Below are 42,135 nucleotides of genomic sequence, written 5' to 3'. Positions count from 1 at the left end.
AAAGCGCCCCGCTCGTGACCGAGCGGGGCGCTTTCGCGTTCGTGACCCCCAGCGGGATTCGAACCCGCGTTACCGCCGTGAGAGGGCGGCGTACTAGGCCGCTATACGATGGGGCCGCACGATGCCGCCGGCTCTGCCGACGGCGGTGGTGTTGCATTGCCTGACTGGTGACCCCAGCGGGATTCGAACCCGCGTTACCGCCGTGAGAGGGCGGCGTACTAGGCCGCTATACGATGGGGCCGTTCAGGCAACCGTTCGATTATGCCACGTTGCTCATGCCCGCTCCAAATCGCGGCGCACCCGGGGCGGCGCGCTTGCCGGTTGACGAGGTGGAGGGTTGACTCGGCCTATGCGAGTCACCAAGTTCGAGCACGCCGCCCTCACCCTGGTCAACGCCGGCAAGACGATCGTGATCGATCCCGGGGCGTTCACAGCCCCGCTCGGCGTGCTCGACCAGGTGGTGGCCGTCGTCGTCACGCATGAGCATCCGGATCACTGGACGCCGGACCACCTGGACCGGCTGCTCCACGCCTATCCGGGGATTCCGATCTTCGGACCGGAGGGCGTCGCGAAGGCAGCAGCCGGCTATGACGTCACCGTGGTCAGGCCGGGCGAGACGGTGACGGTCGAGCCGTTCCGCCTCGAGTTCTTCGGCGGCCGGCACGCGGTGATTCACGAGTCGATCCCGGTGGTCGACAACGTCGGGGTGCTTGTCGACGGCGCGTTCTACTACCCGGGCGACTCGTACGCGGTTCCGACGGGGCGGACGATCGAACTGCTCGCGGCTCCGATCGGGGCGCCGTGGCTGAAGATCGGCGAGGCGATGGACTTCGTCCTCGCCGTCGCGCCGCGGCGCGCGTTCGGCACCCACGACATGACCTTGTCCGTCGTCGGTCGCGACATGGGCCGAGCGCGGCTCCGCTGGGCGACCGAGCAGGGCGGCGGAGAGTTCCTCGTCCTGGATCCGGGGGACGCCGCCGACATCTAGAGAGCACGAACGACGGATGCCGCAGCGGCTTCGATCCGCGGCATCCGCCGTCTCGTCTCTGCGCCCAGCGCTACTCGGCGTCGAGGTCCGTCTCGAGGAGCTTCACGAGCTGGTCGAGCGCATCGTCGGCGCCGTCGCCTTCGGCTTTGAGTGTCACGACCGTACCATGCGAGGCCCCGAGGCCCATCAGGGACAGGATGCTGCCCGCATTGAGGTCCGGTCCCCCTTCCACGGCGATCGTGACCGGGACGGCCTGTTCCTGCACTGCCTGCACGAACAGCTTGGCGGGGCGGGCGTGCAGCCCGGAGCTGCTGGCGATGGTGGCCTGACGTTGTGCCATGTTCTCTCTCCTCGTTGACGGGTTCTTGCCGTATTGGTGGGCGGTCTCAGGCGGCGACGACGAGATCGGCCTCGGCCTGCTCGAGCTCCTTGCGGCCGACCCATTTCTTCAGGGCCACGACAGCGAGCGCGGACACGACGGTACCGACCGCCAGCGCGATGAGGAAGCCCCAGATGGGGTCGATCGCGAAGAAGACGAAGATTCCGCCGTGCGGAGCGAGCGATTGCACGCCGAAGGCCATCGAGAGCGCACCCGTCACCGCGCCGCCGAGCATCGACGCGGGGATGACCCGGAGCGGGTCGGCGGCCGCGAACGGGATCGCGCCCTCACTGATGAACGCCGCGCCCAGGAGCCAGGCGGCCTTGCCGTTCTCGCGCTCGACCGGCGGGAAGAGCGGCCGGGCGAGCACCGTCGAGGCCAGGGCCATCGCTAGGGGCGGAACCATGCCCGCGGTCATCACCGCGGCCATGATCAGGTACGGCGTGGGGTTGTCCGTCGAGGCGGCGGCCAGTCCCGCAGTCGCGAATGCGTACGCCACCTTGTTCACGGGACCACCGAGGTCGAAGCACATCATCAGTCCGAGGATCACTCCGACGACGATGATCCCCGACGTACCGGCCAGGTCGGTGAGCCACGTGTTGAGACCTTCCATGAGCGTGGCGATCGGACGCCCGAGGAAGAGGACCATGAGCCCCGACGCCGCGATGGACGCCAGCAGCGGGATGATGGCGACGGGCATCAGTCCCCGCAGCCAGCGCGGCACGGCGAGCCGTCCGAGCCACCAGGCCACGAATCCGGCGAGGAGACCGCCGATCATCCCGCCGATGAATCCGGCGTTCATGAGAACGGCGACGGCGCCCGCGACGAATCCCGGCGCGATGCCCGGCCGGTCGGCGATCGCGAACGCGATATAGCCCGCGAGGGCAGGCACGAGGAAGCCCATCGAGGTCGCGCCGATCATGAACGCGACGGAGCCGAGGTACAGGCCCAGTGGACCGAGGAAGAGGTCCTCGCCGCCTTCGGGCAGGTTCCACAGGGCATTCTGCGTGATGATCGTGGCCGCGTCGTCGCTGACGTCGTAGCCGCCGAGGAGGAACCCGAGCGCGATCAGCAGGCCGCCGCCGGCGACGAAGGGGATCATGTAGCTGACGCCGGTGAGCAGGATGCGCTGGATGCGCGCGGGCCACGACAGCTTCTCGGAGGGCGCCGTCGCCACCGCCGAGGCGTCGCCGCCGACTCTCGTCGCCGTCGGGTCGCCGGCCGCGGCGATCGCTTCGGAGAGGAGCTGGTCGGGCTGCTCGATGCCGCGCTTCACGCCCGAGCGAACGACCGGCTTTCCGGCGAAGCGCTGCGGCTCGCGAACGTCGACGTCGGTGGCGAAGATGACCGCGTCCGCGCCCTGGATGATCTCGGCGGGCAGGGCCTGATAACCGCTGGATCCCTGCGGCTCGACGACGAGATCGATCCCGGCCCTCTTGCCGGCGGCCGCCAGCGCGTCGGCGGCCATGAAGGTGTGTGCGATGCCCGTCGCGCACGCCGTCACCGCGACGATGCGGGCGGGACGTCCGTCGATGGCGACAGCGGAGGCTGCGGCGGGCGCCGCGGCGGCGGCCGGGGACGGCACGGCAACGGGAGCCCCCGGTTCGGCCTCGCCGATCGCCTCCCGCACGATCGCCACCACCTCGTCGTCGGTGCTGGCGCCTCGAAGGCCCGCGGTGAAGTCCGCCTGCATCAGGCTGCGCGCGAGCTTGGACAGGACGGCCAGGTGCGCCTCGGCGGCGTCGGCGGGTGCGGCGATGAGGAACACCAGGTCGGCGGCGCCGTCGGGCGCCCCGAAGTCGACGCCGGGGCTCAGGCGGGCGAAGGCGAGCGACGGCGTGGTGACCGCGGCGCTCTTCGCATGGGGAATCGCGATGCCGCCGGGCAGGCCGGTCTCGTCCTTCTGCTCGCGGGCCCAGGCGTCTTCGAAGAGCGCTGTGGCGTCGCTCGCGCGGCCCTGCGAGGCGACACGCTCGGCGAGAGCGCGGATGACGGCGGACTTGTCGTCGCCGAGCCCGGCGTCGAGACTGACCAGGCCCGGGGTGATGGTGTCGGACACGGTGACCTCCTGCGGTCGTAGGGGATGCGGGGGTTTCAGGTCAGCGGGGTGACGACGACGTCGCCCGCGGGGAGATCTGCGGGGGCCGGCGCCTGCGTGCCGGGAAGGGATGCCGCGGCAGCCCCGTAGCGGACGGCCGAGCGGAGCCGGTCTTCGGGTCCCGCTCCACGGGACTCGGCGATGACGTAGCCGGCGAGCGAGCTGTCGCCCGCCCCGACCGTGCTGACGAGGCGGATCGGGGGTGGAGTCGCCGCCCAGGCGCCGTCGGCCTCGACCAGGAGCGCGCCGCGGGCGCCGAGGGTGACGAGGGCCGCACCGACCCGCGCCGGGACGAGGGCGCGGGCGATGTCGAGGATCTCGCGCACGCTGCGATCGCCGAGAGCGACTCCGGCGAGCTCGGAGAGCTCGTCGTCGTTCGGCTTGATGAGGTCGGGAGCACCGCGGTGCACGACGGCTCGCAGAGCGGGCCCGGAGGTGTCGACGGCGATGCGGGGGGCGGCCGCCCCGTGCGCGCTGCGGACGGCGCTGCTCACGCGGACGTAGAAGTCGTCGGGCGCCCCGGGCGGGAGCGATCCGGCGAGCACGAGCCAGCGTGCGCCCTCGGATGCCGCCACGGCCGCGTCGACCACGCGCGCCGCTTCCTGCGGCGTCAGCTGCGCCCCGGGGAGGTTGAGCTTGGTGGTGGTCCCCGCCTCGTCGGTGATCGTGATGTTCGCGCGCACGAGGCCCTGCACCGGAACCGTGCGGGAGGGCAGCGCGGCCGACGCGAGGGCGCCGGCGAACGGGTCGTCTCCTGCGAGCGGCAGCACGGCGAGGCACGCCTCCCCCGCAGCGACGACCGCGCGGGCGACGTTGATGCCCTTCCCGCCCGCGTCTTCACGGGACGAGGTGGCCCCCTGGACCTCGCCTACGCGCAGCGGCGCGGCGAGCCTGACCGATCGGTCCAGCGATGGATTCGCGGTGAGTGTGACGATCATGCGACCCACACCTCCACGTCGGACTCATCGAGCGCGAAGGCGAGCTCGGGCTCGGGCTCGGCATCCGTGACGAGGACGTCGATGTCACGAAGCTCCGCGAACCCCACGAGCAGCTCCGATCCGAGCTTCTCGGCGTCCGCGACGACGACCACGCGACGCGACGCCTGCACGATCGCTCGCTTGACGGCCGCTTCGTCGGGGTCAGGGGTGCTGAGACCGAACCCGGCTGAAACGCCGTTGGTCCCCACGAAGGCGACGTCGGGGCGAAGGCTCTCGATCGCTCGGACGGTGTCGGCGCCGACGGCTGCGGCAGTGAGCCCTCGGACACGGCCGCCGATCAGCGTGAGCGAGGCACCCGGCACGCCCGACAGCACGTGCCCGAGCGTCAGCGAGTGCGTGACGATCTCTATGCCGGACGTCGCCAGGTGGGGGCTCAGAGCGGCAGCCACCGCGCCGGTCGTCGTGCCCGCGTCGAGGAACACCGATCCCTGGAAGCCGTCACCGAGCGCATCGAGTGCACGGCGGCCGATGGCCGCCTTGGCGGCACCATGATGCTGCAGCCGCTCGCCGAGGGACGGCTCGCGCGTGCTCGCCCGGTCGCGCGGAACCGCGCCGCCATGGACGCGGCGCAGGGTTCCAGCGGACTCGAGACGAGCCAGGTCGCGGCGGATCGTCTCGGTCGTCACAGCGAAGCGGTCGGCCAGGTCGATGACGCTCACGCGTCCGCCCTCGGCGAGAAGGCGCTCGATCTGCTCGTGGCGCTCCGTTGCGTACACCGTTCCCACCCTTCGTCGGATTCCCACACATTACAACACATTCCCACATTTACCAACAGGGGCCCGGAAGAGACGGTCGCCCTTGCGCCAGTAGGGTCGAACGATGCCCGACAAGCCCGCCGCAGAGTTTCCGATCGACGAGTCCCTCGTCCGGGCCCTCATCACGGCCCATGCCGCCGAGCTCCCGCAGGGCGCCGCGACGCTCGTTCTGGAGAAGGCAGCGGAGGGATGGGACAACGAACTGTGGCGGCTGGGGCGCGATCTCGCCGTCCGGCTCCCCCGCCGCGAGCTCGCGGTCGCGCTCGTCGTCAACGAGCAGCGGGTGCTGCCGGGGATCGCGGAGCGGATCGCCTCGACCGGCGTGCTCGTCCCCGCGCCGCTGCTGGCCGGCGCCCCGAGCGCGCAGTTCCCGTGGCCGTGGTCGGTCGTGCCCTGGATGGAGGGGGTGCCCGGCCTCGACGTCCCCCGCGCGCACCGTGCGGAGTGGGCCGAGACCCTCGCGGCCGCGCTCGGCGCGCTTCACCTTCCGGCTCCCGCCGATCACCCCGTCAATCCCGTTCGCGGCCGCGCCCTGGCCACGCGCGACAAGGTGTTCGGAGAGCGGCTCGACGGACTGCGGCGGGCCGCTCTCGTTGACGCCGCGACAGCGAGGGTGCTGGCGCAGATCTGGAGCCGCGGCGTGACGGCCCCCGCATGGCAGGACGCGGCGGTGTGGATCCACGGCGATCTGCATCCAGGAAACCTGGTCGCTCACGACGGTGCGCTGCGCGCGATCATCGACTTCGGCGACGTCACGGCGGGCGATCCCGCCTACGACCTCGCCGTCGCCTGGCTCGCGTTCGACGAGTCGGGGCGGCAGCGATTCCGCACGGCGACCGGCACGCGGTACGACGCCGACAGCTGGACCCGGGCGCACGCCTGGGCCGCCGCCGTCGCCGTGCTGCTCCTGGTGCACAGCGACGACGCCCCCGTCTACGGTCGGCTCGCACGGGAAGCAGTGGCGGAGATCGTCGGCGAGGGCGACGGCTAAGGCGAGGGCTACGCCGTCGGCCGCAGGCCGGTGGAAACAGAAAACCCCCGCCAAGCGGGGGTTTTCTCTGTGGCTGGGGTACCTGGACTCGAACCAAGAACAACGGTACCAGAAACCGCCGTGTTGCCAATTACACCATACCCCAAGGCTGTCAGCCGAAGCCGTGCCGAGGATCAAGTCTACGCGACTCCGGCACCTGCTCCAAACCGAGACGTCAGCCGCGCGCGTCGACGAGCGCACCGAGGCGACGGAGCGTCTCGGGCTTGCCGAGCAGCTCCATCGATTCGAAGAGCGGGGGCGACACCCGGCGTCCGCTCAGCGCGACCCGAAGCGGTCCGTAGGCCACGCGGGGCTTGAGTCCGAGACCGCCATCCTCGACCGGCGTGATGAGGGCGCCGGCCAGCGCCTCCTGAACGGCGGCAGCGGTGAACTCCGAGTCCGGGACGAGTTCGAGGGCCCCGGCCGAGGCGACGAGCACCTCGCCGGCGTTGGCGGGCAGGGAACCGAGCGCGTCGTCCTGATACTCCACCGCGTCGGTGAAGAGGAAGCTCAGCAGTCCTGGTGCGTCGCCCAGCAGCTGCATGCGCTCCTGTACGAGCGGAGCGGCCGCGGCGAGGGTCGCCGACTGCGTGGGCGTCGGCGGAGCGGCGACCACGCCGGCGGCGGCGAGGTAGGGAACGAGTCGCGCGGCGAAGTCGGTCGGCTCCAGCATCCGGATGTGGTCGCCGTTGATGGACTCGGCCTTCTTCTGGTCGAAGCGCGCGGGATTGGGATTGACGTCGGCGATGTCGAACGCCGCGACCAGTTCGTCGAGGGTGAACACATCGCGATCCGGCCCGATGGACCAGCCGAGCAGCGCCAGGTAGTTCAGCAGGCCTTCGTGGATGAAGCCCTTCTCGCGCTGGAGGAAGAGGTCCGCCTTGGGATCGCGCTTGGAGAGTTTCTTGTTGCCCTCCTCCCCCAGCACGAGCGGCATGTGGGCGAAGCGCGGGATGAACGTCGTGACACCCGCGTCGACGAGAGCGCGGTACAGCGCGAGCTGGCGCGCGGTGGACGGCATCAGGTCCTCACCGCGGATGACGTGGGTGATCCCCATGAGCGCGTCGTCGACAGGGTTCACGAACGGGTACAGCGGAACGCCGCCGGCGCGCACCAGAACGAAGTCGGGGAACGACCCGGCCGGAAAGGTGACCTCGCCGCGGATGAGGTCGACGTAGGTGAGGTCCTCGTCGGGCACCCGCAGGCGCCACGCCGGCTCCCGGCCTTCCGCGCGGAACGCGGCTTTCTGCTCGTCCGTCAGGTCGCGGTCGAAATTGTCGTAGCCGAGCTGCTTGGCGCGCCCGTTCGCCTCGTTGCGCGCATCGATCTCCTCCGGGGTGGAGTAGCTCTCGTACACCGCGCCCGCCTCGATCAGCCGGCCGAGGACCTCGCGATAGAGATCATGGCGCTCGGACTGCCGGTAGGGGGCATGCGGGCCGCCCACCTCGACGCCCTCGTCCCAGTCGATCTCGAGCCACCGCAGCGCCTCCAGCAGCTGCAGGTAGCTCTCCTCGCTGTCGCGCGCCGCGTCGGTGTCTTCGATGCGGAAGACCAGCTTGCCGCCCTGGTTGCGGGCGTACGCCCAGTTGAAGAGCACCGTTCGGATCAGTCCGACGTGCGGGAGTCCGGTGGGCGAGGGGCAGAACCGCACGCGCACGTCGGCGCCGGTCGCGGTCGTGGTGCGGGGATCAGGCGAAGAAGGCATCGCCCCGAGTTTAGTTCGCGGGGACGGGGCCGACGAGCCGGGCAAGGGCCGTCAGCGTGGCGCGCACCGCCGGGACCCGATCGGCACCGCGTGCGGTGACGGCGTGGATCGTGCGCTCCTCCCCCGGCGGCAGGGGAACGACCGCGATGCCCGGCAGTGGCGGAAACGACTCCACCGCCATGCGCGGCAGCACCGCCACCCCGATACCCTGAGCCACCAGTCCCTCCACGGCCACGACGTTGTCGGTCTCGAACGCGATGTGCGGCGCGAAGCCGGCCCGTCCGCACAGCTCCAGCAGATGCCCACGGCAGCGCGGGCAGCCGGCGATCCAGTCGTCCCCGGCCAAGGCCCCGACATCGACGGAGCCCGAGTCCGACGCCGGATGGGCGGCCGGGAGCACCGCGAGCAGATCGTCGGTCCCCAGCGCGCGGACCGCGAGTCCCCGGGCACTGGAGCCGTGGGGGTCCTCGCGGTCACCCGGATAGCTGAAGGTGAGGGCGATGTCGGTTCGGTCCTCCCGCACGGCCTGCACGGCCTCCGGCGGCTCCGCCTCGACGTAGGTCAGGGAGATCCCCGGATGCCGCAGGGCCAGGTCGGCGAGCAGCCGAGGCACGACGGTGGGCGAAGCGGAGGGGAAGCCCGCGAGGCGCACCTTGGCGGAACGCAGGCCCCGGAGCTCGGCGAGCTCGCCGGCTGCGGCGTCGAGCGCCGTCGTCACCGCTGCGGCATGGTGCGCCAGCACCCGGCCCGCCTCCGTGACGCGCACGCCGCGACCCACGCGCTCCACGAGGGCGACGCCGAGTCGCTCTTCCAGCCGCCGCAGCTGCTGGCTCACCGCGGGCTGGCTGAAGCCGAGCTGTGCCGCCGCAGCCGTGATCGAGCCGGTGTCGGCCACCGCCTTCACCACTCTGAGCTCTCGGGCATCGAATCCCGGATCGTCGAGGCGGTCGGTCATGATCGAATCATAAGCGGCCGGCATGAGAATCATGAGACACCTGCTGTAGACGTGCGATGTGGAAGCGAGGACGCTGGACCCATGTCATCCCTCGCCTCGGTTCCGCTCTCGATCTCGGACGCCCGTGCCGCCTTCGCCGGCGGACGCGGCTACCTCGCGGCCTGCACGGTCGGCCTGCCGCCGCGAGCGACCGTCCGAGCGGTCACCGCCGACGTCGAGGCTGCGGCCGGCGGAGTCCCGGACCTCACCGCGTACTCGGCCGCGGTCGAGCAGACGCGGGCGCTGTTCGCGGAACTCGTGCACATCGCACCCGGCCGCGTCGCGATCGGATCGCAGGCGTCGGTGTCGGCGGCGCTCGTCGCCGGAGCACTGCCGGACGGATCGGAGGTGCTGGTCCCCGAGGGAGAGTTCTCATCGATCGTGCTGCCCTTCGTCCACGCCGGGCGCGGCATCCGTGTGCGCACCGCTCCTCTCGCCGACCTCGCGGACCATGTGAGCAACGAGACCCGCCTGATCGCGTTCTCCGTGGTGCAGTCCGCGACCGGCGACGTGGCCGACGCGGATGCGATCGTCGCCGCCGCCGAACGGCACGGCGCGCTCACCCTCTGCGACGCGACCCAGGCCGTCGGCTGGCTGCCGGTGCAGGCCTCACGCTTCGACGCGGTGATCTGCCACGCGTACAAGTGGCTTTGCGCGCCGCGCGGAGTGTCGTTCCTGACGGTCTCGGACCGCCTTCTGCGCGAGATGCCAGCACGGCTGGCGGGCTGGTACGCCGGCGAGGATCCGTGGGCGTCGTGCTACGGCGGGGACGGTCGCCTGGCAGGCGATGCCCGGCGCTTCGATGTGTCGCCGGCCTGGCAGGCCTTCGTCGGCGCGGCGCCGGCGCTGGAGCTGTTCGCCTCGCTGGACCCCGACGCTCTGCGAGCCCACGCGACCGGCCTCGCCGCCGCCTTCCGCTCCGGAGCGCGAATCGCCGAACCCGTCAGAGCATCCGCGATCGTCACCTGGACCGACCCGGGAGGCGCGGACCTGGCGCGTCTGACGAGCGCCGGCATGGTCGCATCCGGTCGCGCCGGTCGGGCGCGCGTGGCGTTCCACGTCTTCAACGACGAGAGCGACGTCGACTCGGCCCTCGCAGCGCTCGGGCGCTGAGCGCGCCGCGGCGCCGCGGCCTCAGTCGTCGACGCCGACCGGCGCCGCGTCGCGGCGACGCCCGAGCGGAGAGAATGCGACGGTCGCGACCACCAGGATGCCGACGACGAGGGCGAGGCCGCCGTAACCGATCCACGACAGCACGATCCCCGAACCGATCGCTCCGGCAGCGCCGACCAGGCTCATGATGAGATCGCTTCGTCCCTGCCGTCGTGTGCGGAGCTCCTCAGAGGACGCCTCTGTGAGGAGTGCCGAGCCCGCGACCGTCGAAGCGCTCCACCCGAGACCCAGGAGCACGAGCGCGACAGTGACCGCCAGAGTGGAGTCCTGACCAGGACGCCGTCACGAGGGCGGCGGTGAGCAGCGCCTGACCGATGAGGATGGTCGGAACACGACCGACACGGTCGGCGAGGATGCCGAAGACGGGCGACAGCGCGAACATCCCGGCGATGTGCAGACTGATGGTCGTGCCGATCACCGAGAGCGATCCGGCATCGTCACCGCCGAGCATGTGGAGCAGGTGAACCGGGGTCATCGCCATGACCGACACCATCGTGCCGTGGGCAGCCGCCACGGCGAAGATCGCGAAACGTGCCACCACACGATCGTCGGGCTTGGCGATGCGCGAGCCGATCGTGCCCGCGTCACGGGCCACCAGCTGCTGCGCGAGGCGCAGCGGGTCGGGACGCAGCGCGACGAGGTAGAGCGCGATCCCGAGCATCTGGGCGACGACCGTGAACACGTACGGGCCGGTCAGCGGCGGCATGCCGAACATGCCGCCGAGGGCTTCGCCGGGACCGGTCAGGTTCGGGCCGAGCACGGCGCCGATCGTCGTCGCCCACACGACGAGCGACAGGTCGCGCCCCCGTGTGGCGTCGGTGGCGAGATCGGCTGCGGCGAAGCGGGTCTGCAGATTGACGGCCTGGCCCGCGCCCACCAGTCCGAACGCGATGAGCAGCAACGGGAACGAGACGAGCGCCGCGCTGACGACGACGAGCCCCACACCGACCAGCGCGATCGCCATTCCCAGCGCCAGCGACGGCCGCCGGCCGCGCCGCCGCGCGAGCGCCGCGAACGGCACCGCCAGCGCCGCCGTTCCCAGCGTGACCGCGGCGGCCGCGAGACCCGAGAAAGCCTCGTCCCCGGATAGGCGCGCGGCCAGCACCGCGCCGAGCGAGACGGTGGCGCCGAAGGCCAGGCCGCCGAGGACCTGGCCCAGCGCGAGGACCCACACCGTCCGTCGCTGGATCACAGCGACGTCGGCGAGCGTCAGGTCCGCGGCATCCGTCTCGCCCATCGGAGCGGATCCCACCGACTCAGACGTCTCGGGCCGTGTTGCGCAGGATGCCGAGGCCGGTGACCTCGACCTCGACGACATCGCCGGCCACGATCTGGCCGACCCCTGCCGGGGTTCCGGTCAGGATCACGTCGCCGGGCAGCAGGGTGAACGCCGCCGAGGCGTAGGCGATGACGTCGGCGAGGGAGAAGATCATGTCGCTGATCGGACCCTGCTGACGCACTTCGCCGTTCAGCCGAGTCGTCAGAACGGCGTCGCCGCTCGGATCGAAGTCGGTCTCGATCGCCGGGCCCAGCGGGCATGATGAGTCGAACCCCTTGGCCCGCGCCCACTGTCCGTCGGACTTCTGCCAGTCCCGGGCGGTGAGATCGTTGGCGATCGTGTAGCCGAACACGTAGTCCAGCGCGCTCTCGGCCTGCACGTTCTTGGCGATTCGGCCGATGACGGCCGCCAGTTCGCCCTCGAAGCTGATGAACTCCGAGCCGCGGGGCAGCGTGACCGCGTCGCCGGGCCCGACCACCGCCGTGTTGGGCTTGAAGAAGAGCATCGGCGCCGTCGGCACGTCGTTGCCGAGCTCGGCTGCGTGATCGCGGTAGTTGCGCCCCACGCAGACGACCTTCGAGCGCGGGATGACGGGCGCCAGGAGCGCCGCGTCCGAAAGCGGCACCCGCTCCCCCGTCGTCTCGTACCCGGCGAACATCGGGTCGCCCGCGAGGACGACCAGCTCGCCCTCGTCGACGATCCCGAATCTGATGGCGTCGTTGTGACTGAAGCGCGCGATCCTCACCCGACGACCCTATCCGTCGAGACGGACGAGCCAGCCGTGCTTGTCTTCGCGGCGGCCGTACTGGATGTCGGTGAGCTCTTCCCGCAGCGACAGCGCGAGCTCGCCGATGGGCTGCTCGTCGACGAAGTCCTTGCCCTTCAGCATGCCGATCGGCGTGACCACCGCGGCCGTGCCGCAGGCGAACACCTCTACGATGTCACCGGACGCCACTCCCTGGCGCCACTCGTCGAACGACACCGCGCGTCCTTGGATCTTGTGACCGCGGTCGGCGGCGAGCTGCAGGATCGAATCCCGCGTGATGCCCTCGAGGATGGAGTCGGACTGCGGCGTTACCAGCGTGCCGTCCTTGTAGACGAACACCACGTTCATGCCGCCGAGCTCCTCGACGTTGCGGTCCTGATCGAGGAAGACCACCTGGTCGCACTCGTTCTCGTAGGCCTCGGACTGCGGCAGCAGGCTCGCGGCGTAGTTCCCGCCGGTCTTGGCCGCCCCCGTGCCGCCCTTGCCGGCCCGGGCGTAGTCCTCGCTGAGCCAGATCGACACCGGCTGCACGCCGCCCTTGAAGTAGGCGCCCGCGGGCGAGGCGATGACGTAGTACCCGACCTTGTGCGCCGGACGCACGCCCAGGAACGCCTCTTTCGCGAACATGAACGGGCGCAGGTACAGGCTCTGGTCGGCGCCGGCGGGCACCCAGTCGCCGTCCACCGCGATCAGCTCTCGCAGGGACTGGATGAAGTACGACACCGGGAGCTCCGGCAGCGCCAGGCGGCGCGCGGAGCGCTGCAGACGTCGGCCGTTCTGGTCGGGCCGGAAGGTGTGGATCGACCCGTCAGCGTGGCGGTAGGCCTTGATGCCCTCGAAGATCTCCTGGCCGTAGTGAAGCACCGCGGCCGCCGGGTCGAGCGAGAGCGGACCGTACGGCTGAACACGTGGACGGTGCCAGCCGCCGCCGACGGACCAGCAGATATCGACCATGTGGTCGGTGAAGCTCGTGCCGAAGCCGGGGTTGGCGAGGATCTCTTCGCGCTGCTGTGCGCTCTTCGCCTGCAGGTTGCGATTGACGGTGAACTCGAGCGGGGCGAGTCCGGTGTCGGGGTCGGAGTCGATGAGGGTCATGACGAGCCTGTACTTTCGTGCGGATCGCATCCGCGGGTCGGTGGCGGCGCTGCTCGGTCCAGGTTACGCCTGGAGGCGGGCGACGATGGCGTCGCCGATCTGCGCCGTGGTGCGGACGGAGGAGTCCCGGCCGGCGAGATCCTCTTCGACAGCGGTGGTGACGCGCTGCGCTTCGCTCTGGAGCCCGAGGTGATCGAGCAGGAGTGCGACGGAGAGGATGGCGGCCGTGGGATCGGCCTTCTGCTGGCCCGCGATGTCGGGCGCCGAACCGTGGACGGGCTCGAACATCGAGGGGAACGCGCCGTCGGGATTGATGTTGCCCGAGGCGGCGAGGCCGATGCCACCGGTGACGGCTCCGGCCAGGTCCGTGAGGATGTCCCCGAAGAGGTTGTCGGTGACGATCACGTCGAATCGGCCGGGGTTCGTGACCAGGTAGATGGTGGCCGCATCGACGTGGACGTAGTCTACGGCCACGGCGGGATGCTCGCGCGCGACCTCATCGACGAGTCGCTTCCAAATCCCGCCGGCGTGCACCAGCACGTTGGTCTTGTGCACCAGCGTCAGCCGCTTCGAGCGGCGTTCCGCGAGGTCGAACGCGTAGCGGACCACCCGCTCGACCCCGAACGCCGTGTTGACCGATGTCTCGTTGGCGACCTCGTGCGGAGTGCCGGTTCGGATCGACCCGCCGTTGCCGACATACGGTCCCTCGGTGCCCTCGCGCACCACGACGAAGTCGATGTCGCCGGGCCGGGCCAGCGGGCCCGGCACTCCGGGGTACAGCTTCGAGGGGCGCAGATTGACGTAGTGGTCGAGCTCGAACCGCAGCCGCAGAAGCAGGCCGCGCTCGATGTTGGCGTTCTTCAGCCGGGGGTCGCCCGGCACGCCGCCGACGGCGCCGAGCAGGATCGCATCGTGCTCGGAGATCGCTGCGAGGTCGGCGTCCGTGAGCGTCTGCCCGGTCTCGAGGAAGCGCGTGGCACCCAGCGAGAAGCGCGTCTTCTCGAAGCGGATGCCGGTGCCGGCGGTGGCCGCATCGAGCGCCTTCTCGGCCTCGGCGATGACCTCAGGACCGATGCCGTCTCCGGGGATGACGGCGAGTTTCACGACACGCGACATGGTGCTCCTACGACTTCTGGCGGGACCCTCCCAGGGTAGTGGCCGCGACGACCCCGGCGAGGACAACGAGACCGGCGCCGATGAGCGCGGTGACGGTGACCCCGGCGTCGAAGGCATGAGCCGCGGCGTCTCGCAGGGCTTCACCGGCCGCACCGCCGAGGAGGTCGGCGGCATGGATCGCGCCGGCGAGAGTCTCTTCCGAGGCGGCGGCCGCGGCATCCGGCACGCCGTCGGGGATCACGAGATTGGTCCGGTACAGCGCGGTGAGGATGCCGCCGAGCACGGTCGTGCCCAGCACGGCGCCCAGCTCGTACGCGGTCTCGGACACGGCGCTGGCCGCGCCGGCCTTGGCGGGCGGGGCGCTGGCGAGCACGAGCTCGTTCGAGACGGTCTCGGCCGCGCCGATGCCGATGCCGAGCGAGACGAAGGCGGCGACCAGCGCCGCCAGGCTGCCGCTGCCGGTGGCGAACGCGACCGCGACGTAGCCCGCGAGCGAGAAGATCAGCGCCGTCGGCACCACCAGGCGAGCAGGCCACCTCTTCGCGATCGGCACGACCGCGAGCCCCGACACGATCATCATCGCCAGCCCCGGGACGAGTGCGAGACCTGCCATCATCGGCGACAGTCCCACGACGAGCTGCAGGTGCTGCGCGACGAAGTAGAGGAAGCCCACGAGGGCGATGACGCTCAGCAGGTTGACCGCCAGTGCGCCGCTGAAGGTGCCCTGCCGGAACAGGCGCATGTCGAGCATCGGCGCCGAGGCGCGGAGCTGGCGGCGGACGAACAGGATGCCGAAGCCGATGCCCCCCGCGACGGGGAGCCAGGCGCCGAGGCCCGGGCCGTGCACGGCGAGCTCCTTGATCCCGTAGACGACCGGGATCATGGTCGCCATCGACAGTGCGATGCTGAGCGGGTCGATGCGACCCGGCTTCGGGTCACGGCTCTCGGGGACCAGGATCGGCGCGAGGATCAGCAGCGGGACGAGCACGGGCACCGCCATGAGGAACACCGAGCCCCACGAGAAGTGCTCGAGGAGAAGACCGCCGACGATGGGCCCGAGGGCCGAGCCCGCCGAGAACATCGCGGCCCAGACGGCGATCGCCAGACGGCGCTGATCGCGGTCGGTGAAGATGCTGCGCAGCAGCGACAGCGTGGACGGCATCAGCATCGCACCGAACACGCCCATCGCCGCGCGGGCGGCGATCAGCCACTCCGCACTCGGGGCGAACGCGGCCAGCGCAGAGACCGCGGCGAACCCGGTCGCGCCGATCAGCAGCATCCGCCGCCGTCCGAAGCGGTCGCCGAGGGTCCCCATGGTCACCAGCAGGCCGGCGAGGACCAGCGGGTAGGCGTCGATGATCCAGAGCTGCTGCGTGCTGGTGGGTTCGAGGTCGAGCGCGATCGAGGGCAGAGCGAAGCTGAGTACCGTGTTGTCGACCGAGACGAGCAGCACCGGCAGCATGAGCACGACCAGTGCCGCCCAGCCGCGCCAGCCGACGCGGCGGCCCTGCGCCTCGGCGAGGGAGATCTCCTGTGTGAGTGTCATCATTTCTATACCGTCCAGCCGGTATAGTATCAGGATGCCGATGCTCCTGTCGATACGATCGAGCGCATGAGCCGCCCTCCCCTCGCCCGCGAGAAGGTGCTCGACGCCTTCGAGCGGATCCTCATCGACGAGGGAGAGCGGGCGGCGACGATGGATGCGGCGGCTCGCGCCGCCGGCGTCTCCAAGGGCGGCCTGCTCTACCACTTCGCCTCGAGGACGCCCTCGAGACCGGCCTGATCGACCGCCTCGCGGCGCTCGTCGACGAGGACATCGCCGCGATCGAGTCCGCACCCGAGGGGCCGGTCGCGTACTTCCTTCGTTCCTCGGTCATGGAGGACGCGCCGCTGGACCGCGCGATCATCGCCGCGTCGCGGCTGGCGCAGTCCGGCAACGCGCCCGCGCTCGCAGCGCTGAACGACATGCGCTCACGCTGGGAAGACGTGCTGCGGCCTCACACGCGGGACACCGCGGCGCTGGATCTCGTCATGCTGGTGAGCGACGGGCTCTACTTCAACAACGCACTGGGTGGCGACACCCCGCTCACCGTCGTTCCGCGCGGTCCCCGCCTCGAGGCTCTCATCGCACGCGTCGTGGACGCCGCGGCGCACTGACGCTCCTCCGCGTGGCCGGGTGCTTGTACCAGCACCCGGGGCGACCGGTCAGTCCTCGGTGAGCTCGATCCGGCGGAACAGGTCGGCCCCGACAGCCTTGCGCATGTCTTCGAGCAGCTCGTCGGGCACCGGGGAATCGACCGTGAGCACCGAGAGCGCGCGGCCGCTCGCGTCGGCCTGCGCGACCTGCAGCCCGGCGATGTTGATGCCGGCGTCGCCGAGCTCGCGGCCATAGATCGCCACGATGCCGGGGCGGTCGGCGTAGCGCATCACGATGTGATGACGCTCGATCGGAACCTCGATCTCGTACTCGTTGATGCCGACGACCTTCGGCACCATGCGGGTGCCGGCGAGCGTCCCGGCGACCGACAGCACCGAGCCGTCCGAGAGCGTGCCGCGCAGCACGGTGAGGTTCCGGTAGAGCGGGCTGTCGGCCTCGACGATCAGACGCGTCTCGATGCCGCGCTGCTCCGCGAACAGGGGGGCGTTGACGTACGAGACGTTCTCGCTCACGACGTTGGCCAGGATGCCCTTGAGTGCAGCCAGACGGTAGACGCTGACGTCATAGGCGGCGAGTTCGCCTCGCACCTCGATGTCGAGGCTCGTCAGCGCGCTGTGCGCGATGCCGGTGAAGAACTGCCCGAGCTGCTCGACGAGCGCGATTCCCGGACGGACGAACGGGTCGATGACTCCGCCGGCCACGTTGACCGCGTCGGGCACGAGGTCGCCCTCGAGCGCGAGCTTGACCGAACGGGCGACCGAGACGCCTGCCTTCTCCTGCGCCTCGTTGGTCGAGGCGCCCAGGTGCGGCGTCACGACGACGTTCGGAAGACTCAGCAGCGGGTAGGCGGTGCCGTCCGTCGCAGGCGGCTCGCTCGTGAACACATCGAGGCCTGCGCCGGCGATCTCGCCGGCGGTCAGCGCCGCGTGCAGCGCCTCTTCGTCGATCAGCCCGCCGCGCGCGACGTTGACCACATAGGCCGTGGGCTTCATGAGACGGAACTGCTCGGCACCGATCATGCCGGTCGTCTCGGGGGTCTTCGGCATGTGGATCGTGACGAAGTCGCTCTGCGCGAGCAGATCGTCCAGCTCGAGAAGCTGCACGCCGAGCTGCTGCGCGCGAGTCGGCGTCACATACGGGTCGTAGGCGACGACGTTCACGCCGAATGCCTGGAGGCGCGCGGCGATGAGCGCACCGATGCGCCCGAGGCCGATGATGCCGACGGTCTTCTCGAACAGCTCGGTGCCGGTGTACGCGCTGCGCTTCCACTGCCCGGTCGCGAGCGAGGCGTGCGCGGCGGGGATGCGGCGTGCCAGGCTCAGGATATGGCCGACGGTAAGCTCGGCGGCCGAGATGATGTTCGAGGTGGGCGCGTTGACGACCATGACGCCCGCCGTGGTCGCGGTCTTGATGTCGACGTTGTCGAGACCCACACCGGCGCGCGCGACGACCTTCAGCCGCGGCGCGGCGGCGATCGCCTCGGCGTCGATCTTTGTCGCCGAGCGGATCAGCACCGCATGCGCGTCGGCGAGGGCCGAGAGCAGGGCCGGGCGGTCCGTGCCGTCGACGGTGCGGACGTCGAAGTCGGGGCCGAGGGCGTCGATCGTGGCAGGAGAGAGCTCTTCGGCGATGAGGACGACAGGCTTCGTCACAGGTGATTCCTTCGGGGGCGGTGCGCGCACGCGCAGGGCAGTACAGAGCAGGGAAGACCGGATGCCGCGCCACACGCCGGCGGGGGCGAGACCGGTGCCCAGCCTATCGCGCGTGCCGTCGCGGCCCCGACCGTGTGACGTTCCGTCGCACGGGCGGCTCAGCCGACGAGCGAGGTTGTGTTGAGTGTGGTGTAGGCGACGACGTTCAGCCAGAAGACCGCGACCAGTCCGAGACCGGTGATCATCACGAGGAACAGCTGGTGCGCGGGCCGGCGATAGCCCACCGCGAAAGCGCCCGCCCACACGAGGACCGGGAACACCGCGGCGAAGATCCACACGAGCCAGCCGAGCGCGTTCAGGGTCATGCCGGCGTCTCCGTAGAAGCCGATCGTCTCGACGAGGTTGCCGATCGCGTTCCAGACGGCGTAGGCGTAGAACAGCCCGACGAGCCCCGAGATCGCGGCCACCAGCCAGGTGGGCGTCCGGCCGTTGCGAGGAGCGGATGCCGTGGCGGAGGGTGTCAGGTCGCTCATTGGCCCATCGCCCCGATCATCACGAACGGCCAGGGCACGAGCAGCACGACCCCGGCGCCCAGCCAGGCGAACCGCACCCAGGCGCGCGATGCCCGCGTCAGCAGGAAGACCGTCGCGAACCACAGCACCGGCGTGAGCACGGCCAGCCACAGGCTGCCCTGGAACATCGCATCCGTCACGAGGAAGGGCCGCCACCCCTGCAGGCGGAGTCCGCCGATGAGCCAGCCGATCGCGAACAGCGCGTAGACGCCGCCGATCACACCGAGGGAGATGAGGGCGGCGTTCCCCATGGGAGCGCGCTCCCCCGCACCGGGCTCCCCTGCTCGCCCGTCGGCGCTCGCATCTGTCACCCGGCTCTCGGCGCCGGCCGCCGACTCGTCGGTGATCGCTTCGCTGCCCTTGCCCACGGCGGTGTATCCCGCCGGCAGAGCCGGAGGCGCCTCTTCGTCCGCGGAATCCTCCGCGCGGACCCCGGCATCCAGCGTCGGATCGTCGTCGCCCGTCCAGCTCAGGGCGTCGTCGTCTCGGCGCGCGTTCACGGGTCCAGCGTAGCCGGGAGCGGCCTGGCCCCCCGCCCCCGGCGACGGATCTCACCGGAAAGTCGGGCCGGCCGCGTTCTGTCTCGCAAGCGAGGCGTGATCATCGTCCTGCGGCGACGTGAAGGTGACGACATCCGTCTCCACCGCCTTCGCGTGCTGCAACCGGAGCGTCACCGCGAACTCGTCGTCGGCTGCGGTGTAGCGGTGCTGCAGACCGCGCTCGATCACACGCCAGGGGCGCTCGTTCGAGGCGGTGGTGTCATGACCGTTGTCGGGAACGAACTGCTCGTAGTCGTACGGGTGGCTCGAGGTTGCGTCGAGCGCGACCGAGAACGTGTCGACGGCGAGCGCCCCCGACGCCAGGTCGATCTGCAGCAGCCGCTGGAAACCTGTCGCTCGCTCTCCCGTGTGAGTGCGGAACTCCTGATAGTCCGCGAGGGCCTCGAGCACCGTGTGCCCGTCGACTCCTCCCGCGTTCTCGGTCACGATGGACCCGATCCCGTGGAAGTGACCCGACAGCACCAGCACCACGTTGCGATGCGGCGCGACCACGCGTCTCCACAGCTCGTCGCCGTGCGAGACCCAGCGCGACGAGGTCGACCGCTCGGCATCCTGCTCCTGGTTCTTCGGTGTCAGGTGCTCGTGCGTCGAGATCACGACGTTCGCGTCCGCATGTGCTGCAACGATGCCCTCCGCCCACGCGATCTCGCGCTCGGCATAGGCGTACGGCAGCGAGATCATGACGAACCGAGCCCCGCCTGCCTCGAACGACGACCAGTTCGCGCTGTTGTCGCCGGGACCGATCGACCCGCCGTACCAGGACGCGCCGGAATAGCGCTCGGGGCCGAAGTACTCGTTGAACAGGTCGTTCGTCACCCCGCGCTTGTTGTCATGATTGCCCGGCAGCACGCTGTTGGGCACACCAGCGTCATCGAGCACGCTCTGCATCTGCGAGGCGACGTCGAACTCGCGTCGCGCGCGGTCCTCCACCTGATCCGGATCGACCCAGCTCTGCACCAGATCTCCGGTGTGGGTGGCGAACGCGATCTTGCGAGGTCGGGCGTTGGCCGCGATCCAGCCGACCTGACCCGCATACACCTCGGGGTACGCCTCCGAGTAGTACTGGCTATCGGTCAGGTGGCTCAGAGCGAGGTCGTAGTCGGTCGCTTCTGCGATCCCCGACCGGCCAGTCACCGCCGGAGCGCCGGCCGGGACGACCTGAACGAGCAGCTCGGCCCGGCCGCCCTCCACCTCGGCGCCGCTCACCGCCCCCGACAGCGCGACGGCCTCATCCGCGGAGGCGCCCGTCGCTGTGCGCGCCCCCGCCGCCTCATCAAGGGGTCGCCACCTTCCGGCCTCCGGGCTCCACACTGACAGTCGGACCAAGGCTCGCCCGACCGTCCGCCCCGTCCAGCCGACGACGCCCTCGCCGCCGGTCTCGACGATGAGACGGAGGTAGGGCAGCCCGTACCCATCGTCCCCGGCGATGAGACCGGCCCGAGAGACATCGATCCGTTCCTCGTCGGCGAGGCGGTGCTTCGTCAGTGGGGTGTCCGCCGATCCGGAGAAGGCCGCGACGACTCGCGTCGCCCTCCCGGCCGCCGGCACGCCGACGAGCTCAGGACCGCGCCTTGCAGATTCCGGTGCAGCCGCGCGGGCGTGCGCCAACGCGTCCTCGGCGAGGGCGCGCGGAGACTCCGACTTCTGCTCGCCGAGCATCGCGGGCGTCGCGACAGCGGAGACGAAGTCCGAGGCGTCATCGCCGGTGAATCCCGCACGCTGCCAGGTCTCGCCGCGAAGCCGATCCACGCCGAAGGTCGGCAGCGAGAGCCCCTTGGTGCAGGGGCTCGACCGCTCGACGCTGTCGTCCATCTCGTTGCGGTGATAGACCCCGATGCTGTCCACCCGGCGCCCCGATGAGTCTTCCAGCCACACGCCGCCACCTCCCAGCGCGAAGGCGGCGTCGAAGCGGGCGTCCGCGCTGCCGGCTGCCGGTGTTCCCGACAGCGCGGCCAGCCACGTCTCTCCCGGCGCGAGTCGCGTGCCTTCGGCGATCACGGCGAGATCGTCGGTCGAGCGGAACCCGTCGCTGGAGCAGGCGATGAGGCGCCAGCCCGAGACGTCCACGGAGCGGGAGCCGAAGTTGCCGAGTTCGACGAGATGCGAGCGGGGTGATCCGTCGATCTCGGGATCGGTCGCGAATTCGCTGATCGCCACGGCGGGGCGCGGGGGGTACGCGAAGGGCCGCGTCACGAGGGACGCCTCCGTGTCGGCGTTTCGCGCGCCCGGGGTCCTCGGCGCGATGACGAACCGGCCGTCCGGACGTCGCTGCCAGCTCTCGCCCGACCGGTAGTCCAGCTGCGCCGCGAGCCGCTTCTCGTCCTGCTGGCACGCTGTGTCGCCGCGCGAGGACACCGTCAGGCCGTCCGCGCGCCGGCCGTCGGCGGTCACGAGCAACACGCCCGAAACGAGATCGGCCAGTGACGTGCCGGTCCGAGCGGCGGCATCCCCGCCGAAGTCGGGACCCCCGACGACCAGACGCTCCCCGGGGCGGAGCGACGCTTCCCCGCCGAAACGGTGCTGCACGGTTCCTCCGTCGAGCACCCCCGTCGCCGTGCAGCGGTAGAGCGTCCATCCCGCGAGGGACGCGGTCGCCGAACCGGTGTTGCGAAGCTCCACGAAGTCGTCGCCGTGGCCGCCCGGCCCCGCGGACGCCACTTCGTCGATGCGGATGCCCGTCGCCGCGCGGGTGTCCGGCGCGGTCGCGTTGAAAGCGCCCGGCGTCGCCCGGGCGCGCACCCAGCCCTCGGGTGTGCGCTGCCAGCTCTCCCCCAGGGCGAAGGCGGTCGCGGCCGGAGCGTCGGGCGGACCGCACTCGCTGCGCGTCGGCGTCGGCTGCGACGGGTACACCGCGACGCTGTCGGCCACTGCTCCCGATGGCTCCAACAGCACCAGTCCGTAGCCCTGGTGCGGAAACACCGCTGTGAAGACCGCGTCGGCCGGCTCGCCGCGCCACCCCATGTGCGTGGCGGTGTACCGGTCTCCTGGCTCCAACGTGACGCCGGACAGATCGACCTCCGGCCGCGACGCCTTCGCACGCAGGCCCTCCGCGTCGCAGCGATAGACCGCCCACCCGGTCAAGTCGATCGCCGCACTCGAGGCGTTCCTCAGTTCGAAGAACCCGCCGGAGCCGCCTGGTCCCCCTTCCCCGCCGCCCGGGCTGATCTCGTCGATGACCACCGCGGAGACCGGCGCGGGCTCCTGCGCCGGCGCCGGCGCCGGTACGAGGACTCCGGAGATCGAGGCCGAAAGAACGAGGAGGGATGCCGTGAGATTCGCCCGAGGGCGCAACGCGACCTGCACAAGCCCACCGTCGGGATCGCACATGAACGCGCGGCGGCCTCACACACTCGGCGGGATGAACGCCGCGCGACGCCTCTGCGTCAGCGGTCAGGAACTCGGCGAGCAGGACGAAAGGACCGGCCGCCCTCGCCCGTGTTGGGGGCGAGGACGGCCGGTCGGAGCCGTGCCGGGTAGGACGGCGGTCTGATGCCGAGCGGGATCAGCGCGCTGCTGAGCCCTCGACGTAGTCGGCGTCCTGCTGCTTCCAGGCGAACAGGGCGCGCAGGTCGCGACCGACTGCCTCGATGGGGTGCTGCGCAGCCTTCTCGCGGAGCTCGAGGAACTCGGCGCCGCCGTTGTCCTGGTCGTCGATGAAGCGCTGGGCGAACGCGCCCGACTGGATGTCGGCGAGGACGGCCTGCATGTTCTCCTTGACGTGCGGGTCGATGACGCGCGGGCCCGAGACGTAGTCGCCGTACTCGGCCGTGTCCGACACCGACCACCGCTGCTTGGCGATGCCGCCCTCCCACATCAGGTCGACGATGAGCTTCAGCTCGTGCAGCACCTCGAAGTAGGCGATCTGCGGCTGGTAGCCCGCCTCGGTCAGCGTCTCGAAGCCGTACTGGATGAGCTGCGACACGCCGCCGCACAGCACCGACTGCTCGCCGAACAGGTCGGTCTCGGTCTCTTCGGTGAACGTCGTCTTGATGACGCCGGCGCGGGTGCCGCCGATGGCCTTGGCGTACGAGAGCGCGGTCTGCCACGCCGAGCCCGAGGCGTCGCGCTCGACGGCGATGATGTCGGGGATGCCACGGCCGGCGACGTACTCGCGGCGGACCGTGTGGCCCGGGGCCTTCGGGGCGACGAGGATGACGTCGACGCCCTCGGGCGCCTCGATGTAGCCGAAGCGGATGTTGAAGCCGTGCGCGAAGGCGAGGGTCTTGCCCGGAATGAGCTTGTCCTTGATGCTCTCGCTGAAGATCGACCGCTGGTGCTGGTCGGGAGCGAGGATCATGATGAGGTCCGCCCACTCGGCCGCGTCGGCGACCGACTTGACCTCGAAGCCCTCGTCCTGGGCCTTCTCGGTCGACTTCGAGCCGTCCTTGAGGGCGATGACGACCTCGACGCCCGAGTCGCGCAGGTTCTGGGCGTGCGCGTGGCCCTGCGAGCCGTAGCCCACGATCGCAACCTTCTTGCCCTGGACGATGCTCAGGTCGGCGTCGGCGTCGTAGAAGATCTCAGCCATCTTCGTGTTTCTCCTTGGTGGATAGCGGTCCCTGAGCTTGTCGAAGGGACCCGGTGTGGTCGTGCGTCCGGCCCTCCGACAAGCTCAGGGACCGGGTGTCTGTCAGCCGCGCAGCACGCGTTCGGTGATGCTCTTGCCGCCGCGGCCGATGGCGAGCAGGCCCGACTGGGCCAGTTCCTTGACGCCGAACGGCTCGAGCGCGCGTAGGAAGGCCTCGACCTTGCCCTTGTCGCCGGTGACCTCGACCACGAGCGCGTCGGGCGCGTAGTCGACGATCTGGGCGCGGAACAGGTTCACGACCTCCAGCACGTTCGAACGGGTCTGGTTATCGGCCCGCACCTTCACGAGCATGTGCTCGCGCTGGACGGATGCCGTGGGGTCGAGCTCGACGATCTTGATGACGTTGACGAGCTTGTTCAGCTGCTTGGTCACCTGCTCGAGCGGCAGTTCCTCGACGTCGACCACGACGGTGATGCGCGAGAGTCCCGGCACCTCCGTGACGCCGACGGCGAGCGATTCGATATTGAAGCCGCGGCGGGCGAAGAGCCCCGCGACGCGGGTCAGCAGACCCGGCTTGTCCTCGACGAGGAGGCTGAGCACGTGACTCGACATGGTCTTCTCCTCCTCAGTCTTCCTGGTCGAACGCCGGAGCGTGGTCGCGGGCGTACTGGACGTAGCTGTTGCTGACGCCCTGCGGCACCATCGGCCACACCATGGCGTCGGCGCTCACCACGAAGTCGATGACGACGGGACGGTCGTTGGTCTCGAGCGCGGTCTTGATCGCGGCATCCACGTCCTCCTCCTTCTCGACGCGGATCGCGAGGCAGCCGTACGCCTCTGCGAGCTTGACGAAGTCGGGGATGCGGACGGTGTCGTGGCCGGTATTGAGATCGGTGTTGGAGTAGCGGCCGTCGTAGAAGAGCGTCTGCCACTGGCGCACCATGCCCAGCGAGGAGTTGTTGATGATCGCGACCTTGATCGGGATGTTGTTGATTGTGCAGGTCGCGAGCTCCTGGTTGGTCATCTGGAAGCAGCCGTCGCCGTCGATCGCCCACACGTGACGATCGGGCTGTGCCACCTTCGCGCCCATCGCCGCGGGGACCGAATAGCCCATCGTGCCGGCGCCGCCGGAGTTGAGCCACGCGTTGGGCCGCTCGTACTTGATGAACTGCGCCGCCCACATCTGGTGCTGGCCGACGCCGGCGGCGAACACGCCCTCGGGTCCGGTCAGCTCGCCGATGCGCTGGATCACGTACTGCGGCGACATCAGTCCGTCCGACGGCTGCGTGTAGCCGAGCGGGAACTCGTCACGCAGGCCCTCGAGGAACGACCACCATTCCGCGATGTCGGGCTTCGTCGTCGCGCTGACCGCGCGGAAGGCGCCGTCCAGATCGACGAGGACGTCCTTCAGGTCGCCCACGATCGGCACGTCGGCGGTGCGGATCTTGGAGATCTCGGCGGGGTCGATGTCGACATGGACCACCTGCGCGTTCGGCGCGAAGAGCGCCGCCTTCCCGGTCACCCGGTCGTCGAATCGGGCACCGAGCGAGACCAGGAGGTCGGCCTCCTGCAGCGCGAGCACGGCGGGCACCGTGCCGTGCATGCCGGGCATGCCGAGGTGCTGCGGGTGCGAGTCGGGGAAGGCGCCACGAGCCATCAGGGTCGTGACGACGGGAGCACCGGTGGACTCGGCGAGAGTCCGCAGCTCGTCGGCGGCCTGCGCGCGGATCACCCCGCCCCCCACGTACAGGACCGGCTTCTTGGCTCCGGCGATGAGCTGGGCCGCGGCCTGGATCTGCTTCGCCGTGCGCCTTGGTCACCGGGCGGTAGCCGGGGAGGTCGATCTTCGGGGGCCACACGAAAGGCGCCTCAGCCTGCTGCGCGTCCTTTGTGATGTCGACGAGCACCGGACCCGGACGGCCGGTTCCTGCGATCTCGAATGCGGCAGCGATCGCAGCCGGGATCTCGGCGGCGTCCTTCACCAGGAAGGAGTGCTTGGTGATCGGCATGGTGATGCCGACGATGTCGGCCTCCTGGAAGGCGTCCGTTCCCATCAGGTTGGAGAAGACCTGCCCGGTGATGCAGACGATCGGCACGGAGTCCATGTAGGCGTCGGCGATCGCGGTGACGAGATTCGTCGCGCCCGGGCCGGAGGTCGCGATCGCGACGCCGACCTTGTTGGACGACGCGGCGTAGCCCTCGGCGGCGTGCCCGGCGCCCTGTTCGTGGCGCACCAGGATGTGCCGCAGGCCGGTGGAGTCCATGAGCGGGTCGTAGACGGGGAGGATGGCGCCGCCCGGCAACCCGAAGACGTCGGTGACGCCCAGCAGCTCGAGCGAGCGGACGACCGCCTCCGCGCCCGTGAGCACGGGCGCCGTGGCGGTGCGAGCGGGGGGCCGTGGAACGGCCGGAGCGGTTTCGACGGGCATGGTGAGAGTCCTCAGATCAGTCGGAGGGATGTGTCGGGAGCCAGGTTCAGCCCGTCGTCGCGCCTTCTGCAGCGGAGCGCACGAGGCGGGAGTACTTGGCAAGGACGCCACGGGTATAGCGCGGGGGAAGCGGCTCCCAGCCAGAGCGGCGGGAACTCAGCTCGGCCTCGTCGACGAGTAGGTCGAGAGTGCGAGCCGCGATATCGACCCGTATCAGATCACCATCGCGCACGAAGGCGATGGGACCAGCGTCCACCGCTTCGGGTGCTATGTGGCCGATGCACAGGCCGGTTGTGCCGCCTGAGAATCGTCCGTCCGTCAAGAGTAGTACATCTTTTCCGAGGCCCGCCCCCTTGATGGCGGCGGTGATGGCGAGCATCTCGCGCATGCCCGGTCCGCCCTTGGGGCCTTCGTAGCGGATGACGACGACGTCGCCCTTCTGGATGCTGCCCGCCTCCAGCGCGTCCATCGCGGAGCGCTCGCGCTCGAAGACCCGGGCAGGGCCCTCGAAGACCGCGGCGTCGAAGCCGGCCGTCTTCACGACCGCGCCCTCCGGGGCGAACGAGCCGTGCAGGATCGTGATGCCGCCGGTCGCGTGGATCGGGTTGTCGAAGGTGTGGATGACCGTGCCGTCGATCGGGTCGGGGTCGAGGTCGGCCAGGTTCTCGGCGAGCGTCTTGCCTGTGACGGTCAGGGCGCCGCCGTGGAGAAGCCCCTCGTCGAGCATCGCCTTCATGATGACCGGAATGCCGCCGTGCCGGTCGACGTCGTTCATGACGTACTTGCCGAACGGCTTCATGTCGGCCACGTGCGGGACCTTGTCGCCGATGCGGTTGAAGTCGTGCAGGCTCAGCTCGACCTCGGCCTCACGGGCGATCGCGAGGAGGTGCAGCACCACGTTCGTCGAGCCGCCGAGCGCCATCGCGAGCGCGATGGCGTTCTCGAACGCCTCCTTGGTGAGAATGTCGCGCGTCGTGATGCCCAGCCGAAGCAGGTTGACGACAGCTTCCCCCGAGCGGTGCGCGAAGTAGTCGCGTCGGCGGTCGGCCGACGGCGGTGCCGCCGACCCGGGGAGGCTCAGTCCGAGCGCCTCGGCGACCGAGGCCATCGTGTTGGCGGTGTACATGCCGCCGCACGCGCCCTCACCCGGGGCGATCGCGCACTCGATGCGCTTGAGATCGGCCTCGCTCATCTTGCCGGCCAGGCATGCACCCACGGCCTCGAACGAGTCGATGATCGTCACGTCCTTCTCCGTGCCGTCCGAGAGCTTGACCCACCCGGGAGCGATGGAGCCGGCGTAGAGGAAGACGCTCGACAGGTCCAGCCGCGCCGAAGCCATGAGCATGCCGGGGATCGACTTGTCACAGCCGGCGAGCAGGACCGAGCCGTCCAGCCGCTCGGCCATGATCACGGTCTCGACGGAGTCGGCGATGACCTCACGTGAGACGAGCGAGAAATGCATGCCCTCGTGACCCATCGAGATGCCGTCCGAGACGGAGATGGTGCCGAACTGCAGCGGGTAGCCGCCCCCGGCGTGCACGCCCTCCTTGGCGCCCTGCGCCAGCCGGTCGAGGCTGAGGTTGCAGGGGGTGATCTCGTTCCAGCTCGACGCGATGCCGATCTGCGGCTTGTCCCAGTCCTCGTCCCCCATGCCGACCGCACGGAGCATTCCGCGGGAGGTGGTGGCTTCGATGCCGTCCGTCACCACGCGGCTGCGCGGCTTGATGTCGATGGAGTTGTCAGGCTGGGGCATACAGGTGAGTCTATTCCCGCGCGGCGGACCGCTCGGTGGCTATGACGGCCAGGAGCGACGCCAGCGCGGCGATGTCGGGCACGCACAGCGAGGCCGCCGTCGGGCCGGTGCCCACGTGCACGCCGAGATCTCCGTCCCCGAGGCTGCGCAGCGCGTCCTCATCCGTGACGTCGTCCCCCGCGAAGAGCACGGACGAGGCATCGGTCCGCTCGCGCAGCTCCGCGATCGCGGAGTCCTTGCCCTCATGGCGGAACGCGTACTCGACGATGTTGTGACCCGTCCGCCGCCGCCAGTGGGGAGCCTCGACCGCGATGATCTCGTCGACGAGGCGGTTCGCCTCTGCCGCGGCGGCAGGCTCGGCGCGCCGGGTGTGCACCCCGAATCCGAACGTCTTGGGCTCGATCCAGATGCCGTCCAGATGGGCGGTCGCCTGCTCTGCGTGCGTGCGGAGCATGTCGCGCAGTCGCACGTCGCCCTCATCCTCACCGTGTCGGAGAGTCCCCTCACCGGGGATCCAGAACTCCGCCCCGTGTGACCCGGCCAGGAGCACCTGGGAGTAGTCGTCGTGCTCGGCGATGATGCGCAGATCGACGAGGCTCCGCCCCGACACGAAGGCGACGAGCGTGCGCGGCGCGGCGACGAGCGCCTCGACGGCCGCACGGGCGGCCGGCAGCATGCGGGCGTCCATGGGCTCGTCCTCGAGCGGTGCGAGCGTACCGTCGAAGTCCAGTGCGACCAGCAGGAGGGCGGATGCCGCGACTGTGGCGACCGCCGCGCGCGCGTCGTCGTCGCCGTCCGGCCCCGTGGCGCTCACTCGCCGGCCTCTTCCGAGAGATCCGGCCCCTCCAGGCGCCCTGGCGCGGTGGGCTGGTGGTGGTCCCGCGCGTCGGCCAGGGTGTCGAGGAACGACTTGGACCAGCGCGCGACGTCGCTCTCGATCACCTTCTTGCGCAGAGCCCGCATGCGCCGTCCCTGTTCGGCCGCCGGCATGTCGATGGCTCGCATGATGGCGTCCTTCATCCCGTCGATGTCGTGGGGATTGATGCGCACGGCGCTGGGCAGCTCATCCGCGGCACCGGCGAACTCGCTCAGCACGAGCACGCCGCGATTGTCGATCCGCGAGGCGACATACTCCTTGGCGACCAGATTCATGCCGTCCCGTAGCGCCGTGACGAGCATCACGTCCGCGGCGAGGAAGAGCGCGACCATCTCCTCGCGCGGATAGGCCTGGTGCAGATACCTGATGGCGGTGTGGCCCATGGTGTCGTGGTCGCCGTTCACGCGTCCCACCATCAGCTCGATCTCGTCGCGCAGCTGCATGTACGCCTCAACCCGCTCGCGGCTGGGGCTCGCCACCTGCACGAGCGTGACGTCCTCGACCGACAGCTTGCCGTCCTCGAGGAGCTCGCCGAACGCCTTCATGCGATGCCGGATGCCTTTGGTGTAGTCGAGCCGGTCCACGCCGAGGAGGATCTTCTTCGGGTTGCCCAGGCTCTCGCGGATCTCTCGCGCACGCTCCTGCACGTCCGGGCGACGGGCGAGCTCGATGTACGACGCGGCGTCGATGGAGATGGGGAACGCCTTGGCCAGCGACCGGCGCGTCGATCCGTCGGGGTTCGGGACGATGATGCCCGAGGCCTTCGTCTCGTAGCGCAGCTGGCGACGTACGGCGCGGGCGAAATTCCCGGCATCCGCCACCCGCTGAAAGCCGATCACGTCGGCGCCCAGCAGTCCTTCGAGCACCTGGCGCCGCCACGGCAGCTGCGAGTAGAGGCCGTATGCGGGGAAAGGAATGTGGTGGAAGTAGCCGATGGTGAGATCCGGCCGTGCTTCACGCAGCATGCGCGGCACCAGCTGGAGCTGGTAGTCCTGCACCCAGACCGTCGCACCCGGCGCGGCGACGGCGGCTGCCGCATCAGCGAACCTCTTGTTGACCCGGACGTACGCGTCCCACCAGACGCGGCGATAGCGGGGCTCGGAGATCACATCGTGATAGAGCGGCCAGAACGTGTCGTTCGACATGCCCTCGTAGTAGAGCTCGATCTCTTCAGCGGTGAGCGAGACCGGAACGAGGTAGGCACCCTCGAAGTCGAAGGGCTCGACCTCGATGTCGGGCTGACCGGGCCAGCCGACCCACGCGCCGTCCGAACGCCGCATGACCGGCTCGAGGGCCGTGACCAGCCCGCCCGGCGATCGCCGCCAGGAAGGCTCGCCGTCGCCGTCGGCCACCCGGTCCACGGGAAGCCGATTGGCGACGACGACGAGTTCGGCCAGTCGTTCGAGCGTTGTCACGCGGGCTCCTGACGGGTCGGGGACGAGGCCACCCCAGGCTAGCGTGACCGATTGCGCGTCCGCGGGCCCTTGACGAGTGCGGCGGGCGATGTCAAGGGGCGCATATGGCGCGTTCGGCGCGCTAGCGTGGGCGCATGCGCAAGTACCTCTTCGGCACCGGCTTGATCGCGGCGTTCACCGGAGGCATGACGCTGTTGCGAGCGGTGCGCGAGCAGGAGCCGTTCACGTGGCGGACCGCTCTGGCATGGCTGAGCTGGGGCATCTCCCTGGCCCTGGCCATCGGCTCGATCGTCGACGTGCGCCGGGCTTCGCGGGGCGAGCTGATCGCCAACGACTCCCCCATTCACGGCCGCGAGAAGAAGCTGCTCAAGCGCCGCATCCAGCGCTGACGCCTTCCCGGGCCGCGAGGCCGTGACCGCAGTCGCCGGCCCCGCGACGTCGGGATCAGCGGGTGAGGATGAGCGCGTCGCCCTGACCGCCGCCGCCGCACAGGGCCACGGCTGCCGTCCCGCCGCCTCTGCGGGCCAGCTCGTGCACGGCGTGCACGACGAGCCGGTTCCCCGAGGCCCCGATGGGATGCCCGATCGCGATGCCGCCGCCGTGCGGGTTGACGATGTCGTCCGACAGGCCGAGCTCGTCCTGCGAGCGGGCGACCACGGCGCCGAAGGCTTCGTTGATCTCGACCAGATCGAGCTCCGAGACGGCGATGCCCTGCTTCGCGCAGGCCTTCTCGATCGCGCGGGCGGGCTGCGAGTGGAGCGAGTTGTCGGGGCCGGCGACCTGACCCGACGCGCCGACGACGGCGAGGACGTCCCAGCCACTGGCGTCGGCGTGCGCGCGGGTGGTCAGCACCACCGCCGACGCGCCGTCGGAGATCTGAGAGGAGTTTCCCGCCGTGATCGAACCCCCCTCCGCGAACGCCGGCCGCAGGCGGCCGAGCGTCTCGACCGTCGTATCGGGGCGCACACCTTCGTCACGCGTGACCACGACCGGGTCGCCCTTGCGCTGCGGGATCTCGATCTCCACCAGCTCCGCATCGAAGACGCCGGCGGCCTGAGCGGCGGCCGCCCGCTGGTGCGAGCGCGCGGCGACGGAATCCTGCATCTCACGGGTCACCTCGAGGCGACCGTTGTGCCGTTCCGTCGACGCGCCCATGCTCTCGCGGTCGTAGGCGTCGGTGAGCCCGTCGTACGCCATGTGGTCGAGCACCTCGATCGAGCCGTAGGCCCAGCCGTCACGCGAGCCCATGAGCAGATGCGGCGCGCGCGTCATCGACTCCATCCCGGCGGCCACCACCACGGTGGCATCGCCGACGGAGATCATGCGAGCGCCGTCGATGATCGCGGTCAGGCCCGAGAGGCAGACCTTGTTCACCGAACTCGAGTGCACGTTCCAGGGGATGCCGGCGCCCACAGCCGCCTGGCGAGCGGGGTTCTGTCCCGAGCCGGCGGGAAGGACCTGACCGACCAGGACCGCGTCGACGGCCTCAGCGGGGACTCCGCCCCGCTCGAGCGCGCCGCGGATCGCGGCGCTGCCGAGCTGTACGGCGGTGAGCGGCGCCAGCTGGCCCTTCAGCCGTCCCTGCGGTGTGCGTGCAGCGGCGACGATGACGATGTCGTCGTGGTTCATGCTCTCTCCTTGAGTTCGTCCGAGACGGTCAGCAGGGGTTCCGTGGCGGCGACCACCTCGTTCACCGTGACGCCCGGGGCCACTTCGACCAGCACGAGACCGTCGCCGGTGACATCGATGACGGCCAGATCGGTGATGATGCGATCCACCACTGCGCGACCGGTGAGCGGCAGCGAGCACTCGTTCACGATCTTGGGGCTGCCGTCCTTCGCGACGTGCTCCATCAGAACGATCACCTTCGCGGCACCGTGCACGAGGTCCATCGCACCGCCCGGGCCCTTCACCATCTTTCCGGGGATCATCCAGTTCGCGAGGTCGCCGGTGGCCGACACCTGCATCGCGCCGAGGATCGCGGCGTCGATCTTGCCGCCGCGGATCATGCCGAAGCTCGTGGCCGAGTCGAAGAAGGCCGCTCCGGGGAGAGTCGTCACCGTCTCCTTGCCGGCGTTGATGAGGTCGGGGTCGACGTGCTCCTCGGTGGGGTAGGGACCGACGCCCAGAATGCCGTTCTCGGACTGCAGCACCACGGTGACGCCGTCGGGGACCACATTCGGCACGAGGGTCGGCAGCCCGATCCCGAGGTTGACGTACGCGCCGTCGGCGAGCTCCTGCGCTGCCCGGGCGGCCATCTCGTTGCGTGTCAGCGCCATGTCATGCCCCTTCCGGCATCTCGCGAGCTGCGGCCTGCGCGACCGACACGGTGCGCCGCTCGATGCGCTTCTCGATGTCGGTGCCGACCTCGACGATGCGGTGCACGTAGATGCCGGGGAGGTGGATGCTGTCGGGGTCGAGTTCACCCGGTTCGACGAGCTCCTCGACCTGGGCGATGCACACCGTTCCGGCCATCGCGGCGAGCGGGTTGAAATTGCGGGCCGACTTGTTGAAGACGAGATTGCCGTGGCGGTCTCCCCGCAGCGCGTGAACCAGCGCGAAGTCGGTGACGATGGCCTCCTCGAGCACGAACTCGCTCGAGGCGCCTCCGAACTCGAACGTCCGGACGTCCTTGACCGGCGAGGCCACCGCGATGCCGCCCGCACCGTCGTACTTGCGGGGCAGGCCGCCCTCGGCCACCTGAGTGCCGACGCCCGTCTGCGTGTAGAAGGCGGCGATGCCCGACCCGCCGGCGCGGAGCTTCTCGGCGAGCGTGCCCTGCGGCGTGAGCTCGAGCTCGAGCTCGCCCGAGAGGAACTGGCGCTCGAACTCCTTGTTCTCTCCCACATAGGACGATGTCATCTTGCGGATGCGCTTGGCGTCCAGGAGTATTCCCAGTCCCCAGTCGTCCACGCCGCAGTTGTTGCTGACGATGCTGAGGTCGCTGGTGCCCTGCGCAAGGAGCGCCTCGATCAGCGCGATCGGGTTTCCCGAGAGACCGAATCCTCCCACCGCGAGAGACGCTCCGTCACGGATGTCGGCGACCGCCTCGGCCGCCGAACCCCAGGTCTTGTCGATCACTCGTGCTCCTTCGCTCGTGACTACGCTTCCATCCTCGACGAGGGGTCTCTGCGCTGTCACGACGGCGCTTGCCATGTGGAGCATCGATGGCCTAGCGTCCATATAGTGGACGGTACGTCGAAAGGCACCGTGCCCGGCGCGCAAGCGGTCGCCCGTGCCGCGCATCTGCTGCGTCTGGTCACCTCCGCCGGGGAGGAGGGCGTGACCGTCGCCGATCTCGCCCGTCGCGCGGACCTCACCCGTCCTACGACCCACCGTCTGCTGACGGCCCTGCGTCACGAGGGCCTGGTCGATCAGGACGACCGAACGGGGCGGTGGATGCCGGGACCCGAACTGTACCTGATGGGCACGGTGGCGGCATCCCGCTACGACATCACCGCGATCGCACGCGACATCGTGCGCTCGCTCGCGGTGCGCACCGAGGAGAGCGCGTTCCTGTCGGTGCGGCGCGGAGACGAGACGGTATGCCTCCTGCGAGAGGAGGGCAGCTTCCCGATCCGATCGTTCGTGCTGTCGGAGGGCGTGCGCTTCCCGCTCGGCGTCGCGTCGGCGGGACTGGCGATCCTGGCATTCCTGCCACCTCACGATGTGGACGCCTACTTCGATCGGCATCCCGACATCTCAGGAGAGTGGGGCGCCGCTCATAGCGAGCAGCGCCTGCGCAGAAGGCTGCGCGAGACGCAGGAACGCGGCTACGCCGTCAACCCCGGACTCATCGTCGAAGGCTCCTACGGCATCGGCGCCGCCGTGTTCACGAGAGAGGGGCACCCGCAGTGGGCGCTCAGCCTCACCGGCGTCGAGTTCCGATACGGTCCCGACAGGCTGCCCGAACTGGGCCGCACCCTCCTCGCGCACGCCCATCAGCTGACGACTCGGATCGCCGCCTCCCGGTGAGACGCGGCTCCGCTAGGCCGGCTCGGCGAGAGCCAGTTCATCGCGTACGACGGCGGCGACGGCATCCGCGCCCGCCGGCGACATGACGATCGTGTAGTGATTGAGGCCCTCAAGACGCTGATGCGCGACGCCGGGCCGGTCGGCGAGCACGCGCTTCAGGTGGTCCGGAGCGTAGAGACCGGGCGGGTCATCCTGCAGTCCGCGCGAGACGGTGAGCAGGCGGGCCGGGTGTCGCAGCCCGGCAAGCGCGTCGGGCAGCACCGACCCGGTGTTCATGTCGAGGGTGTCCTCGGCCGTGGTCCGGTAGCTCGTCGCCGGGCGGAGTGCGCCCTCACCGTCGTCCACGAGATCGTAGGCGAGGTACCTCTCCAGCTCGGGCGTCCAGTTCTCGCGGAACGCGGGGTGCGCCCGCCAAAAGTCGAGGTACTCCCCCACGTCGGCGAATCGCATCGACAGTCGAGCGGCCGTCGGTCCCAGGATCCCCGACATGAGCTGGTCGGCATCGAGTCCGGGCGGGACATCCAGGGGCAGCCCCCCGTCGACGAGCACCAGTCGCGCCACCCGTTCGGGGTGACGATGGGCGAAGACCACCGCGACGAAGGCACCCATGGAGTGCCCGACGACGACAGCGCGCTCGATGCCGAGCGCATCGAGCGTCGCCGCAAGGTCGTCCGCATGCGCGCGCATGCCGGCATCTCCGGCCAGGGCATTGCTGGCTCCGCGGCCGCGCAGGTCGGGAGCGACGGCGCGCACACCGGGCAGCCGGTCGACGACGAACGGCCACGCGAGGTGCGACGCCGTCACCCCGTGCACGAGGAGGACGTCCGCCCCGTTCGGGCGCTCGGGCTCCCACACGCCCACACGCAGGTCGCCGCCGGCGACCGGCACGTCGAGCGCGCGATACCGATGGCCCGACCTGTCGGCCGAGGCCTCGGGCACCGCCGTGCCTTCCGGAAGCACCGTGTCGCCCGACACGCCTGTGCTCCCCGGTCGACCTGCCGCCTTCGCCGTCATCGCGCCGTCCACCCGCCATCCATCGTGTACGAGGCCCCCGTCACCATGCCGGCCTTGTCCGAGACCAGCCAGCCGACGAGCGACGCGACCTCGTCGGGCTCGATAAGGCGCTTGATGGCGTTCTCGGTGAGCAGCACCTTCTCGACGACCTCGTCTTCGGGAATGCCGTGCACGCCCGCCTGATCCGCGATCTGGTGCTCGACGAGCGGTGTCCGCACGTACGACGGATTGACGCAGTTGCTCGTCACCCCGTGCGGCGCGCCTTCGAGAGCCGTCACCTTGGACAGCCCCTCGAGACCGTGCTTGGCCGTGACGTAGGCGGACTTGAAGGCGCTCGCGCGCAGGCCGTGAGCGCTGGAGACGTTGATGATCCGTCCCCAGTTGCGACGGTACATGCCCGGAAGCACCGCGCGGATCAGCAGGAAGGGCGATTCGACCATGAGCCGCAGCATCAGCCGGAAGTCCGTGGGGGCGAAGTCGGGGATCGGGCTCACGCGCTGGATGCCGACGTTGTTGACGAGGATGTCGGCGTCGAGGGTCAGGCTCTCGAGGGCCTCCACATCCGCCAGGTCGACCAGCCACGCGTCGCCGCCGACCTCGTCTGCGATGGACTCCGTCAGATACACATGGTGGTCCGCGATGACGACGTGGGCTCCGCGTGAGGCGAACTCCCGCACGCAGGCCAGCCCGATCCCGCTCGCACCGCCGGTGACCACCGCACGGCGCCCCGCCAGATCCTTCTCGACGACTTCTCGATCGCTCACTGAACTCCGCCTTCCGTCTCGGCTCGCGGTGCGAGCGCGTTGTCGATGAGTCGCGTCATGCCCGCGAACACCCGAGGGTCCAGCTGAGCCGGCGGACGGCCCTCGGCGTCGCGCTCCCACAGGAGGAACCGCATGCCGATGAGCTCTCCCATGCCCATCAGGGCCCACGCCGTGGTCTCGGGATCCAGAGCGCGGTCGACGTCGCCGGCTTTCTGCGCAGTTCGCAGACCGGCCTCGTAGCCTTCGACGATGCGGGTGTAGTGCATGCGGAGGACCTCCGGCGAGACGAACTCCGCTTCGCGCACGACGCGGTACAGCGCAGGATGCTCCGCCGTGAAGCGGAAGAAGCCGGAGAAGCCCGCCCGCTCCGCTTCCAGTCGCGAAGCGGCGCCCGCCATCGCCTCCGACATCGAGTGACGCACCCGGCGATTGAGGTCGAGCACGAGCGCTTCGAAGATCGACTGCTTGCTGTCGAAGTACAGATAGAAGGTGCCCAGTCCGATTCCCGCACGCTCGGTGATCTTGACGATGGATGCCTCGTGGTAGCCCTGCTCGGCGAACACCTGCTCCGCCGCCTCGAGGAGTCGTCGGCGTGTGGCCTCCCCCGCTTGGTCAGGGGCCGCCCCGTCGCCGATGAGACCGGACTCTGCTGATCGTCCACGATCTCGTCCGGAAGACTCATCGCGGCACCTCCTTCGTCATCGGGCGCGGCTCCGCCGAGTCGCCTGCTGCCAGCGCGCGCGCCCGGTCTCGCAGGCGCGAGCGGGCGAGCTTCTCGATCGTCGACCGCGGCAGCGCTTCGACGAACTCGATCTGCACCGGCACCTTGAACGCGGCGAGATTGCGTCGCGCATACGCCAGCAGCTCGTCGGCGGACAGCGCGGCCCCGGCCGAGCGGACCACGAAGGCGACACCGCGTTCGCCCCACACCGGATCGGGCACGCCCACGACCGCCGCGGACTCGACCAGCGGATGCAGTGCCAGGGCGTGCTCCACCTCGGCGGGAGCGACGTTCTCACCACCCGAGATGAAGATGTCCTTCAGGCGGTCGACCACCCGGAAGACCCCGCTCCGGTCGCGCGAGACGAGGTCGCCCGTCCGGAGCCAGTCGTCGCGCATCGCGCGCGCCGTCGCGGGCTCGTCCCCCAGATAGCCGGCGAAGACGCTCGGGCCGCGCACCCACAGCTCGCCGGTCGCCTCGCCCTCGAGCGGGAAGCCGGTCTCGGGATCCGCGACGCGCACCGTGACGTGCGGGTACGGACGGCCGACGGCTCCCGTCGCCGGCCCGGTGCCATCGGCGGGAAGATAGAGCACGTTGGGCCCGGCCTCGGTGAGACCGTAGCCCTGGGTGAGCGGTACGCCGCGCGCCGTCCACGCCGCCTGAACCCGCTCAGGCATCGTGGCGCCTCCCACGAGCGCGAGCCGCAAGGACGAGACGTCGGTCGACTCCCATCCACGATCGGCGGCGAGGAGTCCGTACTGGGTGGGCACTCCCATCATCGCCGTCACCCCGCGGTCGGCGATGAGCCTCAGCGCCCGGGTCGGCTGGAACGACCGCTCGAGCACCACGGTCGCACCGGTGCACCACGCGAGCAGCGGCTGGCAGTTCCATGCGGCCACGTGGAACTGCGGAAGCATTGCGAGCACCACGTCGGCCTCGGTCAGCGGGAGAGCGCGCGCCAGCGCGAGGTTGTTCCAGAAGCAGTTGGCATGGGTGAGGACGACCCCTTTGGGTGTCGCCTCGCTGCCGGAGGTGTAGATCACCAGCAGCGGGTCGTCGTCGCGCACCGGGCGCGGCGAGTCCCGGCGACCGGGCCGCGGCCTCGGCGGAGGCCCGGCCTCCACCCCGGTGGTCCCCAGCGGCGCGAGCGGGGGCATCCCGCCACTCCTGTCGCCTGCGCCGGCTCCCAGCACGCGCAGCGCCTCCGCCGCGAGAGCGGCGTGCTCGTCGTCGATGAGGATCAGCGACGGCGCCGATCGCAAGATCAGGTCGGAGAGCTCGCGCGGCGTGAGCCGCCAGGAGAGCGGGACGAATGCGACGCCGGCGAGCGCGCACGCGAAGAACGCCACCACATGGTCGGTCGAATTTCCCGACACCGTCGCGATCCGATCGCCGGGACCGAAACCCGCATCACGTAGAGCCCGCGCCAGATCCCTGGATCGGGCGGCGAGGGTCGCGTAATCGGTGGTAACCCCCCGGTCGTCGATCGCGATGCGTCGGCCCGAGAGCGCCGCACGGTCGAGCAGCCAGCGGCCGACGGTGTGCGGGCCGTCCTCGGCCGCGGGCTCGAGCGCGGCGCCGGCATCCCACGTCATGCTCGCACCTCGACGGGGGTCTCGGCCGAGTCCTCGGCATCGTCGAGCTGCCGCAGGGCGGTACGGGCCCGCTCGCCCCGACGGCGACGGATCGCGGCGTCGATCGTGCCCGCGATTCCTCCGGGAAGGAACATCACCACCAGGATGAACAGCACGCCCAGGATGAACAGCGGCTCGGACAGCGGAACGCGCAGCACATCGGGAAGGCCGGCGATGGCGTCCGACCCCGCCAGCACGGTGAGCCGCTGGTCGAGGAGCGTGTACAGCACACCGCCAACGATGGCACCCCACCGGAATCCCACGCCACCCAGCACCACCATCACGAGGATCGTGATCGTGAGGTCGGCCGAGACAGCTCGGGGCGCGGTGCCCGACTGCAGCAGCATGTACGCCACGCCGGCGAGGCTCGCCAGACCAGCCGCGATCACGAAGACGACCAGTCGCACGCGGTAGGGCGACAGACCCAGTACCCGCACCCGCTCCTCGTTCTCGCGCGTCGCGCGAGCGAGGTGTCCCAGCCGCGAGGTGTCGACCCAGAGCGTGACCAGATAGACCAGGACGAGCACCGCGAGCGCGAACCAGTAGAGGTTCCGCGTGTTGACGACGCCGATGAGGAAGTCCGGCACCAGCGTCGTCTTCAGGCTCAGGCCCTCTTCGCCGCCGGTGATCTGCGAGTTGCGGCGCACGAGCACCGAGCCGGCCTGCGCGAAGGCGAGGGTGACCATCGCGAAGGGGATGCCCGACACCCGCATCGAGACAGCGCCGGTGATCAGCGCGATCACCATGCCGCCGATGAGCGCCACGAAGATGCCGGGCCACAGCGGCACGCCGAAGAGGTCGAGCGCGACGCCGAGGCCGTAGGCCCCGGCGCCGAAGTAGAGGGCGTGCCCGAACGACAGCATCCCTCCCGATCCCAGCAGCAGGTTGTACGAGAGCGCGAGCGCGGCGAACACCATGCACAGGGACAGCAGAGCCAGAGTGCCGGGCATGTAGGTGGGGGTGGGGAGGATGCCGGGAAGCGAGAGGTTCAGCAGGGGAAGGATCGCCATGAAGACGGTAAGCGCGGCTCCCACGGCCACCGGAATGATCCGGGTCCGGGAGCCGGCGCCGGGTCGTTGTGCCGTCCGCTGCGCCGGCTCCTGCGGTCGCGCCTGTCGAAGCGTCATGCTTTCCTCCCCAGCAGTCCGGCCGGCCGCACCAGCAGCACGACAGCGAGCAGGATCACGACGATGAAGTCACCCGTGCCGCCGAGGTAGAAGTTGGCGAACTGCTGCAGCACCGCGACGAGGACGGAGGCGACGGCCGCACCCGTGAGCGATCCGAGGCCGCCGACGACGGTGACGATGAACGCGAAGATGAGCAGCGTCTGGCCCAGATGCGCCGACACGAAGGTCGAGTAGTGCATCGCCAGCACGCCGCCGATGCCAGCGGCGGCGCCGCCGATCGCGAAGACGAGCGTGAACGACCGGCGCACATCGATTCCGAGCGCGGTGACCATCGACCTGTTCTCGACGCCCGCCCGGATGATCATGCCGTAGCGCGTCTTCTGGAGGAAGAGCACGAGCGCCAGGAGGACGAGCACCGCGGCGATCATCAGCACCCAGTACGTGTTCGGAATGCGCGCGCCTAGGACGTCGGTGGTCTGCCTCAGCCATGCCGGACCTGTGATGTGGATCGGATCGGTTCCCCAGATGCCCTCGAACAGCGCGACGGCGGCGAAGGAGAGTCCGACCGTGACGAGCACCTGCTCGATGTGCCGTTCGTAGAGCGGCCGGATGAGGACGAGCTCGGTGAGAGTGGCGAACGCGGCGCCGACGGCCGCTCCGACGAGCACCGAGAGCAGGAACGATCCCCACGAGTCGGTGCCGACCGCCTGCGCGACGAGGAAGCCGATGAAGGCACTCAGGGTGAGGAACGCGCCGTGGGCGAAATTCAGCACGTGCATCAGCCCGTAGATCAGGCTGAGTCCGCTCGCGACCAGGAAGTACAGCGCACCCAGGCCGACGCCGGTGATGAGTGTGAGGACGATGGCGCTCATGCGGCGGGCTCCGAGGGGCGAGGGGCTGCGGGCTCTGCGTGGACGCCCAGCAGGCGCCGCGTGAGCTCCTCGTCGTCGAGGATCTCGCGCGCTCTGCCGGTGTGGACCACCCGGCCGCCGGCGATCACCACGGCGTCGTCGGCGAGTCGGCGGACGACCTCGAGGTTCTGCTCCACGAGCAGGATCGGCACGGTCTTCGAGGCCGCCGCGAGCGCGTCGGCGACTTCGGCCACGATCTTCGGCGCGAGCCCCTTCGTCGGTTCGTCGACGAGCAGGAGCCGGTTGTCGTTCATGAGGGCGCGGGCGACCGACACCATCTGCTGCTGACCGCCCGAGAGGGTCCCGGCCCGTTGATCGCGGCGCGCGACGAGGTCGGGGAAGAGGTGGGCGACGAGATCGCGCCGGGGGTTCTTCTGTCGCTCGGCGAGGGCGAGGTTCTCCGCCACGGTGAGCTGGCTGAAGACCTCACGGTCCTCCGGCACGTAACCGACACCGCGCCGCACGATGCGGTGGGTCGCGAGCCCGTCGATGCGCTCCCCGGCGAGCCGCACGTCCCCCCGTCGATGGATGAGACCGAGGATGCCGCGCAGAGTGGAGGTCTTTCCCACCCCGTTGCGCCCGAGCACCGCGGTGATGCCGGTCGCCGGCACATCGAACGACACGTCCTCGACGACCTGTTGGCCGGCGATGGTGCAGCGCAGGCCCTTCACCGAGAGAATCGGCTCCGGCGCGCTCATGCCGCCGCCGTCCCGGTCGATCCCGTGCCGAGGTAGGCGCTCTGCACGAGCGCATCGTTCATCACGTTGTGCGGGGTGTCGTAGGCGATGATGCTGCCGAAGTACATCACCGCGACCTTGTCGACCAGGCCCATCAGCACGTCGATGTGATGCTCGACCATGAGGACGGTGCAGCCCTTCTCACGCTGCATGTCGCGGATGTTCTCCACCAGACCCGGAACATCGCCCGAGGCGACGCCCGCCATCGGCTCGTCCAGCAGCACGATGCTCGCCTCCGTCGCCAGCAGCACTGCGATCTCGAGCTTGCGTTTGTCGCCGTGGCCGATGTCGCCCGCGGCGAAGTCGCGCTTGTGGTCGAGCCCGACCACCGCCAGCTTCTCGAGCGCGAGCCGGGTCGCGGCATCCGTCCCGCGCGGGAAGCGCAGCAGCGATGCGGATCCGCCCAGCGAGACCTGCGCCGCGAGGCGCACGTTCTCGAGCACCGACAACCGCGGGAAGACGCTCGAGGTCTGGAAGGTGCGGCCGAGGCCGGCCCGAGCCCGCGCCGGCACGGACGCCGTCGTGATGTCGCGGTCGTCCAGCAGCACGCGGCCGGCCGTCGGCTTCACGAGTCCCGATATGGCGTTGAACAGCGTGGTCTTGCCGGCGCCGTTCGGGCCGATGACACCCACGAGCGAGCCGGCGGCGATGTCGAGGTCCACGTCCGCCAGGATCGTCGCGCCCCCGATCTGCAGGCCGAGCGACTCGACCTGCAGCCGGGATCCGCGCGCGCTCACTCGGCCTCGGCCGGCGCGACCTCGTCCGCCGCCACGGTGTCGACGAGCTCGGGGACGAAGCCGGCACCATCGGCGACGAGCTTGACCTGATACATCTCCTGGACCAGCGCGTGGTCGCTCTCGCGCACGGTCATCGTGCCCTTCGGACCCTCGAACTCGAAGCCCTCGAGCGCCGACACCATCGCATCGACGTCG

Annotated in this window: 40 protein-coding genes, 3 tRNA genes and 1 pseudogene (1 of these 44 cut by a window edge); 7 read left to right on the top strand and 37 right to left on the bottom strand. The window is 70.2% G+C overall.

Annotated elements, in window-relative coordinates:
- Positions 1–42: 42 nt before the first annotated feature.
- Both WYM_RS06015 and WYM_RS06010 read right to left on the bottom strand, forming a co-directional pair.
- Positions 43–116: transfer RNA gene (locus tag WYM_RS06015), tRNA-Glu, on the bottom strand.
- A 49-nt stretch (positions 117–165) separates the two neighbouring features.
- A tRNA-Glu gene (locus tag WYM_RS06010) sits at positions 166–241 on the bottom strand.
- Between the two features lie 108 nt (positions 242–349).
- On the opposite strand from WYM_RS06010, the gene WYM_RS06005 reads away from it, so the two are divergent.
- Entirely contained in the window at positions 350–988 is a 639-nt protein-coding gene (locus WYM_RS06005; protein ID WP_019179927.1) for an MBL fold metallo-hydrolase, read from the top strand.
- 70 nt (positions 989–1,058) lie between these two features.
- On the opposite strand, the gene WYM_RS06000 is transcribed toward WYM_RS06005, so the two are convergent.
- The 4 genes from WYM_RS06000 to WYM_RS05985 are packed head-to-tail and all read right to left on the bottom strand — an operon-like array spanning position 1,059 to position 5,179.
- On the bottom strand, positions 1,059–1,328 hold the full coding sequence (locus tag WYM_RS06000; RefSeq protein WP_019179926.1) for an HPr family phosphocarrier protein: 270 nt from the start codon (positions 1,326–1,328) through the stop codon (positions 1,059–1,061).
- 46 nt (positions 1,329–1,374) lie between these two features.
- The gene (locus tag WYM_RS05995; RefSeq protein WP_019179925.1) at positions 1,375–3,426 is read right to left on the bottom strand and encodes a PTS fructose transporter subunit IIABC; all 2,052 of its coding nucleotides are present in this window, start codon (positions 3,424–3,426) and stop codon (positions 1,375–1,377) included.
- A 35-nt stretch (positions 3,427–3,461) separates the two neighbouring features.
- Positions 3,462–4,403: a 1-phosphofructokinase family hexose kinase gene (locus WYM_RS05990; RefSeq protein ID WP_026059597.1), complete on the bottom strand. Its 942-nt coding sequence runs from the start codon at positions 4,401–4,403 to the stop codon at positions 3,462–3,464.
- Positions 4,400–5,179 carry a DeoR/GlpR family DNA-binding transcription regulator gene (locus tag WYM_RS05985; RefSeq protein ID WP_026059596.1) on the bottom strand — a complete coding sequence of 260 codons (780 nt, stop codon included), beginning with the start codon at positions 5,177–5,179 and terminating at the stop codon, positions 4,400–4,402. Before WYM_RS05985 ends, WYM_RS05990 begins: the two co-directional genes overlap by 4 nt.
- Before the next feature lie 103 nt (positions 5,180–5,282).
- On the opposite strand from WYM_RS05985, the gene WYM_RS05980 reads away from it, so the two are divergent.
- Complete coding sequence (locus WYM_RS05980) at positions 5,283–6,209, top strand: phosphotransferase (protein WP_019179922.1); 927 nt, start codon at positions 5,283–5,285, stop codon at positions 6,207–6,209.
- A 70-nt stretch (positions 6,210–6,279) separates the two neighbouring features.
- Here the strand turns inward: WYM_RS05980 and WYM_RS05975 are convergent.
- The 3 genes from WYM_RS05975 to WYM_RS05965 all read right to left on the bottom strand — a co-directional run bounded on the left by WYM_RS05975 (position 6,280) and on the right by WYM_RS05965 (position 8,908).
- Positions 6,280–6,354: transfer RNA gene (locus tag WYM_RS05975), tRNA-Gln, on the bottom strand.
- 69 nt (positions 6,355–6,423) lie between these two features.
- Positions 6,424–7,953 (bottom strand): glutamate--tRNA ligase, encoded by a 1,530-nt coding sequence (gene gltX / locus WYM_RS05970; protein WP_019179921.1) that lies wholly within the window; start codon positions 7,951–7,953, stop codon positions 6,424–6,426.
- 10 nt (positions 7,954–7,963) lie between these two features.
- The gene (locus tag WYM_RS05965; protein ID WP_026059595.1) at positions 7,964–8,908 is read right to left on the bottom strand and encodes a LysR family transcriptional regulator; all 945 of its coding nucleotides are present in this window, start codon (positions 8,906–8,908) and stop codon (positions 7,964–7,966) included.
- A gap of 81 nt (positions 8,909–8,989) precedes the next feature.
- Here WYM_RS05965 and WYM_RS05960 point away from each other — a divergent pair, with 81 nt between their 5' ends.
- On the top strand, positions 8,990–10,060 hold the full coding sequence (locus WYM_RS05960) for an aminotransferase class V-fold PLP-dependent enzyme (protein WP_020424291.1): 1,071 nt from the start codon (positions 8,990–8,992) through the stop codon (positions 10,058–10,060).
- 21 nt (positions 10,061–10,081) lie between these two features.
- Here WYM_RS05960 and WYM_RS22475 read toward each other — a convergent pair whose 3' ends face one another.
- The 6 genes from WYM_RS22475 to WYM_RS05935 form a co-directional block, all read right to left on the bottom strand.
- A complete protein-coding gene (locus tag WYM_RS22475; RefSeq protein WP_019179919.1) occupies positions 10,082–10,246 on the bottom strand; it encodes a hypothetical protein in 165 nt (54 codons plus the stop codon).
- A gap of 40 nt (positions 10,247–10,286) precedes the next feature.
- Positions 10,287–11,357, bottom strand: coding sequence for an MFS transporter (locus tag WYM_RS19385; RefSeq protein ID WP_337479244.1), 1,071 nt, complete (start codon positions 11,355–11,357; stop codon positions 10,287–10,289).
- A 19-nt stretch (positions 11,358–11,376) separates the two neighbouring features.
- Positions 11,377–12,144: a fumarylacetoacetate hydrolase family protein gene (locus WYM_RS05950; protein WP_019179918.1), complete on the bottom strand. Its 768-nt coding sequence runs from the start codon at positions 12,142–12,144 to the stop codon at positions 11,377–11,379.
- A gap of 9 nt (positions 12,145–12,153) precedes the next feature.
- Entirely contained in the window at positions 12,154–13,260 is a 1,107-nt protein-coding gene (locus WYM_RS05945) for a branched-chain amino acid aminotransferase (RefSeq protein WP_019179917.1), read from the bottom strand.
- A 63-nt stretch (positions 13,261–13,323) separates the two neighbouring features.
- Positions 13,324–14,376, bottom strand: coding sequence for a 3-isopropylmalate dehydrogenase (locus tag WYM_RS05940; RefSeq protein WP_019179916.1), 1,053 nt, complete (start codon positions 14,374–14,376; stop codon positions 13,324–13,326).
- Between the two features lie 7 nt (positions 14,377–14,383).
- The gene (locus WYM_RS05935) at positions 14,384–15,925 is read right to left on the bottom strand and encodes an MFS transporter (protein WP_019179915.1); all 1,542 of its coding nucleotides are present in this window, start codon (positions 15,923–15,925) and stop codon (positions 14,384–14,386) included.
- A gap of 63 nt (positions 15,926–15,988) precedes the next feature.
- On the opposite strand from WYM_RS05935, the gene WYM_RS22470 reads away from it, so the two are divergent.
- Together WYM_RS22470 and WYM_RS22465 are read left to right on the top strand one after the other, a co-directional pair.
- Entirely contained in the window at positions 15,989–16,159 is a 171-nt protein-coding gene (locus WYM_RS22470) for a TetR family transcriptional regulator (RefSeq protein WP_337479241.1), read from the top strand.
- Positions 16,160–16,251: 92 nt separating this feature from the next.
- Positions 16,252–16,533, top strand: a complete 282-nt coding sequence (locus tag WYM_RS22465; protein ID WP_337479239.1) for a hypothetical protein — start codon at positions 16,252–16,254, stop codon at positions 16,531–16,533.
- A 48-nt stretch (positions 16,534–16,581) separates the two neighbouring features.
- On the opposite strand, the gene serA is transcribed toward WYM_RS22465, so the two are convergent.
- The 10 genes and pseudogenes from serA to WYM_RS05880 form a co-directional block, all read right to left on the bottom strand.
- The gene (gene serA, locus WYM_RS05925) at positions 16,582–18,186 is read right to left on the bottom strand and encodes a phosphoglycerate dehydrogenase (RefSeq protein ID WP_019179914.1); all 1,605 of its coding nucleotides are present in this window, start codon (positions 18,184–18,186) and stop codon (positions 16,582–16,584) included.
- Between the two features lie 158 nt (positions 18,187–18,344).
- Complete coding sequence (locus WYM_RS05920; RefSeq protein WP_019179913.1) at positions 18,345–18,719, bottom strand: hypothetical protein; 375 nt, start codon at positions 18,717–18,719, stop codon at positions 18,345–18,347.
- The gene (locus WYM_RS05915; protein ID WP_019179912.1) at positions 18,716–19,258 is read right to left on the bottom strand and encodes a hypothetical protein; all 543 of its coding nucleotides are present in this window, start codon (positions 19,256–19,258) and stop codon (positions 18,716–18,718) included. Before WYM_RS05915 ends, WYM_RS05920 begins: the two co-directional genes overlap by 4 nt.
- Before the next feature lie 51 nt (positions 19,259–19,309).
- Positions 19,310–22,621, bottom strand: coding sequence for a lamin tail domain-containing protein (locus WYM_RS21010; RefSeq protein WP_192813716.1), 3,312 nt, complete (start codon positions 22,619–22,621; stop codon positions 19,310–19,312).
- 199 nt (positions 22,622–22,820) lie between these two features.
- A complete protein-coding gene (gene ilvC / locus WYM_RS05905) occupies positions 22,821–23,846 on the bottom strand; it encodes a ketol-acid reductoisomerase (RefSeq protein WP_019179910.1) in 1,026 nt (341 codons plus the stop codon).
- A gap of 102 nt (positions 23,847–23,948) precedes the next feature.
- Positions 23,949–24,458, bottom strand: a complete 510-nt coding sequence (gene ilvN / locus WYM_RS05900) for an acetolactate synthase small subunit (RefSeq protein WP_019179909.1) — start codon at positions 24,456–24,458, stop codon at positions 23,949–23,951.
- 13 nt (positions 24,459–24,471) lie between these two features.
- Positions 24,472–26,275 (bottom strand): annotated as a pseudogene (locus WYM_RS19370) (acetolactate synthase large subunit).
- Positions 26,276–26,321: 46 nt separating this feature from the next.
- The gene (ilvD, locus tag WYM_RS05890; RefSeq protein ID WP_019179906.1) at positions 26,322–28,028 is read right to left on the bottom strand and encodes a dihydroxy-acid dehydratase; all 1,707 of its coding nucleotides are present in this window, start codon (positions 28,026–28,028) and stop codon (positions 26,322–26,324) included.
- A gap of 10 nt (positions 28,029–28,038) precedes the next feature.
- On the bottom strand, positions 28,039–28,842 hold the full coding sequence (gene otsB / locus WYM_RS05885) for a trehalose-phosphatase (RefSeq protein WP_019179905.1): 804 nt from the start codon (positions 28,840–28,842) through the stop codon (positions 28,039–28,041).
- On the bottom strand, positions 28,839–30,320 hold the full coding sequence (locus WYM_RS05880; protein ID WP_019179904.1) for an alpha,alpha-trehalose-phosphate synthase (UDP-forming): 1,482 nt from the start codon (positions 30,318–30,320) through the stop codon (positions 28,839–28,841). Before WYM_RS05880 ends, otsB begins: the two co-directional genes overlap by 4 nt.
- A 134-nt stretch (positions 30,321–30,454) precedes the next feature.
- On the opposite strand from WYM_RS05880, the gene WYM_RS05875 reads away from it, so the two are divergent.
- Positions 30,455–30,709: a hypothetical protein gene (locus WYM_RS05875; RefSeq protein WP_019179903.1), complete on the top strand. Its 255-nt coding sequence runs from the start codon at positions 30,455–30,457 to the stop codon at positions 30,707–30,709.
- 55 nt (positions 30,710–30,764) lie between these two features.
- Here WYM_RS05875 and WYM_RS05870 read toward each other — a convergent pair whose 3' ends face one another.
- From WYM_RS05870 to WYM_RS05860, 3 genes are read right to left on the bottom strand one after another with little or no spacing between them, the layout of a single operon-like run.
- Positions 30,765–31,949: an acetyl-CoA C-acetyltransferase gene (locus tag WYM_RS05870; RefSeq protein WP_019179902.1), complete on the bottom strand. Its 1,185-nt coding sequence runs from the start codon at positions 31,947–31,949 to the stop codon at positions 30,765–30,767.
- The gene (locus WYM_RS05865) at positions 31,946–32,599 is read right to left on the bottom strand and encodes a 3-oxoacid CoA-transferase subunit B (RefSeq protein ID WP_019179901.1); all 654 of its coding nucleotides are present in this window, start codon (positions 32,597–32,599) and stop codon (positions 31,946–31,948) included. The genes WYM_RS05870 and WYM_RS05865 overlap by 4 nt, the downstream gene beginning before the upstream one ends.
- Position 32,600: 1 nt before the next feature.
- Positions 32,601–33,401 (bottom strand): CoA transferase subunit A, encoded by an 801-nt coding sequence (locus WYM_RS05860; protein ID WP_019179900.1) that lies wholly within the window; start codon positions 33,399–33,401, stop codon positions 32,601–32,603.
- 105 nt (positions 33,402–33,506) lie between these two features.
- Between WYM_RS05860 and WYM_RS05855 the strand changes: the two genes are divergently transcribed.
- Positions 33,507–34,295, top strand: coding sequence for an IclR family transcriptional regulator (locus WYM_RS05855; protein WP_019179899.1), 789 nt, complete (start codon positions 33,507–33,509; stop codon positions 34,293–34,295).
- Between the two features lie 12 nt (positions 34,296–34,307).
- Here the strand turns inward: WYM_RS05855 and WYM_RS05850 are convergent, their stop codons facing one another.
- The 9 genes from WYM_RS05850 to WYM_RS05810 all read right to left on the bottom strand — a co-directional run.
- Positions 34,308–35,270, bottom strand: a complete 963-nt coding sequence (locus tag WYM_RS05850) for an alpha/beta fold hydrolase (protein WP_237739320.1) — start codon at positions 35,268–35,270, stop codon at positions 34,308–34,310.
- Between the two features lie 35 nt (positions 35,271–35,305).
- Positions 35,306–36,073 carry a 3-hydroxybutyrate dehydrogenase gene (locus WYM_RS05845; RefSeq protein ID WP_019179897.1) on the bottom strand — a complete coding sequence of 256 codons (768 nt, stop codon included), beginning with the start codon at positions 36,071–36,073 and terminating at the stop codon, positions 35,306–35,308.
- Positions 36,070–36,636, bottom strand: a complete 567-nt coding sequence (locus WYM_RS05840; RefSeq protein WP_019179896.1) for a TetR/AcrR family transcriptional regulator — start codon at positions 36,634–36,636, stop codon at positions 36,070–36,072. Before WYM_RS05840 ends, WYM_RS05845 begins: the two co-directional genes overlap by 4 nt.
- 115 nt (positions 36,637–36,751) lie before the next feature.
- On the bottom strand, positions 36,752–38,389 hold the full coding sequence (locus WYM_RS05835; RefSeq protein WP_019179895.1) for a class I adenylate-forming enzyme family protein: 1,638 nt from the start codon (positions 38,387–38,389) through the stop codon (positions 36,752–36,754).
- Positions 38,386–39,438 (bottom strand): branched-chain amino acid ABC transporter permease, encoded by a 1,053-nt coding sequence (locus tag WYM_RS05830; protein WP_237739324.1) that lies wholly within the window; start codon positions 39,436–39,438, stop codon positions 38,386–38,388. Before WYM_RS05830 ends, WYM_RS05835 begins: the two co-directional genes overlap by 4 nt.
- A gap of 113 nt (positions 39,439–39,551) precedes the next feature.
- Positions 39,552–40,427 (bottom strand): branched-chain amino acid ABC transporter permease, encoded by an 876-nt coding sequence (locus WYM_RS05825; protein ID WP_019179893.1) that lies wholly within the window; start codon positions 40,425–40,427, stop codon positions 39,552–39,554.
- Positions 40,424–41,164, bottom strand: coding sequence for an ABC transporter ATP-binding protein (locus WYM_RS05820; RefSeq protein WP_019179892.1), 741 nt, complete (start codon positions 41,162–41,164; stop codon positions 40,424–40,426). The genes WYM_RS05825 and WYM_RS05820 overlap by 4 nt, the downstream gene beginning before the upstream one ends.
- Positions 41,161–41,940, bottom strand: coding sequence for an ABC transporter ATP-binding protein (locus tag WYM_RS05815; RefSeq protein WP_019179891.1), 780 nt, complete (start codon positions 41,938–41,940; stop codon positions 41,161–41,163). Before WYM_RS05815 ends, WYM_RS05820 begins: the two co-directional genes overlap by 4 nt.
- Positions 41,937–42,135, bottom strand: the final stretch of a protein-coding gene (locus tag WYM_RS05810) for a substrate-binding domain-containing protein (protein WP_019179890.1). Its footprint extends 1,004 nt past the window's final position; only the last 199 of its 1,203 coding nucleotides appear in the window; its start codon lies beyond the right edge, outside the window; it ends in the stop codon at positions 41,937–41,939. Before WYM_RS05810 ends, WYM_RS05815 begins: the two co-directional genes overlap by 4 nt.

The organism is Microbacterium yannicii PS01 (assembly GCF_000304335.1).
Classification (GTDB): Bacteria; Actinomycetota; Actinomycetes; order Actinomycetales; family Microbacteriaceae; genus Microbacterium; species Microbacterium yannicii_A.
Note: the sequence above shows the minus strand (reverse complement) of the source record. Positions and strands in the feature narration are given on the sequence as shown.

Excerpts from the sequence above, each read along its gene's own strand:
- WYM_RS06005 (WP_019179927.1), top strand. The coding sequence starts at position 350 with ATGCGAGTCACCAAGTTCGAGCACGCCGCCCTCACCCTGGTCAACGCC.
- WYM_RS06000 (WP_019179926.1), bottom strand. The coding sequence starts at position 1,328 with ATGGCACAACGTCAGGCCACCATCGCCAGCAGCTCCGGGCTGCACGCC.
- WYM_RS05990 (WP_026059597.1), bottom strand. The coding sequence starts at position 4,403 with ATGATCGTCACACTCACCGCGAATCCATCGCTGGACCGATCGGTCAGG.
- WYM_RS05980 (WP_019179922.1), top strand. The coding sequence starts at position 5,283 with ATGCCCGACAAGCCCGCCGCAGAGTTTCCGATCGACGAGTCCCTCGTC.
- gltX (WP_019179921.1), bottom strand. The coding sequence starts at position 7,953 with ATGCCTTCTTCGCCTGATCCCCGCACCACGACCGCGACCGGCGCCGAC.
- WYM_RS05965 (WP_026059595.1), bottom strand. The coding sequence starts at position 8,908 with ATGACCGACCGCCTCGACGATCCGGGATTCGATGCCCGAGAGCTCAGA.
- WYM_RS05960 (WP_020424291.1), top strand. The coding sequence starts at position 8,990 with ATGTCATCCCTCGCCTCGGTTCCGCTCTCGATCTCGGACGCCCGTGCC.
- WYM_RS22475 (WP_019179919.1), bottom strand. The coding sequence starts at position 10,246 with ATGAGCCTGGTCGGCGCTGCCGGAGCGATCGGTTCGGGGATCGTGCTG.
- WYM_RS19385 (WP_337479244.1), bottom strand. The coding sequence starts at position 11,357 with ATGGGCGAGACGGATGCCGCGGACCTGACGCTCGCCGACGTCGCTGTG.
- WYM_RS05945 (WP_019179917.1), bottom strand. The coding sequence starts at position 13,260 with ATGACCCTCATCGACTCCGACCCCGACACCGGACTCGCCCCGCTCGAG.
- WYM_RS05940 (WP_019179916.1), bottom strand. The coding sequence starts at position 14,376 with ATGTCGCGTGTCGTGAAACTCGCCGTCATCCCCGGAGACGGCATCGGT.
- WYM_RS05935 (WP_019179915.1), bottom strand. The coding sequence starts at position 15,925 with ATGATGACACTCACACAGGAGATCTCCCTCGCCGAGGCGCAGGGCCGC.
- WYM_RS22470 (WP_337479241.1), top strand. The coding sequence starts at position 15,989 with ATGAGCCGCCCTCCCCTCGCCCGCGAGAAGGTGCTCGACGCCTTCGAG.
- WYM_RS22465 (WP_337479239.1), top strand. The coding sequence starts at position 16,252 with ATGGAGGACGCGCCGCTGGACCGCGCGATCATCGCCGCGTCGCGGCTG.
- WYM_RS05920 (WP_019179913.1), bottom strand. The coding sequence starts at position 18,719 with ATGAGCGACCTGACACCCTCCGCCACGGCATCCGCTCCTCGCAACGGC.
- ilvC (WP_019179910.1), bottom strand. The coding sequence starts at position 23,846 with ATGGCTGAGATCTTCTACGACGCCGACGCCGACCTGAGCATCGTCCAG.
- ilvN (WP_019179909.1), bottom strand. The coding sequence starts at position 24,458 with ATGTCGAGTCACGTGCTCAGCCTCCTCGTCGAGGACAAGCCGGGTCTG.
- ilvD (WP_019179906.1), bottom strand. The coding sequence starts at position 28,028 with ATGCCCCAGCCTGACAACTCCATCGACATCAAGCCGCGCAGCCGCGTG.
- WYM_RS05875 (WP_019179903.1), top strand. The coding sequence starts at position 30,455 with ATGCGCAAGTACCTCTTCGGCACCGGCTTGATCGCGGCGTTCACCGGA.
- WYM_RS05870 (WP_019179902.1), bottom strand. The coding sequence starts at position 31,949 with ATGAACCACGACGACATCGTCATCGTCGCCGCTGCACGCACACCGCAG.
- WYM_RS05865 (WP_019179901.1), bottom strand. The coding sequence starts at position 32,599 with ATGGCGCTGACACGCAACGAGATGGCCGCCCGGGCAGCGCAGGAGCTC.
- WYM_RS05835 (WP_019179895.1), bottom strand. The coding sequence starts at position 38,389 with ATGACGTGGGATGCCGGCGCCGCGCTCGAGCCCGCGGCCGAGGACGGC.
- WYM_RS05830 (WP_237739324.1), bottom strand. The coding sequence starts at position 39,438 with ATGGCGATCCTTCCCCTGCTGAACCTCTCGCTTCCCGGCATCCTCCCC.
- WYM_RS05825 (WP_019179893.1), bottom strand. The coding sequence starts at position 40,427 with ATGAGCGCCATCGTCCTCACACTCATCACCGGCGTCGGCCTGGGTGCG.
- WYM_RS05820 (WP_019179892.1), bottom strand. The coding sequence starts at position 41,164 with ATGAGCGCGCCGGAGCCGATTCTCTCGGTGAAGGGCCTGCGCTGCACC.